Genomic DNA, 54,908 nt, shown 5'->3' on the forward strand with positions numbered 1-54,908 from the left:
TGCATCGCAAGGCGGAGGATCGGCCTCGTACTGGGCGTACTTGGGCGACTCCGACAACGCGGCGAGGTGCCGTGCCAGGCGTCGCAGGCCAGGCGTCGCAGGCCAGGCGGGACTTTGAAGACAGGGCCTAGGAGGTGTCCGGGTGGAACGGGGGCAGGGGGAGGGAGCCGGCAAGCGGAAGACCCCGACCGTGGGGGGTGGGTCGGGGCCTTCAATGTGCTCCGGGGGCTCAGCCATGTGGGGGGTGAACCTGGCGTCTGGTTCCTGGTGGCGTCCCGGCAGAAGTGCGTCTGCCCGGCTCTCACGGATGTACTCCTGCCAATCCGAAAACATCCCGCAGGGTCGCGAGGATTCGCCCATCTCATCTCACGTGGGGCCATGTCGGCTCACGTCGTAGCACGTCGGATGGGTTGCGGCCGGGCGGGGACGAGTGTTCAGACTCGGGGGAAGCGGGACTGGAGATCCCAGATCATCGGGTTGTCCATGAGGCCCTCGTGCATGTCCCCGAGATCGGCCAGCAGGTCGTGCAGGAAGTCTCGCGACTCGCGGCGCAGCAGCCGGTGGCCGAAGGTGAGCGGGGCCTCGTCGGCCGGCATCCAGTCGGCGGTCACGTCCACCCAGCCGAAGCGCCGCTCGAAGAGCATGCGGTCCGTCGACTCGGTGAAGTCCAGCTCGGCGTACTGCCTGTTGGCCGACCGGTTGCCGCGCGGGTCGCGGTCGACCTGCTCCACGATGTCGCACAGCGCCCAGGCGAAGTCCAGCACCGGCACCCATCCCCAGCCTGTGGACACCTCGCGGTCGGCCTTGGTGTCGGCGAGGTACACGTCGCCGCAGAACAGATCGTGCCGCAGGGCCCGGACGTCGGCGAGGCGGTAGTCGGTCTGCGGCGGATCGGGGAAGCGACGGGAGAGGGAATAGCCGATGTCAAGCACGCGCCTGATGGTGTCACGGCGCCGCGCGGACGAGTTTCCGCCCGCCGGGGAGTGGGCCGGGCGCGGCCTACGATCACCGCGTGCACCAGCACCGGAACCCGTACCAGAGCCCGCCCCGTAGCACGGCGGCATCCCTCACCACCGCCCTCCTGATCCTGGTCCTCGGCGCTCTGGGTGGCCTCGGCGGCCTCGCGGGCTGCGCCGACCAGGACCGGCCGGGGCCTGCCCGGGGCGCTCCCGGCACCCCGGGCGCCGCCGGCGCCGGTGACCCGTACTTCCCGCGCCTCGGCAACGGCGGCTACGACGTCACGCACTACGGCCTGACTCTCGACTACGACCCCGCCGTCGGCCGCCTCGACGCCACCGCCGCGATCACCGCCCGCGCCACGCACCCGCTCAGCGCGTTCAACCTCGACCTCGCCGGTCTGACCGTCGGCCGGGTCACCGTCGACGGCGCGCGGGCCGGTGTACGGCGCGCCGATACGGAGCTGACGGTGCGCCCGCGCGCGGACATCGGGCGCGGGGCCACCTTCCGTACGGTCGTCCGCTACTCCGGCGTCCCGAGGGCCCTGACCGACGCCGACAGGACGAGGGAGGGCTGGCTCAGGGCGGGAAAGCGGTCCGTCGCGCTGGGCCAGCCGAGGGGTTCGATGGCCTGGTTCCCCGGCAACCACCATCCCAGCGACAAGGCGGCGTACGACATCCGGATCACCGTCCCGAAGGGGCAACAGGCCATCTCCAACGGTGAGTTGACGAGCGAGCGGACGGCCGGCGGCCGTACCGCCTTCAGCTGGCACTGCGCCGAACCGATGGCCAGCTATCTCGCGACGGTCGCTGTCGGCCCGTACCGGACCAAGACCTCTCAGGACGCCACGGACGCCACGGACGCCACGGACCCCAGGGACTCCGCGAGCCCCACACACCCCACCAGCCCCACACGTTCCACGGGTTCCACGCGCTCCATCCCCGTCCACACCGCCGTCGATCCGACCGTGGCCGCCGGCAGCGCCGGGCTGCTCGCGCGGATCCCCGCGATCATGAAGTGGGGCGAGCAGACCTTCGGCCCGTATCCGTTCTCCTCCACCGGTGTGATCATCGGGCGGCCCGGCGACGCGGACTACAACCTGGAGACCCAGAACAGGCCCTTCCTGCCCGGTCCCAGCGGCATCGGGATTCTCGTCCATGAGCTGGCCCACCAGTGGTTCGGCAACTCCGTCACCCCCAAGTCCTGGCGGGACATATGGCTCAGCGAGGGCTTCGCCGAGTACGCGGAGTGGCTCTGGGCCGAGTCCGAGGACGGAGTCCCGGCATCGCGCGCCTTCGACCGGGCGTACGCGGACGACGAGAACTGGGCCTTTCCGCCGGCCGAACCGCCCACCGCCGCCGACATCTCCGCGCGGCCGGTGTACGGGCGCGGCGCCATGGTGCTCCATCAGCTCCGACTGGCGGTCGGCGACGAGGAGTTCTTCGCGCTCGTACGCGGCTGGACACGGGCGCACCGGCACGGCAACGCGTCCACGGCCGACTTCACCACCTTCGCGCAGCGGCGGACGGACCGCGATCTGACGGCGCTCTGGGCGGCTTGGCTGTACGGCTCCGAGAAGCCGCCGCCGGACGAGTAGAAGCCGCATCAGGGCCCCGGGACACGCCAAAGGCCCCCGGCCGGCAGCCGGAGGCCCCTCGCACTCGCTCGGTCAGTGACCCGGAGAGTCAGTGACTCAGAGGTTGACGCCGAAGTCCGTGGCGATGCCCACGAGGCCCGAGGCGTAACCCTGGCCGACCGCGCGGAACTTCCACTCGGCGCCGTTGCGGTACAGCTCGCCGAAGACCATCGCGGTCTCGGTGGCGGCGTCCTCGCTCAGGTCGTAGCGCGCGATCTCGGTGCCACCGGCCTGGTTCACGATGCGGATGTACGCGTTGCGGACCTGGCCGAAGTTCTGGCTGCGGGTCTCGGCGTCGTAGATCGAGACGGGGAAGACGATCTTGTCGACGTCGGCGGGCAGGCCCGCCAGGTTGACGTTGATCGCCTCGTCGTCGCCCGCGCCCTCGCCGGTGCGGTTGTCACCGGTGTGGACGATGGTCTGGTCCGGCGTCGACTTGTTGTTGAAGAAGATGAAGTGGCTGTCGGAGACAACCTTTCCACCCGCGTTGACCGCGATCGCCGAGGCGTCGAGGTCGAAGTCCGTGCCGGTGGTGGAGCGGACGTCCCAGCCGAGGCCGACCGTGACAGCTGTCAGGCCCGGCGCCTCCTTGGTGAGCGAGACGTTGCCGCCCTTGGACAGGCTTACAGCCATGGGGATGGTCCCTTTCGTTGCTACGACTCTGTGCGGGCTTCTATCGGCTTCCGAAGCTACCGTCACCCGGCATAACGCAGAGAGAGGACCCAGAGGTTCCTTAACGCCTTTGATTTGTCTGTGCGGACACGGGACGATGAACACATGTCCGGGTCCCCGCACGTCATCCGCGGCTCCGTCTCCCTTCCGGAGGCCGAGCTCATGTGGCGTTTCTCGCGCTCGTCGGGACCTGGCGGGCAGCACGTCAACACCAGCGACTCGCAGGTGGAGCTCCGCTTCGACCTCGGTAGGACGGAGGCGCTGCCCGAGGTGTGGAAGGAGCGGGCGCTGGAGCGGCTCGGGAGCCGGCTGGTGGGCGGTGTCGTGACCGTACGGTCGTCCGAACACCGTTCGCAGTGGCGCAACCGCGAGACGGCCCTGGTCCGGATGGCCTCGCTCCTCGCCGAGGCGACGGCTCCGCCGCCGCGGCCGCGCCGGGCCACGAAGATCCCGCGGGGCATCAACGAGCGCAGGCTGCGCCAGAAGAAGCAGCGCGCGGAGACCAAGCGCGGGCGCAACGGCCGGGACTGGTCGTAGTCCGACACGGCGACGCCGACCCCGCGCCGCCGACGCAACGCTGACAGCTCGGCTCAGCTCCAGCCCCTCAGCCCTGCGCCAACTGCCGGTACTTCCCCCGGAAGTACGCCAGCGGCCCCACGTCCCCCGATCCCCCCGGCACGGCCGCCGTCAGCACCCGCCCCACGACCAGCGTGTGGTCGCCGGTCACGATCCGCTGCTCCGTACGGCACTCCAGCACCGTCAGCGCGCCGTCGATCAGCGGAGCCCCGCTCACCTCGCCGCGCCGGTACGACATGTCCTCGAAGAGCAGCCGGTCGCTGATCCGGCCCTTCATGGAGAAGCGCCCGGCGATCTGCACCTGGTTCTCGGAGAGCATCGACGCCGCCCACATCGGCTGCTCGTCCAGCAGGTCGTCCATCCGGGATCCGGTGCGCAGGCTCACCACCACCAGAGGTGGGTCCAGGGACACCGACATGAAGGAGGTGGCCGTCATCCCCGCGTCCGCGCCCTTCGGGCCGTCGTCCGGGTCGTACGCGGTGACCAGCACCACCCCGGCGGCCAGCCGGGAGAGCGCGGCACGGAACTCGTCGTTACTCACTCCCTCAGGATGGGGGACGGCCTCGGATGGGACGGCCTCGGTCTGCGGGGCGGTTGTCTTCTGCAGCACGGCGTCCACGCTAGCTCCGGCGGCGGCGGGCCCGCATCGGGCCACAGGACCAGCCGAGACCTAGGTCCCGCACGGTCCAGGGGCCTCGCGGCGCCCCGTGCGCCGTAGTGTGCGCTGGTAGTGCGCCCCGTCACGCGCCCCCTGCCGTACGACTCCGACCTCGATATTTGCGTTCATGAAAGCTCTGGAGCGCTCCCACGCCCCCACCCAACCCTCTTTCCTCTCATGTGACTTGGCTCACAGGGCCCAGGAATTGTTGACCCTGTGTACCGAGTGCACAGCTCGCTGTGATTCAGTGGCCGGGATACCGCATCAAGCGAGCCGATAAGAATTCTGGAGTTGCTGTCGAGGTCTCGGGGAGAGCGAACGATGGAGACCGAGTCGGAGCCGTACGTCCGCCTTGCGACCCTGCGGCAGCTGCATGACGTTGTCGGCGAGCTCAACACCGCGCGCAGCCTGGCCGACACCCTGCAGACAGTTGCCGACGGCATAGTCAAGGGTCTCGGCTACGAGCTGGCCTGCGTCAACCTCGTACAGCCCGACGGCGACCTGGTCGTCGCCGCCTTCTCGGGCAACGCCGCCGCCGAAGCGCTGATCACCGGACGCGTCGGCGCGCGCGCCTCCTGGGAACGCCGGCTCAGCATGGGCGAGACCTGGGGTGAGCTGCGGTACATACCCCACACCGAGGGCTGGATCCTGCTGGAGGACGACGTCCCGCAGTGGTACACCGAGGGACCCGATCCGCGCTTCGAGGACGAGTGGCACCCCCAGGACCGCCTCTACGCGCCCATGTACGCCCCTGGGGGCGGCCGGGAGCTCCTCGGGGTCATATCCGTCGACCGACCGCGCGGCGGGCGCCGTCCGGGCCCCTGGGGGCGTGAGGCGCTCCAGATGTACGCCTCCCAGGCCGCCATTGCGATAAGCAACGCCCGCCTCAGAGCAAACATGCAGCGCGCGCTGGTCCGGCTGGAGCGTGAACAGCAGGCGCTGCGGGCCAGTGAGGAGTCCTTCCGGCAGGCGTTCGAGTACGCGCCCAGCGGGATGGCCATCGCCGAGATGGGCGGGGACCAGCACGGCAGGCTGCTCCGTACGAACGACGCGCTGTGCCGGCTGCTCGGCCGGTCCGCCTCCGCGATCCGCCGCTACGCCTTCTCCGACCTCGTCCACCCCGAGGACATCGGCACGCTGCTGCGCACCTCGGCCGAGGGCGGCCGCGCCGAACTGCGGCTGGCGCGGCGGGACAACACCTATGTGTGGGTGTCGCTGCGCAACTCGGTCGTCGCCGACACCACCGACGGCCCCCGCTTCCTCCTTACCCACGTCGAGGACATCGAGGAACGCAAGCGCAACGAGCTGCAGCTCGCGCACCGCGCCTCGCACGACTCCCTGACCGGCCTGCCCAACAGCGCCGAGCTGCGCGCCCGCCTCAGCGCCCGCCTCTGCGAGCGCCCGGGCGCGATATCGGTGCGGGAGACGGCGGTGCAGGCCGTGGACAAGGCCTTCGGCGGATACGAGGGCGAGTACGGCTCCGGCGTCGGCAACGGCGGCACGGGCAACGGCGGCGACGGCGGCTACGCCGAAGGCGGTTACGGCGGCGTCGTCCCGTACGGCCAGGGGCCCGGCTACAACGGGACCAGCGGCGCCGCGTACGCGCCCGTGCCCAGCTCCCCCGGCTCCGGCTACGGGCCGCCGTACGAGCCCTATGGGCCGTACGAGTCACCCTATGAGCCCTACGAGTCCTACGACGCGTACGGAGACCCCGTCGGCGAGCGCGCCTTCCACGGAGACGGCTTCGACCCGTCCTCCGCCGTCGCGCCCCTCGACCACCACGTGCACACCGTCGCGCCGGGCGCCGACCCCGACGACGGGAGCAAGGGCCTCGCCGTCCTCTTCTGCGATCTCGACGGTTTCAAGTCGATCAATGACCGTTTCGGCCATAACACCGGCGACGCCGTCCTCATCGAAGTCGCCCGTCGGCTCAACACCGGTGTGCGGGACGGCGACACCGTCGCGCGCCTCGGTGGCGACGAATTCGTTGTCCTGGCCGACGGCCTCGGCGCGACGGACGCCGCTGACCTGGCGGTTCGGCTGCGGAACGCGATCATCCCGCCCATCAGGGTGGACGGCAGGGCGGTCCGCGTGGGAGCCAGCTTCGGTATCGGCTGGGCGAGTTGCGGCATGACCGTCGAGGAAGTGCTCAAATCGGCGGACCAGCGGATGTACATCGAGAAGCGTTCGCGGAAAACGGTCCAGCGCCGGGCGGGATAACGTCGACGCTGTGCCGGGGCGCCGGGCCCGCCGTGTCCTATCTCTCTGTACGGCGGTTCACCGATGTCCACCGACGCGCCCCGATGTTCATCGGGGGATGGGGCAACCGCCCACTCCAGTCAAGGCCCGTCCGTATGCTTGCCCAATCGAGGTAGGCTCGGCCGGTCGGCGACGCTGGCGAGATGGTAAGGAGTGACCCAGGGATGACGGCCGGGAACAACGGCGCGAGTACGCCCGAGGACGACGATCCGTTCGGCTATCTGTACGAGGACGGACAGACGGCCGCAAACGGTGCGCAGGCCCGGCGCGGCGGCTACGGCTACCCAGGTCCAGCTTCCCAGCCCGGTGTGCCGAGGACGTCGTACAACCAGGTCAGGACCGTCGGCGAGCGTCAGTACGGCCAGGTCCCGCAGCAACAGCAGCCCTACGGGCAGCAGCCTCAGTACGGAGGCCAGCAGCAGTACGGCCAGCAGGCGCCGCACGGCCAGGCCCCCTACGGTCAGTCCCCCGACGCGCACTACGCGGCCCCCGAGGCCGGCGGTGCCGCCACCCGTACGGTTCCCGCCCAGCGGGGCGGCGGTGGCGGTCGCGGCAACGGCGGCGGACCCAACACGAAGGGCCTGCTGATCGGCGCTGTCGCCGTCGTGGCGGTCGTCGTGATCGGAATCACCGCCGCGCTGCTCACCAACGGCGACGACACCAAGAACGCGGACGGCGGCCCGACGGACGGCCCCACCACGGGCGAGACGGTGGCTCCGAGCGAGGACACCGAGAAGGACCCCGGCGCCGACAAGCCCGTCGAACTCCCGAAGCAGGACGCGGCGACGCTCCAGCTCGGGGCGCCGGCGGTGCTGGCGAAGGACATCAAGGGCGCGAAGGGCGCGGACGGCGCGTACGTGATGTTCAACGGGCCCGGCGGGTCCGCGAGTTGGACGGTCGACCTGCCGGAGGCCGGCGAGTACACGCTGTTCATCACCTACGGCGTACCGGGCAAGGACGCCAAGACGTCGCTCACGATCAACGGCCAGACCCCGCGATCGGTGAACATGGCGAACTTCGCCCAGGCGAAAGAGGGTGACTGGGAGAAGGGCTGGACCACCACCTTCGCCTACGTCAACCTCAGCAAGGGCAGCAATACGCTGAAGCTGTCGTGCGAGACGGGCGACCAGTGCGAGGCCATTCTCGACCAGGTGTCGCTGGAGAAGGGCAAGGCGAAGGGCTGAGGCCCTTCCCCGTCCGTCCTGTTCTCCTTGCCGCCCTCCCCGTGTAACGGGGCGGCTCCCTCAGCCGCTGATCACCTTCAGGAACGCCGCCACCGTCCCGGTCATCGCCTCGCGAGCCGGGACGAGGTATTTCCGGGGGTCGACCGTCTTCGGGTCGGCCGCCAGGTAGGCGCGGGCGGCGCCGGTGAACGCCGTGTTCAGGGCCGTACCGACGTTGATCTTGACCATGCCCGCAGCGACCGCCTGCCGGATCTCCGCGTCGGGGACGCCGGAGGAGCCGTGCAGCACCAGCGGGACCGGGACGGCCCGGCGCAGCGCGCCGATCAGTTCGTGGTCCAGGGCGGCGGTGCGGTCGGTCATCGCGTGTGAGGACCCGACGGCGACGGCCAGCGCGTCGACGCCGGTGTCGCGTACGTACGCGACGGCCTCGGCCGGGTCCGTACGGACGCCGGGGGCGTGGGCGCCGAGGGGCGGTTCGCCGTCCTTGCCGCCGACCTTGCCGAGTTCGGCCTCGATCCAGATGCCGCGCGCGTGGCCCCAGGCGACGGCGTCGGCGGTGGTGGCGACGTTCGCGTCGTAGGCCAGTTTCGACGCGTCGAACATCACCGAGCTGAAGCCCTCACCGTCGGCGGCGCGCAGCAGGTCCGCCGATTCGACGTGGTCGAGGTGGAGCGAGAGCGGGGCGTCGGACGCGCGGGCGACGGCGGCGGTGGCGGCGGCGATGGCCGTGAGCCGGCCGCCGTGGAACTTCACGGCGTTCTCGGAGATCTGGAGGATCGCGGGGCTGCCCGCCCGTTCGGCGCCGGCGGCGATCGCCTCGGCGTGCTCCAGGGTGATGACGTTGAAGGCGGCGATGCCGTGTCCGCCGGCCCTTGCCGCCGAGACGAGTTCACCGGTGGTGACGAGTGGCATGTGACCCCTGTTCCGACTGTTCCGACAGCTTGAAGTGCTTGAAGTGCTTGAGGTGCCTGAAGTGCTTGCCCTGTTCCGACTGCTTCAACTACTGGACTGTTCCGTCACGGCGACCTGCGGCAGCAGCTCCGCGTACGCCTCGTGGTCGAACTCGCCCGCCGCCGGCGCCAGGACCGTCGCCGTGGCCAGCGCGACCGCCCTCGCGAGCCTCTCGGGCCACGGCAGCCGCTCCACGAGCCCCGACAGCAGCCCGGCCACCGCGGAGTCGCCCGCGCCCGTCGGATTGCCCCGTACGGCCTTCGGCGGGGCCGCCCGCCACGACCCGTCCGGGGTCGCGGCGAGCATCCCGGCGGCGCCGAGCGACGCGATCACGGCGCGCCCGCCGCGCCTGCGCGCGTCCCGGGTCGCGCGCAGCGGCTCGCGTGAGCCGGTGAGCTGGGCGAGTTCGTCGGCGTTGGGCTTCACGAGGTCGGGCCGGGCGGCGATGCCCCGGCGCAGCGGTTCGCCGCTGGTGTCGAGCAGGACGGGCAGGCCCGCGGCCCGCGCGAGGCGTACGAGTTCGGCGTACGCGCCCACGTGGATGCCGGGCGGCAGGCTGCCGCACAGCGCCACGGCGTCCGCGCGTGCGACGAGTCCTTCGTAGGAGGCGAGGAACGCGGCCCACTCGGCGGCCGTGACGGTCGGGCCGGGCTCGTTCAGCTGCGTCGTGTCGCCGGTCGCCTCGTCCACGACGGCGATGGTGCGGCGGGTGGTACCGGCGACGGACACGAGCGCGTCGGCCGGCCGCTCGGCGGCGAGCAGCTCGCGCAGCGCGTCCCCGGTCCGCCCGCCGGCGAACCCGGTCACCACGGTCTCGTGCCCGAGCGCGGCCAGCACCCGGGCGACGTTGACGCCCTTGCCCCCGGGCCGCTCGGAGACCTCGGCGACACGGTTGGTGGCGTGCGGGGTCAGGGCGGCGGTGCGGTAGGTGATGTCGAGGGCGGTGTTGAGGGTGACGGTGAGAATCATGCGCCGTGCCGCCTCCCTCGGGGCCGTCCGTCGGCGGGCGGCCCCACGCCGCCCGCTCCGTACCGGCCCTGATCATGCCAAACGGGAAGCGGGCGGCCTAGGCCGTGGCCCCGACCGCCCACCGACCGACCGACCGACGGCAGCCCTGCGGCCACCCCCGGCCGTTCCGCGTCGATCGCGTCAGCGCCCGCCCAACCCGCCGGCCCCTCAGCCCAGTTGGGGCCTGATCACCCATTCGCCCCGGCGCAGGACGCCGGTCACCGCGAAGTCCGAGTCCAGGATCACCAGGTCCGCGTCCTTGCCCGGCTCCAGGGAGCCCACCCGGTCGTACACACCCAGCAGCTTCGCCGGATTCGCGGAGATCGCGCGGACGATGTCGGTCACCGGGAGGCGGTCGATCGTCGCCGCGCGGTGGAAGGCGGTGTCCAGGGTGAGCGTGGAGCCCGCGATCGAGCCGCCCACCGCGAGCCGTGCGACGCCGTCCTTGACCTCGACCTCCAGCGGGCCGAGCTGGTAGACGCCGTCGCCGAAACCGGCCGCGTCCATCGCGTCCGTGATGAAGGCGACCCGGTCCGCGCCCGCGCGGTGGAACGCCAGCTCCAGGGCCGCCGGATGGAGATGTGTGCCGTCGTTGATCAGCTCGACGGTGACCCGCTCGTCCTCCAGCAGCGCGGCGATGGGCCCCGGTGCGCGGTGACCGAGCGGCGGCATCGCGTTGAACAGGTGCGTCGCGACGGTCGCGCCCGCGTCGATGGCCTCGACGGTCTGCTCGTACGTCGCGTCGGTGTGCCCGATCGCGGCGATCACGCCGTGCTCGACCAGCAGCCGTACGGAGTCGATGCCGCCCGCCAGTTCGGTCGCGAGGGTCACCATTCGCGCCGTGCCACGGGCCGCGTCGAGGAGCTTGCGGACCTCCGCCGGGTCCGGGTCGCGCAGCAGCACCTCGCTGTGCGCGCCCTTGCGGCACGGCGAGATGAACGGGCCCTCGAAGTGGATGCCGGCCAGGTCGCCCTGCTCGACCAACTCCGAGAGGAACCCGGCGCGCTGGGCGAGGAAGTCCATCTCGCCGGTGACCGTGGAGGCGACGAGCGTGGTGGTGCCGTGCTCCTGGTGCGTACGGACGCCCTTGAGGACCTCGTCCGCGCTGCCCGAGGTGAAGGACGCGCCGCCGCCGCCGTGGTTGTGCATGTCCACGAAGCCGGGCACCAGCCAGTGGCCGGTCAGGTCGAGAGTCTCGGAGCGGGAGCCGGACTCGGCCGCCTCTCCTCCTACGGAGGCGCCCACGGAGGCGATCCGGCCTGTCTCGACCCTCACCCGGCCGTTCTCCACCACCCCGGTCGGCAGCACCACCCGGGCACCGGTGAGAACCGTACTTTCGGCGTGTGCGGCCATCAGGCGGCTACCTCCGTGGAGAGAAGATCCCAGGCGAGCAGCCCCGCGCCCAGGCATCCGGCGGTGTCCCCGAGGGCCGCCGGGACGATCTCGGGCAGCTTCTGGAACGTGATCCGCTCCTCGACCGCGGCCCTCAGGGGTGTGAACAACGTTTCCCCGGCCTCGGCGAGACCGCCACCGATGATCAGCCTTCGGGGGTCGAGCAGCGTGAGCGCGGTGACGAGCCCCGCGGCGATCGCGTCGACCGCGTCCGCCCAGACCGCCTCGGCCCTCGGGTCGCCCGACGCGACGGCCTTCGCGCAGTCGGCCGCGTCGGCCTCGGGATCGCCGCTCGCCGCCGCCCACGCCCGGGTCACGGCCGCGGCCGACCCGAGCGTCTCCATACAGCCCTGCTGCCCGCAGTTGCACCGGGGGCCGCCGGGCCGGACCACCACATGCCCGATCTCGCCCGCCCAGCCGTGCGCGCCCGCCTCTATGGCGCCGTTGATGCCGATGGCGCCCGCGATGCCGGTGCCCAGCGGTACGAAGAAGAACCGGTCCGAGCCCTTGCCCGCGCCGATCCGCCCCTCGGCGAGCCCGCCGCTGCGTACGTCGTGCCCGAGCGCGACCGGTACGCCGCCCAGCCTGGCGGCCAGCAGCTCCCGCAGCGGTACGTCGTGCCAGCCGAGGTTCGTCGCGTACAGCACGATTCCGCGCTCGGCGTCGATGATGCCCGGTACCGCCACTCCCGCGGCGACCGCGCTCTCGCCGAAGTGCTCGATGCCGTAGGCGCGCAGATCAGCCGCGAAGCCGAGGACGGTCTCGACGATCGCGTCGGGGCCGCGCTCCCTGCCGGTGGCCCGGCGCGCTTCGTACAGCAGCGCGCCGTCCGTCCCGACCAGGGCGGCCTTCATACCGGTGCCGCCCACATCCAGGGCGATGACGTGTCTCACGAGCGCATTCTCGCGCGAAAACCCAAGAAAGGTCTAGTCCACTGTGCGGGATTGTTGCCAGACCATACAAAGCCTTCGTCAAACCTCCGGGTAACAGGAAGTTGCCGAAGCGATACGGGGCTGGTGTAGACCGTCGACAGCGCATGGTGGAAAATCGCAGCTCGTCTACGCAGGACGTCGCGGGGAACCGACGGTTGCCGACCGGGGACCGACTGGGACGGAAAACGCCGTTGAGACGGCCGAGCGAATACAAGGGTGGGAAAAGAGCTGTGCAGCAGCGCTTCCTGGGGCATACCGCGGCGATAGCCGCACTGGGCATGACGATGGCGCTGAGCGGCTGCGGCAGCTCCAGCGGGTCAGGTGACGTCACCCTGAAAGTCGTCGCGGCGGACTACGGCAACAGTGCCGCCAACAGCTCGGAGAAGTACTGGAACAGCCTGGCCAAGGAGTTCGAGTCCAAGAACCCGGGCATCAAGGTCGACGTGGACGTCCGTTCCTGGAAGACCGTCGACGCCGACGTGGCGAAGATGGTCAGGGACGGCAAGGCGCCCGACATCGCGCAGATCGGCGCCTACGCCGACTACGTGAAGAAGGAAGAGCTGTACAGCGCGGACGAGCTGCTCTCCATCCCCACGCAGGCGAACTTCCTCTCCCGCTTCGCCGACGCCGGAAAGGTCGACCAGACCCAGTACGGAATGCCGTTCGTCGCCAGCACGCGGCTGCTGTTCTACAACAAGGGCCTCTTCGCGGCGGCCGGTCTCGACGCGCCGAAGGACTGGGACGACATCAAGTCGGACGCCGAGGCGCTCAAGGAGCAGGACGTACCGACCCCGTTCGCTCTCCCGCTCGGCGCCGAGGAGGCGCAGGCCGAGACGATGATGTGGATGCTCAGCGGTGGCGGCGGCTACACGGACGCGGTCGACGGCTCGTACGCGGTCGACTCGGACACGAACATCCAGACCTTCCAATGGCTCCAGAAGGAGCTGGTCGGCAAGGGCCTCACCGGCCCCGTACCGCCCGGTGAACTGGACCGCGCCGATGCCTTCAAGGCGTTCACGAGCGGCGACGTCGGCATGCTCAACGGGCACCCGACGATGATGCAGGAGGCCGAGAAGGCCGGCATCGAGCTGGGGATGGTGCCGCTGCCCGGCGTCAACGGCAAGTCCAAGGCGACGATGGGTGTCGCCGACTGGATCATGGCCTTCAAGCAGCCCGGCCACCGCGAACAGGCGGGCAGGTTCCTCGACTTCACTTTCGAGGACAAGAACGTCATGGACTTCGTCGGGCAGTACGACCTCCTGCCGGTCACCTACAGCGCCTCCGAGACGATGGTGGCGGACGACGAGCACAAGGAACTGCGCCAGTTCCTGGAGGCGCTGCCGACGGCCGAGCTGTATCCGTTCGGCAAGACGTCGTGGGCGGGTGTCAGCGACGACATCAAGAAGAACATCGGCAAGACGGTGCAGCCCGGCGCGGTGCCGTCGGAGATCCTGGCGAGGATCGGCCGGGACGCGACGACGGCGGAGAACGCCGAGTAGCGTGTCAGTCCTATGACCGCACCCGAAGGCACGTCGCGCGAAGAGCACGAGCAGCGCGCCGAGCACGGTGAGCACGAGGGGCACGGTCCCGCCGGACGGTCGGAACTGACCGAGCGGGACCGTGCCGTCCTCGCCGTGGAACGGCGTTCGTGGCCCGGCCCCGGCGCCAAGGAGCGCGTCATACGGGAGCGGCTGGGCATCTCGCCGACCCGCTACTACCAACTGCTCGGCGCGCTCATCGACGACCCGCTGGCCCTCGCCCACGACCCGGTGACGGTCAACCGCCTGCGCCGGATCAGGGACGCCCGCCGCGCCCGCCGCTGAGCGGGGAGTTCACGCCCCTCGGGGGGCTCACACGGATAGGGTCGGAGCATGGGCAGCCACCCGAACCCCCTGCCGACCCCCGTCACCTCCGCCGGCGCCGACGGCCTGGCCGCGCTACTCGCCCGGCCCGGGAAAGCCGTCGTCGCGCTCGACTTCGACGGCACGCTCGCCGAGATCGTCCCCGACCCCGAACAGGCCCGCGCGCACCCCGGCGCGGTCCCCGCACTCGTCGCCCTCGCCCCGCACGTCGCGTCCGTCGCGGTGATCACCGGCCGCCCGGCGGGTGTCGCGGTGCGGTACGGCGGCTTCGCCGGCGTACCCGGCCTGGAGCACCTCGTGGTGCTGGGCCACTACGGCGCGGAGCGCTGGGACGCGGTCAGCGGCACCGTACGCACCCCGGCCCCGCACCCCGGAGTCGCGGCCGCCCGCGCCGAACTCCCCGGACTCCTCGAACGGTTCGAGGTCTGGCGCGGCACCTGGATCGAGGAGAAGGGCCAGGCGGTCGCCGTCCACACCCGCCGTGCCACGGACCCCCAGGGCGCCTTCGACGCCCTGCGCGCCCCCCTCGCCGACCTGGCGGAGCGCCACGGTCTGATGCTCGAACCGGGCCGCCTCGTCCTGGAGTTGCGCCCGCCGGGCATGGACAAGGGTGTCGCCCTGGAGAGTTACGTCCGCGAGGTCGGCGCCGAGACGGTCGTGTACGGCGGCGACGACCTGGGCGACCTCCCGGCCTTCGCCGCGGTCGACGCCCTGCGCGCGGACGGCCATCCGGGCCTGCTGCTGTGCAGCGGTACGGGAGAGGTCCCCGAACTCGCCGAGAAGGCCGACCTGGTGCTGCCGGGCCCGGCGGCGCTGATCGACTTCCTCGCGTCCGTGGCGGACCGCCTCTGAGGGCCTCCGCCGCCCGGAAACGCGGGCGACACCGGGCGTTCGGCTCCCGCATCATGGTCGTTCGGTGTGAGCGGGGGCGAGGTTCGATGGACGACGACCGGATGGACGAGCGGATACGGGCGACGCTGGTGCTGCTGCACGAGGCGCGGGAGCTGTCGATCGAGGATCCCCGGCGCGAGCGGCTGGAGCGGGCGGCGAGCGGGCTTTTCCGGGACGGGCGGCGCAAGCGCCGGTCCGCCACGCGCGGAGCCCGCGCGGCGGCGGACGCCGAGATCCAGGCCGGCACCGTCATGGGCGCGCCGGACCGGACGATGGACGCGCCCCTGCCGGATGCCCAGGGCGAGCGCGACGTCGGTGAGTTGACCCGCCCCCAGCGCTGCTACGTCTGCAAGGACCACTACCGGCGGATCCACCACTTCTACCACCGCCTCTGCCCCGACTGCGCCCGCGACAACCTCGCCCGGCGCGGCGCCCGCACCGACCTGACCGGGCACCGCGCGCTGCTGACCGGCGGGCGCGTCAAGATCGGGTACCAGCTGGCACTGATGCTGCTGCGCGACGGCGCCGACCTCACGGTGACCACCCGCTTCCCCCAGGACGCGGTACGGCGCTTCGCGGCGGCCCCCGACGCCGCCGACTGGTGGGACCGGCTGCGCGTCGCCGCGCTCGACCTGCGCGACCCCCGGCAGGTGCTCGCCTTCACCGACCATCTGCTGGCCGAGGCACGGCCGTTGGACATCCTGATCAACAACGCGGCCCAGACGCTGCGCCGTTCACCGCGCGCCTACTCCGCCCTGGCCGCCGCCGAGAGCGCACCGCCGCGCGCCGCGCTGCCCGCCGTCTGGACGGCCCCCGGCTTCGCCGTACCCGGCACGGGGAACGCCGAGCTGGCGGCCCGGTCCTGGACCGCCGGACTCGTCCCCCGTACGAAAACCTCGGCCACCGCCGTACTGCCGACCCCGGACGAGGCCGGGCTGCTCACCGAGACCGCCGCCGAGAACTCCTGGACCGCCCAGCTCGGCGACATCGACCCGGCCGAGATGCTGGAGGTCCAACTCGTCAACGCGGTGGCCCCGTTCCTGCTCGCCGACCGGCTGCTGCCGCTGCTCACGGCGTCACCGCACCCACGGCGGTATCTGCTCAACGTGTCAGCCGTGGAAGGGCAGTTCACCGTCCACCGGAAGACGAGCGACCACCCGCACACCAACATGGCCAAGGCCGCCCTCAACATGCTCACCCGCACCAGCGCCGCCGACCTGGCCACGCGGGGCATCCACGCGTGCAGCGTCGACACCGGCTGGGTCACCGACGAGAAACCCCTGCCAGCCAGGGAGCGCCACGCCGCCACCGGCTGGCGCCCGCCGCTGGACATCGTGGACGGCGCCGCCCGCGTCTACCACCCGATCGTGCAGGGCCAGGCGGGCAGCCCGGTCCACGGCGTACTGCTCAAGGACTACCGGCCCGTCGACTGGTAGCCCACGCGTGCCCTCACAACGCGCGCAGCGCGTCCAACTGGTCCAGGAACCACCGCTGCGGCGGCAGCGCCGTCGCGGCGGCGGCCAGGCGTTTCGTGCGAGCCGCCCGGTCGTCGGTGTCCATCGTCAGGGCCTCGTGCAGCGCCGCCGCCGTGGCCGTCACGTCGTACGGGTTCACCACCAGCGCGTCCTCGCCCAGCTCCTCGTACGCGCCCGCCTCGCGCGACAGCACCAGCGCGCAGCCGCTCTCCGAGAGGACCGGGATCTCCTTCGCGACCAGGTTCATGCCGTCGCGGATCGGGTTCACCAGCGCCACGTCCGCGAGGCGGTACGAGGCGAGTGAGCGGGCGAAGTCGTCCTTGACGTGCAGCATCACGGGCGTCCAACCGGGCGTGCCGAACTCGGAGTTGATCTCGTCGGCCACCTCCTGCACCCGCGCCGTGTACGCGCGGTAGACCGCGAGGTCCTGCCGGGACGGGTAGGCGAACGCCACATGCGTGACCCGCTCACGCCACTCCGGCCGGTCGGTCAGCAACTGCCGGTAGGCGAGCATGCCGCGCACGATGTTCTTCGACAGCTCCGTGCGGTCCACCCGCACGATCGCCTTGCGGGGCGCCCCGTCGTGCTCACCGATCTGCTCGCGCAGCTCGGCCAGCCGCTCGTCCACGTCGGGCCGGTTCGCCCGCTCGCGCAGGAAGTCCGCGTCGGCGCCGAGGCCGTGCACGCCGATCCGCGTCTTGCCGGTGCCGCCCAGCAGTTCCGTACAGCAGGCGGTGAAGGCGTCCGCCCAGCGGTGGGTGTGGAACGCGGCGCGGTCGGCGCCGAGGATGCCGCGCAGGAGCTGGCGCCCGATGTCGTCGGGCAGCAGCCGGTAGTAGTCGACCGGGGCCCACGGCGTGTGCCAGAAGAGCCCGATGCGCAGATCGGGCCGCAGGGCCCGGAGCATGCCGGGCACCAGGGCCAGGTGGTAGTCCTGGATCAGTACGGCCGCGCCGTCGCCCGCCTCGTCGGCCAGGGCCTCCGCGAAAGCGCGGTTGTACGTCTCGTACGACGCCCACTGCTCCCGGAACTCCGTGCCGAAGGCCGGCTCCAGCGGGGTCTGGTAGAGCAGATGGTGGACGAACCAGAGCGTGGAGTTCGCGACGCCGTTGTACGCGTCCGCGTAGACCTCCGACGGGATGCCGAGCATCCTGACGCGCTGTCCGCCCGTGTCGGCGGTGTCGAGCCGGCCGTCGGTGCGCCGTACGGCCTCGCGGTCGCCGTCGCCGAGCGCCGCGCACACCCACACGGCGTCGGTGTCGGGTCCGATGGCGGAGAGGCCGGAGACGAGACCGCCGCCGCCGCGCCCGGAGGTCAGCGTGCCGTCCTCGCCGAGCGTGTACGAGACGGGGCCGCGATTGGAAGCGACAAGAACCTGGGCGGCGTGCTCGGAGACCATGTGCCGAAACCTAGCCCGTCGCGGAAACGCTCAAACGTACGGTTCCGGTCGGCGTGGATCAGCCACGCCCCCGGCCACGGGCCGCCGCCAGCGCCACCACCCCGGCGCCGACGAGGGCGAGGGCCATGCCGCCCAGCAGCCAGAGCTGTTCCGTGGTCAGGGTCACCGTGTTCATCACCATGCCAGGCAATATAGGCAAATCATACGAATAGACCGGTGGTGCCACGCGGCTCCTGGGCCGGTCGTGTCCTCGATCGCCGGAAGATCGCCGGCAGATCAACCGGCCCGGCCCGCTGAATCCGTACCGGGGCGCCCCTCAAGCCGCCCGCCGCATCCCTCACGCCACCCGGCGCACCCCTCAAGCCGCCCGGCGCGCCGCGTACTCCCTGATCTCCCGCATCGGCGGCCGCTCCTCCGTGTCCACCGCGTGCGTACGCGGCTCGAAGCCCCCCTCGCCCCGCTCGAACTGCGTCAGCGCCGGCCGCACCAGATGCCCCCGCGACAGCCGCAGCTGCGCCGTCCGGTAGATCGCCGCCGCCATCCGCCCCAGCGCCTGGCTGTCCTGGTGGCGGTGTCTGCGCACCCCGACGTCGACCTGGCCCAGCGCGTCCAGCCCCACCGTGTGCAGCGCGTCCACCAGCAGGCCCAGCTCCACCCCGTACCCCACGGGGAACGGCAGCCGCTCCAGCAGTGAGCGCCGTACCGCGTACTCGCCGCCCAGCGGCTGCACGAACCCCGCCAGCAGCGGCCAGTGCAGATTCAGCAGCGGACGCGCCACCAGTTCGGTCACCCGGCCGCCCTGCCCCGGATCGTCGCCGAGCGGGCGGTCGTACATCGCCTTCACGAACCGCACGTCCGGCTCGGTGAGCAGCGGCCCCACGACCCCCGACACGAAATCCGCCGAGAAGTCCTTCAGATCCGCGTCCACGAAACAGACGATGTCGCCGCTCGTCACCAGCAGCGAGCGCCACAGCACCTCGCCCTTGCCCGGCACCGCCGGCAGCCTCGGCAGGATGTCGTCCCGGTGCACCACCCGCGCCCCGGCGGCCGCCGCGACCTCCCCCGTGCGGTCGGTCGAGCCCGAGTCGATCACCACCAGCTCGTCGACGAGCGGCGCCGGGCCCGCCATCAGTTCACGGCGGATCACGGAGACGATCCGGCCGACCGTGGTCTCCTCGTTCAGGGCCGGGAGCACCACGCTGACCTGCGCACCCTGCTTGGCGGCGACCAGCCGGTCGACCGGCCGGTCCGCCGCCGACCAGGACCGCCGGGCCAGCCAGCGCTCCACCTCTTGCAGCACGTGATCTCCATCTCGCGGATCGGACGAAGGGCTCAACCGTCCAGGGGTTCGGTTACAGTCTTGAACAACGCGGATGACCGTCGCATGTCGGGGGTCGTCACGCTGACAATCGAATACCGCTCATCCAGAGGGGCAGAGGGAACGGCCCGTTGAAGCCCCGGCAACCCTCCCGCCGACCGCGAGGTCATGGTGGGGAAGGTGCCAATTCCGTCTTGCGGCGAGATGCGTCGCGAGGAAGATGAGGAAAGGGCCTCGCCTTCATGGCTGTGCAGACTGTTCACGAATCCGACAACATCGCCGCCTCCGGCACCACTGACGCCCCCGTGGATCTCGGACCCGCCGCCGCCCTCTCGTGCCGCGAATGCGGGGAACGCTTCGAACTCGGCCCGATCTTCGCCTGTCAGAGCTGTTTCGGCCCGCTCGAAGTGGCCTACGACCTGCCGACCGACGGCCCCGACGAGCTGAAGAAGCGCATCGCCGCCGGACCCGACAACATCTGGCGTTACGCCCCGCTGCTGCCCGTCCCCGCCGACGTGGCGTCGAAGCCGAACATCAACCCCGGCTTCACCAAGCTCGTCAGGGCCGACAACCTCGCCCGTGAGCTGGGCGTCACCGGCGGCCTGTACGTGAAGGACGACTCCGGCAACCCGACGCACTCCTTCAAGGACCGCGTCGTCGCCATCGCCGTCGAGGCGGCCCGTGCCTTCGGCTTCACCACGCTCTCCTGCTCCTCCACCGGCAACCTCGCGGGCGCCGTCGGCGCCGCCGCGGCGCGCGCCGGCTTCCGCTCCTGCGTCTTCATCCCGCACGACCTGGAGCAGGGCAAGGTCGTCATGGCCGCGATCTACGGCGGCGAACTCGTCGGTATCGAGGGCAACTACGACGACGTCAACCGCTTCTGCTCCGAGCTGATCGGCGACCCGCTGGGCGAGGGCTGGGGCTTCGTCAACGTCAACCTCCGCCCGTACTACGGGGAGGGCTCCAAGACCCTCGCGTACGAGATCTGCGAGCAGCTCGGCTGGGAGCTGCCCGACCAGCTCGTCATCCCGGTCGCGTCCGGCTCGCAGCTGACGAAGATCGACAAGGGGCTCAAGGAGCTGATCGCGCTCGGCCTGGTCGAGGACAAGCCGTACAAGATCTTCGGCGCGCAGGCCGAGGGCTGTTCGCCGGTGTCGGTCGCCTTCAAGGCCGGCCACGACGTCGTACGGCCGCAGAAGCCGGACACGATCGCCAAGTCGCTGGCGATCGGCAACCCGGCCGACGGCCCGTACGTCCTGGACATCGCCCGCCGCACGGGCGGCGCCGTGGAGGACGTGAACGACGAGCAGATCGTGGACGCGATCAAGCTGCTCGCCCGGACCGAGGGGATCTTCGCCGAGACGGCGGGCGGGGTGACCGTGGGCGTGACGCGCAAGCTCATCGAGGCGGGTCTGCTCGACCCGGCGCTCACGACGGTCGTGCTGAACACCGGTGACGGGCTCAAGACGCTGGACGCGGTGGCCGCGACGTCGCAGGCGACCGCGACGATTCCGCCGAGCCTCGACGCGTTCCGTGACGCGGGCCTGGCGCGTTGAGCCTCTCACCAACCCGCTACTTCTCGGAAGGCAGAAACCGATGAGCGTGAACGTCCGCATCCCCACCATCCTCCGTACGTACACCGGTGGGAAGGCCGAGGTTCCGGCCGAGGGCGCGACCCTCTCCCAGGTCATCGAGTCCCTGGAGACGAACCACCCGGGCATCGCCGCCCGCGTCCTGGACGACCAGGGCAAGCTCCGGCGCTTCGTCAACGTGTACGTGAACGACGACGACGTCCGCTTCGAGCAGGGCCTGGAGACGGCCACTCCGGACGGCGCCGGCATCTCGATCATCCCGGCGGTCGCCGGCGGCTGAACAGCACGCACGGTGAACGGTGTTGCCCCCTCCGCAAGAGAAGCGGAGGGGGCAATTCCATGAGGTTGAACGCGGTACAGTTGGGGTAGCCCCGCCGCCGATCTTGCCGCGACTGTGCCCCGCGCATATGAGTTCGCGACAAGATGCGGTCGAAGTGTGGACGCTGTTTGCGCGGTTCCTTGCGCTTTGCCCGGCCCGACTTGCCCTGGTAGCCCGGCAATTCACCTCTTTGCGTGTTCCGCCATGCCCAGAATTCTCGTCCGATTGACCTGTTGCAGAGGGCAGTTGGGCAGATACATTCAGCCGCGGTCGACGCGTTCCGGCGCGAAGTGCGGTCCCGCGCAGGGGCCAGTAATAGGGGAGTTAGGCATGGCTCAGGGCACCGTCAAGTGGTTCAACGCGGAGAAGGGCTACGGCTTCATCGCGGTCGACGGTGGTGCGGATGTTTTCGTCCACTACAGCGCGATCCAGATGGACGGCTACCGCACCCTTGAAGAAGGTCAGCGAGTTGAGTTCGAGATCTCGCAGGGCCAGAAGGGTCCGCAGGCGGACATGGTCAAGCTCGCCGTCTGATTCCGGCGCGATCGGCCAACGACGCACTCACGCATGAGGGGCCCGTATCCCGGCAAGGGGTACGGGCCCCTCACGCGTGCGCGTGCGGCTGTGGGACGTACGCGCGCGGCTGTGGGAGGGGTCGTGGTCACTCGGGAGTCGCTTGCACTCTCGGGGGTCGAGTGCTAATCATTGGCGTTAGCACTCTGCTAGTGAGAGTGACAACTTATGGACCGGGTCAGCGAGGCCCGGGAGCCTGTGGGGCAAGGAACCGCAAGGCTCTCAGGCCGTCCGTCGCGGGCGCCGACACGGTCCGGAGAATCCACCCCCTGTCCGGGAGGACCACTTCACATGGCCAAGATCATCGCGTTCGACGAGGAGGCACGGCGCGGTCTCGAGCGCGGGATGAACCAGCTCGCCGACGCCGTCAAGGTCACCCTTGGCCCCAAGGGCCGAAACGTCGTCCTCGAGAAGAAGTGGGGCGCCCCCACGATCACCAACGATGGTGTTTCCATCGCCAAGGAGATCGAGCTCGAGGACCCGTACGAGAAGATCGGCGCCGAGCTGGTCAAGGAAGTCGCCAAGAAGACGGACGACGTCGCCGGTGACGGTACGACCACCGCGACCGTCCTGGCCCAGGCCCTGGTCCGCGAGGGCCTGCGCAACGTGGCCGCCGGCGCCAACCCGATGGCCCTCAAGCGCGGTATCGAGAAGGCCATCGAGGCCGTCTCCGGTGCCCTCCTTGAGCAGGCCAAGGACGTGGAGACCAAGGAGCAGATCGCTTCGACGGCCTCCATCTCCGCCGCCGACACCCAGATCGGCGAGCTCATCGCCGAGGCGATGGACAAGGTCGGCAAGGAAGGCGTCATCACCGTCGAGGAGTCGCAGACCTTCGGGCTCGAGCTTGAGCTCACCGAGGGCATGCGCTTCGACAAGGGCTACATCTCGGCGTACTTCGCCACCGACATGGAGCGTATGGAGGCGTCGCTCGACGACCCGTACATCCTGATCGTCAACTCCAAGATCGGCAGCGTCAAGGACGTTCTGCCGCTCCTGGAGAAGGTCATCCAGTCGGGCAAGCCGCTGCTGATCATCGCCGAGGACGTCGAGGGCGAGGCGCTCTCCACCCTCGTCGTCAACAAGATCAAGGGCACCTTCAAGTCCGTCGCCGTCAAGGCCCCGGGCTTCGGTGACCGCCGCAAGGCGATGCTGAACGACATCGCCATCCTCACGGGCGGCACGGTCATCTCCGAGGAGGTCGGCCTCAAGCTGGAGAACGCCGGTCTCGACCTGCTGGGCCGTGCCCGCAAGGTCGTCATCACCAAGGACGAGACCACCATCGTCGACGGTGCCGGTGACAGCGAGCAGGTCGCCGGTCGCGTGAGCCAGATCCGCGCCGAGATCGAGAACTCGGACTCGGACTACGACCGCGAGAAGCTCCAGGAGCGCCTCGCGAAGCTGGCCGGCGGCGTGGCCGTCATCAAGGCCGGCGCCGCGACCGAGGTCGAGCTCAAGGAGCGCAAGCACCGCATCGAGGACGCGGTGCGCAACGCCAAGGCCGCCGTCGAGGAGGGCATCGTCGCCGGTGGTGGCGTGGCTCTGCTCCAGGCCGGTTCGGTGTTCGAGAAGCTTGAGCTCGAAGGCGACGAGGCGACGGGTGCGAACATCGTCAAGCTCGCGCTGGAGGCTCCGCTCAAGCAGATCGCCGTCAACGGTGGTCTCGAGGGTGGCGTCATCGTCGAGAAGGTCCGCAACCTGCCGATCGGTCACGGCCTCAACGCCGCGACCGGCGAGTACGTGGACATGATCGCCGAGGGCATCATCGACCCCGCGAAGGTCACGCGTTCCGCGCTGCAGAACGCGGCGTCCATCGCGGCGCTGTTCCTCACCACCGAGGCCGTCATCGCCGACAAGCCGGAGAAGGCCGGCGCCGGCGGCGCGCCGGGCGGCATGCCGGGCGGTGACATGGACTTCTGATCCTGAGGGATCGGCGGTTCATGGCGTAGCTCGCAGTTGCGCACATGTACGAACCGAGGGCGGCACTCCCGAGAGGGGGTGCCGCCCTCGGGGCGTTCGGGGCGGTCGCGCCGGGTTACGGCAGCACCGGGCTGAGGACGGAGATCGCACCGAGCAGGGTGAAGCCCCCGGCGAGGAGGACCATCAGGAGCACGCGGGGGACCTCCAGGAGCAGTGGGGTCACCGACGCCTTGCGCTCCGGGTTCCTCGGGTCGTAGGCGACTTCGATGGTGTTGGCGTGGAGGCCGCTGCGGTACTCGTGCGCGTTGCCCTCGGCATCCGTGAACGCGTACACCGACTTCTTGCCCGCGCTGCCGACGTCGACCGCCTGGACGATCACCCCGCGTCGGCGCAGCACCGCCTTGACGTACAGATGGCGGACGGTCACGACAGTGGTGGCGAGACCCAGCCCCAGTGGCAGCAGGCCGACGACCGCGCTGAAGATCGCCCAGGGGGTGTGGACGACGGCGATGTACCCGAGGTACACGAGGTAGACCACGACGGCCAACGTGAACAGGGCGAGGGTGCGGCGGCCGGAGAACAGCTGGGGCGTGGCGGCCAGGGGCTCCGTCCGCACAAGGGCACTGCCGCGCTCGTCGGGAGTGGGCGGCAGCGCGGCGCCGACGGCCGTGACGAAAGCGGTGGCGGCCGTCGCGTTGTTGGCCGCGATCGTGTGCACGGCGCTGTCGGCGAGCGTGATCTCGACCGTGCGGGAACGGCCCTCCGCCGCGCGTACGGACCGGATGACCCTCAGCGGGATCGTGGCACGTTCCCCGGCGCGCTCGATGACGACGGTGTCGCCGTGGAAGGTGGCGGTCACACCACGGCTGCGGAGGGTCTGCGGAGAAGGCATGCAACTCAGGACCCCCGACGGGGGTGGAGGGTTGTACGGTTCTACGGCCTTACGGGCCGGTACGGTGCGATCGGGCGGGAGTCCGACGAGACCGCCACGTACGCCAGGCCGTCGTACTCCTCCGACAGCCGGACCGGGGTGACGTCGCGGCGGTAGAACCAGCGGGGCACCAGCGCGCCGAACGACCGCGTCGTGTGCGGGGCGTCGGCCCACTCCCGTACCGGCCGGGGCGCGTCGTCCGCTCCGGCGGGGCGCAGGTCGAGCAGGTGGTCCGCCGGGGTGGCGGTGGCGAGTTGGGCCTCGACCGTGGTGGGGGCGGGGGCGCCGATGGGGTTGCCCTCGGCGATACGGCCCGTCAGGCCGCCGACGCCGCTCCAGGGGCCCGGCCAGATGCGGTGGGCGCGGAAGGAGCCCTCGCCGAAGAGGAGACCGAGGGCGTAGTACGCGTCCCCGTACCGCTCGCGCAGGTGTCGGCCGAGAGGCGAGGTCGTGGAGTCGGCCGTACGGCCCTTCGCGATATGGCTGTTGTGGCCCCAGAGCACCACCTTGGCCGCCGGGTCGGCGTCCAGGATCTCCTCGACCGCCTGCGCCATGTACCGGTCGCGCGCCGCGGAGACCGTCCGCTCCGGGTCCGGGTGCTGTCCGCTGCGCGTCACCAGATCGGCGGCCCGGACCAGGATCCGGGCGTGCCGCACCGCGACGGCCCCGGCCGGGGTGTCGGGCTCGTCGTAGCCGCGTACGAACTCCAGCAACTTCTCCGCCTCGTGCATCAACCCCTGCTTGGGGTCCGGGCGCGATCCCGGATACGCGTGGGCGAGGATGCCGAGCGTGGAGTGCAGAGCGGGCAGCCGGTCCGGCGCCACGCTGGTGAGGAACGCTTCGAGCACCGCCAGCGAATCCCCGGAGCGCTGCGCGTCGATACCGGCGAAACGGACCTGCTCGTCCGCCGGGCGCCCGTCGTTGTACGCGCGCATCCACTCGATCATGTCCAGGACCTCTTCGGTGCGCCAGGTCCAGAACCCCAGCCCGGTCAGCACCTGCGCGGGGTCGCCGACACCGCCCCGTACGTACGCGTCGACGGCCGGACCGGCGGACGCGCTCGCCTCCATGGCCAGCGTCGTGAAGCCCAGCTCGGTCACCAGGTACTCCAGCAGCCGGTGCTTGAGCTGGAAGAACTCACGCGTGCCGTGGGTGGACTCGCCGAGCCCCACGATCCGTACGCCGTCGAGGACTTCCTTGAGCGGCTGTAGGTCGACGGTGGGCGCGCCGGCGGTCAGGCCGCCGCTCAGGGGTACGGCGTGCTGGGACAGCCACGCTGTCACCTCGCCCGACTCGTCCGTCCCGCCCGGCTCGCCCGACTCACCGGACCTGGTCTCCCGATCATTCGCTGGCATGCCGCCGAGGCTACAGCCGGGCGGGTGCCGTATCCGCACCGGGAACTCGGTGGCGGGTGCGGCGCGTTACGTGCGCATAGCGCACCGGAGTTGTCCCTGTCCCCAGGCACCCCCGAAGCCCCGGAGGCTCGACGCCATGTCTGTGACACCCCCCGACTCTTCCCGCCCCTTCAGTCCCTCCCGCCGTGCCGTGCTCGGCGGCGCCGTGGCCGCCACGTTCGCGCTCGGCGCCGGTACGGCCACGGCCACGGCGAACACCCGCCCCGGCCGTCCCGCCCGCCCCTCCTGGCCCACCGACTTCCCGCTGCCCAACGGCTTCCGCCCCGAGGGCATCGCCATCGGCAGCGGCCCGTACGCCTACATGGGCTCCCTCGCGGACGGTTCGATCCGCCGCGCCGACCTGCGCACCGGCGAGGGCCGGACGGTCCTGGAGGGCGCGACCGGCGGGGCCACCACCGGTCTGAAGCTCGACCGCGACGGGCTGCTGTACATCTCGGGCGGCGTGAGCGGTTCCATCCGGGTGCTCGACACCCGTACGAACCGGCTCACCGCCACGTATCAGCCGACGACGGCCGGCTTCGTCAACGACGTGATCCTGTACGGCGACCGGGCCTGGTTCACCAACTCGAACGCCCCCGTCCTCTACACCGTCCCGCGCGGCGGCAGGCGGCGCGGGAAGAAGGAGGACCTGCGGAGTGTCCCGCTCGGCGGCGAGTGGGAGCAGGCGCCCACCGGCATCAGCGCCAACGGCATCGAGACGACCCCCGACGGCCGCGCGCTGATCGTCGTCAACAGCCCGATCGGCAAGCTGTTCCGCGTGGACCCGAAGACCGGGCACGCCACGGTCATCACCCTCAAGGGCGCGGAGAACGTCATCAACGGCGACGGGCTGCTGCGCGTCGGCAGCACGCTGTACGTGGTGCAGAACCGCCTCAACCTCATCACCGTGTTCGACCTCGACGCGCGCGCCACCACCGCGACGCTGCGGCGCTCCATCACCGACCCGCGCTTCGACGTACCCACGACGGCGGCGCGCCTCGGCAACCGCCTGTACCTGGTCAACGCCCGCTTCACGACGACCCCGACGCCGGAGACGACGTACGACGCGGTGGCCGTACCGCTGCGTTGAGCGAGCACGCCGCACCACGGCGCACCGGGCTCCACCACGAGCCCGGCGCGCCTGGTGCGTCTGACGCGCCCGGTGTGTCTCGGCGGGGCCACGCCCGGTCTCGCCGCTCCCCACCCCCCCCGGGTCGCCACGTCAGCGGCTGAACTCGCCCAGCAGGCCCGTGTACTTCTTCGGTGGCGGCGCCGCGTACTCGCCCCGCTTGCTCGTCCGCAGCCCCAGCGACACCAGCGACTCGACCAGCTTCACCGCCGCGCCGACGCCGTCGACCACCTGGGCGCCGGTCCGGCGGGCGAGTGTCGGGGCGAGGGGGGCCATGCCCGCGCAGCCGAGTACGACGACGTCGCACCCGTCCTCGTTCACGGCCGCCGTGCACGCCTCGGTCACGGTCCGCACCGTGGCCGGGCCGGGGTCGTCCAGGTCGAGTACGGGGATGTCGCAGGCGTGCACGCCGCGGCAGGCGTCGGCGAAGCCGTAGCGGCGCGCCAGGTCCCAGGTGCGTCCGGTCGTCCGGGGCAGTGTGGTGACGACGCTGAAGCTCCGGCCGAGCAGCACCGCCGTGTGCATCGCCGCCTCGGCGATCCCGATCACCGGGCCGGTCGCCAGCTCGCGCGCGGCGTCGAGCCCCGGGTCGCCGAAGCAGGCGATGACATACCCCTCTTCCGCCGCCGCCTCGCCCGCCGCGATCTCCGCGAGCAGACCGGGGACGGCCAGCGCCTCGTCGTAATGGCTCTCGATGGACTCCGGCCCCATGGCCGGGTTGACGGCGGTGATGACGGTCGAGGGGGCGGCGGCCTCACGCGCGCAGCGGCCGGTGGACTCCGTCATGCCTGAGCTGGTGTTGGGGTTGATCACGCGGATACGGGTACGGGTACGGGCGCGGGTCATCGTTCGACCACGATCTGCGGGGACCGCCTCTCCAGCGCGACGAACGCCAGGAAGCCGAGGCCGCAGCCGATGAACCAGCTGTAGTCCGAGATCTCGGTCAGGTCCATGGTGGTGAGTTCGAGGTCGAGCAGCATCTTCGGCAGGAGGACGGACGCGACCGCCGGTATCCCGCTGAGGGCCGTGGCCCAGACGGCGTTGGGGTTGTAGCCCTTACGGAACCAGTAGCGGCCGGTCGGCGACCGGGTGAACAGGTCGTCCACGACGACGTGCTGACGGCTGATCACGTAGTAGCCGGCGATCAGGATGCCGAACAGCGGGCCGATGAGCGCGCCGAGCAGCCCGAGGGTGTAGTGGATGGCCTCGGGGTCGCTGTACCAGTTCCACGGCGTGAGCAGCACGGACCCGACCGCCGCGATCATGCCGCCGGCCCGCCAACTGATCTTCTGCGGGCTGACGTTGGAGAAGTCGAAGGCCGGGGAGATGAAGTTGGCGACGATGTTGATGCCGATCGTCGCGATGACGAACGTCAGTCCGCCGAGGAGGATCGCGAACGCCGTGTCGATGCGCTCCACGGTGTGGATCGGGTCGGTGATCAGCTCACCGAAGACGGGGACGGTGGCCGAGGCGGTGACCACGGTCAGGAGGGAGAAGAAGAGGAAGTTGACCGGCAGACCGAAGAAGTTGCCCTTCTTGACGGCGTCGAACGACTTCCCGTAGCGGGCGAAGTCCCCGAAGTTGAGCATCGGGCCGGAGAAGTACGAGACGACGAGCGCGATCGCGCTGAGCATCACCGGGATCGAGGCGCCGAAGCCCAGGCTCTCGCCCTCGGAGAGGTTGAAGCTGATGTTCGACCAGCCGGCCTTGCTGACCAGATAGACCGCCAGCACGATCATGACGACGTAGACGGCCGGTCCCGCCCAGTCGATGAAGCGGCGGATGGACTCCATGCCGCGCCAGAAGACGGCGGCCTGGGCGACCCAGAGGATCGCGTAACAGATGTAGCCGAGCGGGGAGAGCCCCAGGAAGGTCGAGTCGTTGAGCGAGGCCGAACTCGGCCAGAACTTGAGGAAGATGATGAGCAGCGACTGCGAGGCGAGGTAGGTCTGCACGCCGTACCAGGCGATGGCGATGAGCCCGCGGATGATGGCCGGGATGTTGGCACCGGCGACGCCGAAGACGGCGCGGTTGATCACGGGGTACGGCACGCCGGTGACCTGGCTGGGCTTCGCGACGAGGTTGCAGAAGACGTTCACGATGAGGATGCCGACGATCAGCGCGAACAGCACCTGCCAGCTGGCCAGCCCGAGCGCGAAGAGGCTGCCGGCGGTGACGTATCCGCCGATGCTGTGCACGTCGGACATCCAGAACGCCAGGATGTTGTACGAGTTCCAGGACTGCTTCTTGACGGGGGCGAGGTCGTCGTTGGTGAGGCTGGGATCGTAGTGGGGGTAGGGGTGGGGTTGGGGTTGGGGTTCGCCGGGGGGAGTGGGTGGTGCGACGTTCGGCGCTGCGGTGTTCTCGGCCATGAATGCCTCCGGGAGCGCTGTAAAGTCATTCCTTAACAGGGTGCGTCAAGCTAGCACTTGACACCTGTCGTTGTTTTTCGGCCGTGTAAAGGATGTGTCGCAATTGGTGGGCAAGGACTCGGGGCCGGGATCGCGGCCGGGGCCGGGGCCGGGCACGTCGGTGGACGCGATCAGCTCCGAGCGCCTGGGGCTTCGGCTCCGCGAACTCCGGCTCCGCTCGGGGAAGTCGCTGCGCGCGCTGGCGCGTGAACTCGGCATCTCCGCGAGCGCGGTGTCGCAGATCGAGCTGGGGGCGATGCGCCCGTCGGTGAGCCGGCTGATCGCGTACGTCTCGGCGCTCGACGTACCGCTGGCGGCGGTCTTCGACACGGACGAACCGGAAGCCCCCGCCGAGGAGCGGGGTTTCGCGATCCGCCGGTCGTGGGAGGTCGACCCGATCCTGCTCGACGGCGGCGTCACCTTCCGCAGGCTGTCGCCCGCGCCGACGTCGGACGTCGAGTTCTTCGAGTCGGTCTATCCACCGGGCGCGATCTCGAACGCGCACGGTCAGTTCCTGAAGCACGACGGCTACGAGGTGGGCACGGTCACGCAGGGCGAACTCACCATCGAGTTCGGGGCGGACACGGACGCGGAAACGGTGACGCTCGCGGCGGGTGACTCGATCACGTACCCCTGCCGTCGGCCGCACATCATCGGCAACCGGTCGCAGAGCGTGACGGCGGTCGCGACATGGCTGATCATCCACCGCTGAGGCGATGTCAGTGGGCGTCGCTAGAGTCCTGACACATGGAAGCGACCTTCGCGGATTTCTCGATATCCCCGCCGCTGTGCGGCAACACCGAAGTACGTACCGAGGGTGGCGGGTTCGCGGGTGACCATGTCCACCTCGGCGCCGGCGGGAGCGCCACGGTGGACTTCGGGGTGGAGGCGGGCGAGACGTTCGTCGAGGCGACACTGAAGGTGACGGCGCTGGTGTCCAAGCTCGGCGGCGCGCCCGGCTTCGCGCCGATGGACATCGAGGTCAACGGCCATGCGCTGGTGGACTCCCTGCCGCTCCCCGGCGGCGGTGACCTGCCCCAGACGATGGTGTTCGCGGTGCCCGGCGAGCTGCTGCGGGAGGGGACGAACACCGTGACGGTGCGCAGCTCCGCCAAGGCCGCCACCATGCTCTGGCTCTACCGGATCACTCTGGACTCGGTGTACGAACGGGACCGCTCCGAGCGGGCGATGGGCGCGAAGGCGGCGGAGCGGGCGGTGTTCGCCTTCCGCACGGAGCGCCGCGCGGTCGGCGCGGCGGACTGGACGGACGCCGGCCTGCTGCGCCTCTACGTCGAGCGCGGCGAGGACTCGCTGCCCGCGCAGGTCTCCTGGCGGAGCGTCGACGGCGCGGAGGGCGCGGCGAGTTTCCAGTCCGCCATGACCGACTTCCTCGGCCACCACCGGGGCGCGGACGGCACGACGGCCGAGTTCCGCGGCCGCCTGGACGGCCGCTGGACCTTCCCCGACGGCACGGTGGACGCGCCTGTGCACCACTTCCGTACGGAGGAGAGCTGGGGCGGCGACTGGCACACCTCGGGTGACCTGCGCATCCTGGTGGCCCACGGCGGGACCGCGATGGAACGCGTCACGTGGCGCGACCAGCGCACGAACGGCGGCTCGATCTGCCTCACCGCGGATGGGTCCGGCTTTGTGGGCTTCTACCAGCGGGTCAACGAGGGGCCGATCGGCTATCGGGGCACGGCTGAACGGGTGGGGGCGGAAGGCCCGGCGGGGCAGAGCGAGTTGCAGGACGAGTTGGAACGGGCGGCCCGCCAGCTCAAAGTCGTCGCCGACGTGGCGGTCGACAAGCTGACGGACTGGCTCCGCACGCGCTGATCCGGCCGCTCCAGTTCCTTCTGCCGCTTCAGCGCTTGACGCGGTTGCGTACGGCGAGGACGGCGAGGCCCAGGAGTACGGGCTCGGTCACGCGGGACGCCATTTCGATGTAGCTGCCGGTGGTGGTCAGGTCCTGTCCGCTGGAGCGGAACACGACTGAGTTGAGGGTGACGTTCAGGGCCTTCTCGAAGCGCTTGGTGGTGAATCTGTCGCCGGTGGGGTTCTGGGGGTCCGCCTTGTCGATCTCGAAGGTGACCCTGCCGCCGCCGGGCGGCACGGTACCGGCGGCTTGCTGTTTCGGGGAGTCCTGGGGAAGCCCGGTGCCCATCAACAACAGGACGGTGACGATCATGGCGGCGGCGAGCCAGGCGAGGGCACGGGAGGCGCGCAGTCCGTAGCCGGACAACAGCCAGTAGCCGTGCAGCAGTCCACGCTCGGCACGGCTGGAGCCACTGCGGTCGTGGCGGCGCATCTCCATCTCGCCGTAGTAGAAGTCGGCGGCGCCCGGCTCGTTCTTGCCGTCTTCGAAGGCTTTGCGCAAGGCGCGGTAGACGGGGGCGAGTTGGGCGGGCCCGACGTTGGCCGAACCGGACTCGGTGGCGTTCCAGCCGTGCGCCGCTCGCGGCCGGCGGGCACGCCATTGGTGCTCCTCGGCGAGGGTGCGGCGCCGGCTTCTCCGGGGTGGGACGCCGCTGAAGGAGCAGTTTCCCTCCAGCCGTAGCTGATCGAGGTGGACGGTCCCGGTGAACAGGCACTGGGACAGGTCGACGTCGGAGAGGACCAGGTGGGCGGCGTCCACGCCGCGCAGCGAGGCCAGGCGCACGGCGGGGTCGGGTGTGCGAAAGAGCGGGCGGTCTTCCACGCGCCGGCCGTCGGGGAGAACGAACGGGTCGGCCTCCGCGGCGATCGTGAGGGGATACTCGAAGACGGCGTGGGCGAAGTCCACTGTGGTGTAGCGCAGTCGTAACTCGGCGGTCGACGACCAGCGGGTGCGTCGGCACTTCAGGCGGCGGGCGGCAAACCACAGGGTCGCCGGGCCGCTGAACACGGCCTCGGACAACTGCACTCGCCCGACGCACACGAACGGTCCAAGAAGGACCGTTCCCTCGAAGGCCGCCCTGACGAACACGGCGTCACGTTCGAAGGTCGCCGCCCCGAACCTGACGGCGTCCTTGAACGTGGCCGCCCGGAACACGGCGTCGCGCTTGAAGACGCCCGCCCCGAACATGGCGTCCCGCTCGAAGGTGACCGCCCCGAACAGCGCGGGGGCTCCGAAGCTGACCGCCCCGAACATGGCGTCTCCCTTGAAGGTCGCCCCTTGGAACCAGGCGGTGTCCTCGAAGGCCGCAGCCCGGAACGTGGCGGTGTCCTCGAAGGTCGCCGCCCCGAACAGGGCTCTGCTTTGGAAGGTGGTTGCCTCGAACCCGACACCGTCCTTGAAGGTGGCCGCATGGAATGTGGCGGTCTCCTTGAACGTGGCCGACTCGAACCCGGTGTCGCCCTCGAAAGTCGTCGCTTCGAAGAAGGCGGTGCTCTCGAAGGTGGCGTACTCGAACCCGGCGTCACCTTCGAAGGAGGCCGCCACGAACCACGCGTAGCTTCGGAAGGTGGCCCTTCCGAAGAAGGCTGTTCCCTCGAAGGTCGCCGACGCGAACCAGGCGTTGCCCTCGAAGACGGCAGCCTCGAACCGAGCGGTGCCGAGCCGCGCGTGACCGGTGGCAGAGTCGCGCAAGGCGTCGAGCAACCGACCCAGAAGGTCTCGGGTGAAGGGGGTTCCGCTGTGGTCGACGTCTGCGCCAGGATTCAGACCGACCAGATAGGCGTCCCGGTCGACGTCGGCCACGTGAGCGAGGCACAAGGTGCGGCCGGGGATGCGCCTGCCACGGCAGCCCACCGGTTCCTCGGTGGTCGTGCCGTGGCCGCAGTGCGGCCACCGGGGCGGGTCGGGGCTCGGGGACGTCATACTCGGAGGACGACCGGCCCGGCCGGATAGTTGCCCACCTCGGACACACCCGGATTGCTATGTTCCAGCACCATGGCGGATCACTGGGTCAAGCTCGAACTCGACATACGCACCTTCGACGCGGCGCGCTTCGCGAAGTACGTGGCGCGTTGCCGAGGTGCCGGCATTCGGCTGACCACGCTGGCCGAGTTGGGGGACACCCCGCCCCATCGGCGTGAGCTGTACGCGCTCAACAAGGAGTGCGCCGCCGACATCCCCGACCGCGGTGAGTTCTACACCTTCGACGAGTACATCGAACGCCGGGTCGACGTCCCCTCCTTCGACCCGCGCGGGGTCGTCGTCGCACTCGACGGCGACACCTGGTGCGGGCTCGCCGCGACATCGGACCGGCGGTCCGGCGGCTTTGTCTTCAACGAGATGACCGGGGTCAGGGGCGGCTACCGCGGTCGCGGCGTATCCATCGCGATGAAGACGTTCGGGATCGGCTTCGCCCATCTCTGTGGCGTGGACAAGATCCGGACAATCCACCACCCTGCGAACACGGCCGCCATCGAGATGAACCGGCGGCTCGGCTATGTGGACGCCCAGTGGGACCAGTGGGACTGACAGAAGGAACCGGACGGTATGGAAGACGCACGGCAGCTGGTCAGCTCCGGATCCCCCTTGGAGCCGGAGATCGGGTTCTCGCGGGCGGTGCGGGTCGGGGCGTACGTCGTCGTCGCCGGTACGGCTCCGATCGGGGACGACGGGGTCACCGTCGGGCCCGGTGACGTCTACGCGCAGACCGTGCGGTGTCTCGACATCGCCGAACGCGCGCTGGAGGAGGCGGGGGCCGGGCTGGGGGACGTCGTACGGACGCGCCTCATGCTGACCGACGTCACCCGGTGGAAGGACGCCGCCCGCGCCCACGGCGAGCGCTTCGCCGGCATCCGGCCCGCGTGCACCGTCGTGGAGGTGTCCCGTTTCATCGACCCCGAGTGGCTCGTCGAGGTCGAGATCGACGCGATCAACTGACCGGAACAGCACCCCGCGCCAGGTCAGCGGTGGAAGGTCGTGGTCGCCTCCAGGGCGGCCCGCTCCGTCATGACCCGGTTCACCGGTGCGGCGTCGTCGGCGTGGCCGAAGGAGATGCCCATGAGCAACTTCCCCCCGGTGAGGCCGAGTTCGGCGCGTACGGTGTCGGCGTAGAAGCTCAGCAGTCCCTGCGGGCAACTGTCCACGCCGTACGCGGTCATCGCCAGGAGCAGCGTCTGCATGTAGGCGCCGACGTCCGCGGCCAGACGTGCACCACCGTCACCCGTGACGAACAGGAACGCGGCGTGTGGCGCACCGTAGAAACGCAGGCTCTCGGCGTCGTAGGCCGCACGCGCCGCGTGGTCGTCGGGCGTGATGCCCAGTGCGCCGTACAGCTCGGCACCGAACGCGGCCCGGCGCGTGTGGTGCACCTCCGAGTACATGCCCTCGGAGTACGGGAAGTCCGTCGTGGTGCGTTTCGTGGCGTGGGCCGCCCGCAGTGAGTCCGCCAGGCGTTCGCGTACGGCGCCGCTCACCACCTCCACCTGCCACGGCTGCGCGTTGGAGTTCGACGGTGCGGTGCCGGCCAGCGAGAAGATCGCGCGCATGGTGTCCTCCGGCACCGGATCGGGACGGAACGCGCGTGTCGCGTGACGGCCGCGTATCAGCTTCTCCGCGCGGCCACTCAGCTCGGTCGGGGCCGACCCGCTCATGGAACTCTCCTCGATGAGACTCAAGTAAACGGAATCGTTTACTTAGGAGGGGACTCTAGCGACCCGGCCTGCCAAAGTAAACGCGGACGTATACTTCCTCCATGAGTACGGCGGCTACGGCACCTCAACGGCGGGGACGCGGCGGGCGGGAGCGCATCCTGCTCGCCGCCGCCCAGTTGTTCGCGACCCAGGGGATCAACACGACCGGCATGGAGCAGGTCGCCGAGAAGGCACCGGTGTCCAAGCGCACCCTCTACGCGCACTTCCGGACCAAGAACGATCTGGTGCTCGCCCACCTTCAGGACCTCGTGTCCTCGGGGGCCACGCTGGAAAGCGTGCTGACCCGCGAGGACATCCCCCCGCGCGAACGGATCCTCGGGTTGTTCGACCTGGAGTCGTCGGACCACCCCCCGGCGGACGCGAGCCCGGTGCGGGGGTGCCCGTTCATCGACGCCGCGGCGGAGTTTCCCGATCCACGGAGCGCGGTCCACTCCTACGCCCGCGAACAGAAACTGCGGATGGTGCGACTGGTCACCGCGCTGGTGACAGAGCTGGGCTGCCGCGAGCCCACCGAACTCGCCGAACAACTGGTCACCCTCGCGGACGGCGCGGCCGGCCGCGCGATGGTGCTGGACGAAGCGGACTACGGCCGGCACGCGCGGGCGGCGGCGGAGATCCTCCTGGAACATGCTCTGACGACGACGCGGGAGCGATGAGCGGACGAACGCGCCGGGTGGTCTGCGACACCTCCCGCCCGCCCGCCCGCACGGCGTCGCCGTCGTCAGTTCTGTTCCCGCTCCACCGGGAGCCACAGCTCCGCGTCGCCTTCGGCGCGGCCCGGGGTCAGGCGGGTGCGCAGGATCTCCGGGCCGGGGCGGCTGCGGTACGGGTTGGAGGGGAACCACTCCGTGAAGACGTCCCTCCACAGCTCCTGGATCGCCTGCGGCGCCGGCCCGGACGTGGTGAAGACCGCCCATGTGCCCGCCGGGACGGGGAGAACCGTGGTGCCTTCCGGGGGCGCCACCGAGGTGATCACCCCGTGGTAGTAGTCGAGTTCGGTGCCTTCGGCGCGGCCCGGGTCCAGGTCGTCGCAGACCGCGACGATGCCCCGCGGCTCCTGGTCCGACAGTGCCTCCAGGCGCTCCACGAGCTGCCGATCGGCCCCGCGGACGAAGTCGACGATCGCCTGGTTCGGCCCCGCGTGCACCAACGGCACCCGGGCCTTCAGGCCGACGACGCTGAAGTCCGGCCTGTCCACGACGCGGTATCGCATGCTGCTGTTCCCTTCGACGGTGAGGCGGAAGGACAGCCGGGGCTGGGACACGAGCGCGGCCCCGGTGCGCCGGGCCTCGCCCGGCCCGACGCCGTGCATGGCACGGAACGCCCGGGCGAACGCCTCGCCGGAGCCGTAGCCGTAACGCACCGCGGTCTCCAGCAGAGACCCACGCCCCGCCAGCACCTCGGCACCCGCGACGGTGAGCCGACGGCGCCGGATGTACTCCGACAGCGGCATGCCCGCGAGCGCGGAGAACATCCGGCGCAGGTGGTACTCCGAGGTGACCGCGGTACGTGCCAGCTCGGCCACGTCGATGTGCTGGTCGAGACGGCCCTCGATGTACTCCAGGGTCCGGTTGAGCCGCTCCAGCATTCCCCCGGTGTCCTTCCTCTTTCGTGAACACCACGCTAGGGAGCGGGCACCCCGCCTGACCCGACATCCTGTGCCCGATCAGGTCGGGTGGGCGCGCCGGCCCGTCAGGCTCCTACGACGTGGAGCCGGGCTCCTTCGACGCCTGGAGCGCCGCCCGCAGATGCCCGTGCGAATCCGCCAGCAGGCCGGCCGCCGTGGGGCCGTCCACCGCGCCGAGGATGGTGAGGATCGCGTTCTTCACCTCGCCGTCCGTCGCCGCCAGCGCCGACTCGATCTCCTCGTCCGGCGCGCCCGTCGCGAGCGCGACGATACGGCGGGAGCGGGCCCGCAGCTTCTCGTTGGACGCGCGGACGTCGACCATCAGGTTTCCGTACGTCTTGCCGAGCCGGATCATCGTGATCGTCGAGATCATGTTGAGGACCAGCTTCTGCGCCGTACCGGCCTTCAACCGGGTTGATCCCGTGAGCAGTTCGGGACCCACGACGATCTCCAGGCCGTGCTCGGCGGCGGCCGCGAGCGCGCTGTCCGCGTTGCAGGACAGGCCGATGGTGAGCGCGCCGAGAGCGCGCGCGTGCTCGACCGCGCCGACCGCGTACGGGGTGCGGCCGGACGCCGAGATGCCGACGACCGTGTCGTTCACGTCGACCTTCAGCTCGTCCAGGTCCGAGGCCGCCAGCTCCTTGGAGTCCTCGGCACCCTCGACGGACTTGATCATCGCGCCGGGGCCGCCCGCGATCAGACCGACGACCTCCGACGGATCGGTGTTGAAGGTGGGCGGGCACTCGCTGGCGTCCAGGACGCCGAGCCGGCCGGCCGTGCCCGCGCCCGCGTAGATCAGCCTGCCGCCACGGGCCATCCGCTCGGCGGTGGCGTCGATGGCGGCGGCGATCCGGGGGAGATGCGCGGCGACGGCGGCCGGGACGGTCTGGTCCTCGCCGTTCATGAGACGGGCGATGTCCTCGGTGGGGCGGCGGTCGATCTCGGCGAGTTCGGGGCGGAACGCCTCGGTGGTGAGGGTCGCGAGTTCGGCGCGGAGTTCGCCGTACGAGGTGGGGGATGTTCCGGCGCCGGACGTCGAGGAGGCGTCGGTGGGCATGGAGGTCATGGAGAAGCGGCTCTTTCTGGCGAGCTGGCAGAAACCTGAGGAAGCCCCGTTGTCGGTGGTGCGGTCGAGCGGGTGCGCGCGTGGATCAGCGGGCGCGCGGCGTGTGGCGGTGCGCCAGTGCCTCGTAGGACGCGGCGAGCGCGGGTGCGGCCGTCTCGTACGTCCGCTGCGCGACACCGACGAACAGGCAGTCCACGACGAGGAGTTGACTCGTACGGCTGGACATCGCCGCAGGCCGCAGCTCGCTCTCGCGGGCCGTGGACGTGGTGAGGACATGGTCCGCGTACTGCGACACCGCCCCGTCCGGGCGGCCCGTGATCGCGACCGTCGTCGCGCCCCGGTCGAAGGCGACACGCAGTGGCTCGATGACGTCCCCGGTGGAGCCGGAGTGCGTGATCGCTATGGCCACGTCGCCCGGGCGGAGCTGGACGGCGTTGGTGACGGCGAGGTGCGGATCGCTGTGCGCGTGGGCTATCAGGCCGATGCGCAGGAGCTTCTGCGCGAGGTCCATGCCGACGAGACCGCTCGCGCCGACGCCGTAGATGTCGATACGGCGCGCGGCGGCGGACGCTGTGACGACGGCGCCGAGTTGGACGGTGTCGAGCCCGGCCGCCGTGTCGGCGAGGGTCTGCTGCTCGTCGTACGCGAGCTTGGCGACGACGTCGGCGATCGGGTCGTCGACCGCGATGTCGGCGGTGACCGCCGGAGCCGCGCCGGACTCCTGGTGGGCGGCGAGGCCGGCGAGGGCGAGGCGCAGATCGCGGTAGCCGGGGTAGCCCAGGAGGCGGGCGGTCCTGACGACGGTGGCCTCACTCGTACCGGTGAGTTCGGCGAGACCGGTGACGGTGAGGGCGGCCGTGCCCGCCGGGTCGGCGGCCACGGCCTCGGCGACGCGCTGCATGGAGCGCGTCATGGAGGGTGCGAGCGTGCGCACCTTGGCCGCGAGGGCGGCGGGGGCCGGAGGGGCGCCGCCGCTGTAAATTTCCTTCACGTCACTGGTCACGAGTGAAAGATAATTTCAGGCGCTGGTGGCGTCAAGGGCGACGGGGGCATCGAGAGTGTCGAGGGTGGCGAGGCTGCCGGGGGCGTCGAGGGTGCCGGTGGTGCCCGGGGCCTGGGCGGTGGGCGCCGCCGTTTCGCGGACCGCCGCCAGATAGTCCGCCACCGCGTCCCGATTGCGCGTGAGGCAGTCGATCCGGCGCGTCATCCGGTCGCGTTCCACTTCGAGCGTCGCCAGCATCTCCGGGGTCGCGTCCGGGAAATGGATGACCCGTGGCTTGTCGAGGCACGGCAGGATCTGCTTGATGATCCGTGTCGGCAGACCGGCGTCCAGCAGCCCGCGGACCTGGAGGACCCGGTCGACGGTCGGCTCGTCGTAGGCGCGGTAACCGTTCGCGCAGCGGGTCGCGACGATCAGGCCCTGCTCCTCGTAGTAGCGCAGGAGGCGGCGCGAGGTGCTGGTGCGGTCCGACAGCTCACCGATACGCATGAGGGTCTCCATCCTTTACCTGGGTGCGTATGACAATGGGTGCATGGAAGACATGAAACCGCTGGAACAGGCGCTGCACACCGCACGCGCCCTGGTCCTCGCCGATCTCGCGGCGGGTGACGTCGCACGCGCCGAGGTCGTCTCACTGGTGGAGGACGCCGTCGTGCACCGGCGGTGGTGGGTGGAGCAGTGGCCGGAGGGGGTCGAGTACGTCGCCGGACTGATCGCCCAGGACGTACAGGACGCACTCCTGGAGACGCACGGGCGGTGGCCGCTCTGCCCGGTCTGCGGCAAGTCCCGCACGGAACTGGCTGCGGAGGGCGGGCCGCACGCGCTTGAGGTGGAGCCGGAGCTGGGGGCGGATCCGCACTGGGTGTGCGGGAAGGCGGCGGTGGTGGTGGCGCCGGTGGGGTCGCTGGGCGCGGTTCTGGGGGCCGGGTGACGTGGCCGTATACATCGATCCGCCGACGTGGCCGGGGCACGGTCGGCTGTGGTCGCACCTGGTGAGTGATGTGTCGTACGAGGAACTGCACGCGTTCGCGGCGGGGATCGGCTGCCCGGCGCGGGCGTTCGAGCGGGACCACTACGACGTACCGGCCCACCGTTACGGGGACGCGGTGCGGGCCGGCGCGGTGGAGATCGGGTCGCGGGAACTGGTGCGGAAGCTCACGGGGGCGGGGCTGCGGCGGCGGAAGCGGTGGGGCGGGTAGCCACTGGTGGTGGCCTACCGGCCGGGTGTCCTCGATCGCCGGACGGGCCGAGGAGGGGCCGAGGACGCGCCCTCACTCGCGGGTCGGGCCGGTGGGGGCCGGGGGTGACTTGACGAGGCTGGGCGTAGTCGCGCCAGCCGGGCCGGTAGCGCCGCCCGTACCGGCCGCTCCGGTCGCACCCGTCGCGATCACTCGTGTGGCGCTCGGGCGCTGATGGCGCATCGCGAGGGCCACCAGGCCCACCGCCACCACCGTCATCGCCGCCCCCGCCCAGGCCGTCGACGCGAAGCCCAGCCCCGCGTCGATCACCGTGCCGCCCAGCCACGGACCCCCGGTGTTGCCCAGGTTGAACGCCGACGTCGCCGTCGCGCCCGCCAGGATCGGGGCGGCCGCCGCCACGTTGAACAACCGGGCGTTCAGCGCCGGCGCCGTGAAGAACGCCGAGAAGCCCAGCAGCAGCGACAGCACCACCACCGCCACCGCGCTCGACGCGAGAAGCGCCAGCGCCGACAGGAACACCGTCGACGCCACCACCCCGCTCAGCAGCACCCCGAAGAGGTGCGCGTCCGCGACCCGGCCGCCGATCACCGTGCCGATCAGCGCGCCGACGCCGAACAGCGCCAGCACCGTCGGGACCCAGCCCTCGTCGAGCCCGGCCACGTCCGTGAGCAGCGGAGCCAGATAGGAGAACGCGCAGAAGACCCCGCCCGCCGCCAGCGCCGTGATCGCGATCGCGAGCCAGACCTGGCGGTCGCGGTAGATCAGCAACTCGCGCCGCAGCTCCGGCTTCCGCTCCGGCAGCGGGATACGCGGGATGAGCGTCGCCACACCGACCAGCGCGATCGCCGACGCGGCGCCGACCGCCCAGAACGCGGAACGCCAGCCCAGATGCGTACCGAGGAACGCCCCCGCCGGCACACCGAGCACATTCGCGATCGACAGTCCGCCGATCATCACGGCCATCGCGCGGGCGCGCGACGTCTTCGGCACCATCGCGATGGCGACCGCCGCGCCGACCGCCCAGAAGCCCGCGCACGCGAACGCGCTGACGACGCGCGAGACGAACAGGACCTCGTAGGTGGGCGCGAGCGCGCCCGCGATCTGGCCGAGGCCGAAGACCGAGATCAGCGCGATGAGCGTCGTACGGCGCGGCAGCCGCAGCGTCGCCACGGCGAGCAGCGGGGCGCCGACGACCATGCCGATCGCGAACGCGGATATCAGCAGACCGGCCTGCGGGATGGTGACATCCATGTCGTCGGCGATCGGAGGCAGCAGCCCGGACAGCATGAACTCGCTGGTCCCGAGGGCGAAGACGGACAGCCCGAGTATGTACACGGCAAGGGGCATGCGGGCGTGACTGGGCGCGACGCGAGCGGAATCAGGCATGACACCTACAACAGCGGGGTCCCGCCCGGTCATTCCTGCCATCACCGGTGGGCCGGGGGCACCGCCGGTCAGTGGCTGAGAGTCGCCAGCTCGGCGGTGAGATTCGCACGGGCCCGCTCCTCCCAGGCCGCCGCACCGTGCGGCGTACGGAACAGCCTTTCCAGGTCCAGGAGTTGGCGCAGGACGGCCGCGCGGCCCGCCCGGAAGGCGTCGTCCGGGACGAAGCCGTACTCCTCCCGTACGGCGCGGGTGTACGCCTCGTACGCCTCCGGCTCGCCCGCCAGGATGGCGAGATCCGCGTCACACAGCACCTCGCCGTTGGTGTCGCCGGGCGCCGGGTCGTGGGTGACGGTGAGCCGGACGAGACGGGCGACCTCCTCCGTACGGCCGGCCGGCACGCCCGCCTCGGTGAGCGCGCGCAGCGCGAGCACGGCGCTGCGCTCCTCGTTCTCCGAGCGGTCGGGGCGGTAGACGGCGTCGTGGAACCAGGCGGCCAGGCGCACGGCCTCGGGGTCGTCCGCGTGCGCGGCGAGCGTGTCGATGTGCTCCAGGACGGCGAGGAGGTGATCGGCGGTGTGATACCGGCGCTGGGGCTCGGCCCACCGGGTCAGGAGTTCGTCGGCGTAGGGGAGGGCGTCGGGGGTGTCCTCACTCCGTACGGCGGCGAGGGTGCGCAGCCAGCGGCCACGCAGGGTGTTGTCTTCGGGGGTTTCGGGGGTGCCGTGAGCTGTTGCCGTAGCTGCCATGGACGAAGAGCCTAGACGCCGGTGCGCGGCCTCCAACTCCGCGTTGAACTGGGCGCCCGCCACCAGCGACAGGTTCGACAGCCACAGCCAGACGAGAAAGACGACGCTGCCGGCGAGTGAGCCGTAGAGGCGGCTGTACGTCCCCGAGTGGGCCGCGTACAGCGCGAATCCCGCCGACACCAGCAGCCACAGCAGCACCGCGAGCACTCCGCCGGGCAGCGCGCGCCTCAGATGGCGGGTGCCGGGCGGGCCCGTACGGAAGACGATGAGGACCAGAACCGCCGCGAGCGTCAGCAGCAGCGGCCACTTCAGCCCGGTCCACACCACGCTCGCCGTGCTCCCGATGCCCAGCACCGGACCGATCCGGCGGACCGCGTCGCCCGTCAGCACCAGCGTGAACGCGCTCGTGACGAGGAGCGTGAGCAGCGCGCACGCCGTGGCCACGATGCGCGGCGCCGTCCGCCACGGCGGGCGGTGGTCCACGGCGCCGTTCATACGGTGCAGCGCCCGGCGGAAGACGCCGAGATAGCTGGAGGAGGACCAGAGCGCGCCGACCGCGCCGAAGATCGTCAGCAGCCAGGCCGCGGTGCGCTGGTGCGTCATCTGGGCCAGCGCCTCATGGATCAACTGCCGGGACTGGGCGGGGACGAGCGCGGTGATCTGCGAGGCCAGCTCGCTGGACGCGTCGGAGCCCGCGAGACCGATGGCGGCCACGGTCACCAGGAGGGCCGGGATGATCGCCAGGACCGTGTAGTAGGTGAGGGCGGCGGCCGAGTCGGTGGCGTCGTCCCGCCACAGGGCGATCGGGGTGCGACGCAGCGCCTGGGCGTAATGGCGGGGCTCGCGCGGGGGATGCTTGGCGCGTGGGCGGTGCGGGTGCGGGTGCCACCACGCGTGTGCCGGGGTGCGTGCCGGGGCGCGTGCCGGGCGGGACTTGGGCACTCTCGTCTCCCCGTCGGGTGGGTGGCGGTCGAGCTGTACGGCCGTCCTGTCGTACTGCCTGCCCTTCAGGGTGCCCTGCGGGGGGCCTTCGATGCTGTTCACAGCAGTGGCGCACGTGTGGTGTCGCGAGTGGTGCGGGTCCTGCCGAGGCCCGGGCGGGATCGGCCCGGGGTCCCGGCCGGGGCGCGGAGCCGTACGACCGCGTCGATACGTCGTGCGCCCTCGCTGCTCGTCCGGGCGTCGGTGACCGGGCCCGCGACGATGCGCCGTACGACATCGGCCGGGACGGCGTCCGCCTCCAGCCGTACGGAGAACGTCGCGCGCAGGCGGTGCGGCCGGCCCGACAGGGTCACCCGGGCCCGGTCCACACCGGGGATCCGCTCCGTCCGCTCCTCCATGGCCGCCGTCAGCGCTCCGGTACGGAGCCCGAGCCCCGGGCGGGGGAGGGGGAGCGTGCGGGGCTGCCCGGTCCGGAACTGCGCCAGCAGCCACCACACGAGCAGCAGGAACACGACGGCGAGGGCAGCGATGACGGCCGGGGTCCACCAGGCGTCGTCGCGCAGCCGGGACAGCAGGGCGCGGTCCGTCAGGGCGCCGTCGGTCCGGGCGGTGGCCGAGGCGGGCCACCAGCCGGGGAGGTGCGCCCGTACGGTCTGGTGACCGGTCAGGACCCACACGCCCGCCCCGGCCAGAACGGCACCGAGCACGGCCAGCAGGGTGCGGTCGACGGCGCTACGGAGCCGGGGCCGGTGTCTTGGCTGAGGTCGGGGCCGGGATGTGGGCATCGGGGGCTACCTCCTTCTGTTCGCGGTCCTGCTCTCGGTCCTGCTCGTGGTCCTGTTCGCGGGGCGGCTGCCAGTACTGGTCGCGGCGGACACGGACCCGCACCCGTGGCGGCTTCGCCAGGCCGAGACCGGTCACGACGTCCTGCGTGACGCGCCTGAGGACATCGCGCGCCTGGTCCGGATCACCGAAGCTGAGCCGGGCGCGTATGACGATCCGGCGGCGCCCGGCCGTGACCCGTACGCGCGAGACGCCGGGCACGTCGGCCGCGCGATGGCGAACGAGAGCGGCCACGGCCGGTCTGTCGATGCCGGCGCGCGTACCGGACATCGCCAGGCGCCCGCGCAGTCCGGGTGTGAGCGCCACGAACACCAACCACAGGCCGGCCACCGTCGCCGCGGCGGCCCCGACGGCCACCACCGTGTCGGCGGGACCGTGGCTCGTCAGCCAGTCCAGCGTGCGCACCCGCGCGTCGGCCGGCGCGCGGCCGACCGCGACCGCGACGACATCGGCGAGCAGCGCCCCGCTCACGACCGCACCGATCAGTGCGAACACGGCTGCCGGGAAACGGCGTTCGGACCAGGGGCGCCAGCCGGCACGGGGTGCGGTGGACTCCGCCGACTCGGTTGATCCGGCCGTCCCTGTCGACTCGACCGCCGGTGTCGGCGACTGCGCGAGACGGGTGATCCGGACCGCCGTACGGCTGACCGTCAGACCCGTGAGCTGCGCGGTGCGTTCCGTCACTCGCCGCTGCAAGTCCGCCCCGCACGTTTCGAGATGCGCGGGGTAGGCCAGACCGACGTCGAGCTGGATGCGGTCGACCCGGCTGCCGTGTACGTCGGCCGACGCACGCACCACCTCACCCCCGGCCGGCCGCAGCGTCTCCTCCGCGACCCGGCCCGCCACCCGCCGCACCACGCGGTCCGCGATCCGTGTCGCGCCACGGTCGGCGGGCGGAGGCAGGGGCGGGAGGGCGAGCAGAGGTACGAGAGGGGACACGGGCATGGCGGCGGCCGACCGATCTCCCGTGCCCGCGCTCACCGGCGTTTCCGTTCGTCCGGGTCCAGGAACTCACGCAGGCTCATGCCCTGGTCGGCCAGCCGCCCCACCACGAAGCCCACCGCCCCCAACGCGGCCACCAGCAGGAACGCCCCGAATCCGCCGAACCAGCCCGCGAAACCCAACGCCATGCCGACGACCAGCCCCACAAGGGACGCGTTCATCGGATTCTCCGGTTTCATCGGGCCGGTCACTCGACGCGGGTGTCGGTGCCGCTGTTCGACTCGTCCTCGTCGTCGGGCAGATGCACGTCGTTGACCGTGACGTTCACCTCGACGACCTCAAGTCCGGTAATTCGCTCGACGGCCGCGATGACGTTCTCCCTCACGTCACGGGCGACATCGGTGATCGGCACGCCGTACTCCACCACCAGGTCCAGATCGATAGCGGTCTGGCGCTCGCCGACCTCGACCTTCACTCCCCGGCCCACGTTGGGACGGCCGCCCGGAACGCGGTCGCGCACCGCGCCGAGCGTGCGGGACAGACCGCCGCCCATGTCGTACACACCCGGGATCTCGCGCGCCGCCATCCCGGAGATCTTCACGACGACGACATCCGCGATGGAGGTCCGGCCCCGGGTGGCGGCGGGCTCGGAGGCTCCGGTGGCTCCGCTGCCGAGGGTGGTGGAGCCGGCCGCGCCGGGGCTCGTCGTGCCGATGCCCTGGCCGCTCGTCGCCTTGGGGGAGACGGGGGACACTTCCTGGGTCTGGGTCGCTGCCATGGGACAGCCTCCTCGTTTGTCGTATGTCTTATGGCGTGGGTCTTTTGCTGTTGGTCTTTGCTGTTGGTCTTTTGCTGTTCGTCGTGCGGGAGTTCGCCGGTTCTCCCGGACTCTCAACTCGTTGGACACCGGTGCCCGGCATTCGTCACGCGGAAATTTCCACGAGTTCTCGCGTGACGTTCCGCTGTGGCCCGTGTCCAAGGAATGTGTCCGCACGAGATGCATGGAATGGATACGACGAGGCGGCGAGAGGAGTCGGTGAGTGCCCGGCGACAACCTGCTGGCGGTACGCGCGGGCGAGGGTGACGAGGAAGCGTTCGAGCTGCTCGTACGCACCCACGGACCGGTCATGCTGCAACTGGCCACCCGGCTCCTCGGCAGCCGGACCGAGGCCGAGGACGCCGTGCAGGACGCGTTCGTGAGTGCCTGGCGAAAGCTGCCGGAATTCCGGGGCGACGCGGAGTTCAAGACCTGGATATACCGGATTGTCACCAACCGGTGCCTCAACCACCTGCGCGCCCGGCGCCCGGCGACGGACCTCGACTCCGTACCGGAACCGGCCGCGCCCGAGCACGAGTCCTCACCGGCACGTGCCGCCGAGTCGCACGCCGCCGTGCGCGCACTGGCGGTGGCCATGGCCGGCCTCTCGCCCGAGCAGCGGGCCTGCTGGGTGCTGCGGGAGTTGCACGGGATGAGTTACGAGAACATCGCGGAGACGGTCGGGATCAGCCTGGTGGCGGTCCGGGGCAGGGTCTTCCGCGCACGCCGCTACCTGACGGAGGCGATGAGCGCATGGCGCTGAACGCGCATCCCGACCGCCCCGGCCTCGGAAACGGGGTGGCCGCCGAGGGGGAATTCGACGAGACCGACACCGAGACCGGCGCGGGTACTGACACCGGTACTGACACCGGCACCGAGGCTGACGCCGAGACCGGCGCCGAACTGCTTCCGTGCGGGCGGGAGTTGAGCGTCGTCTGGGAAGCCTGGGACGCGGTCGATGGCTCGCCCGGCGCCGTCGGCCCGCGGGTCGTCGCCCCGGATATCGCCGGCTGGCATGTCAGCGACCCACATCTGGTGGAGTGCCCCTACTGCTCCGCCGCGCTGGCCGACCTCGCCGCCCTCGGCGAGGCCGTGGACCGGACGAGGGAGGCCGTGCCGCCCGGCCCGGCCGAGGTCTCCGATCTCACGACCCGAGTCATGGACATCGTGCGACTGGAGCTGCGGCCCGGCCGCTCCCTGCCGCTCGGTGAGCCCGACGAGGACCTGTGGATCGTGGAAGCGGCGGCGGCACGCGCCTTCCGGGCCGCCGCCGAGTCCCTGCCGGGGGTACGGGCGGGGAGCTGCCGCATCAGCCCGCGCGAGCGTGGGCCCGTGAACGTACGGCTCGAAGTGGCGGCCGCGCTCCACCTCAATCTGCCGGAGCTGGCCGAGGAGATCCGGGCGCGGGTCGCGGACTCGGCGCGGGACGCCATCGGTATCGAGGTGGAGAGCATCGACGTGCTCGTGATCGACCTCTTCGACGATGACGATGACGATGGCGAAGAGGAAGGCGAAGAGGACGATGCCGATGTCGACGATGACGACGACGAAGAAGAGGGAGGAGACGGCCGATGACACCCAACGGGACCGCCGGCACGACCGGTGCGATGAAGGACGCTCTGGCGCTGGCCGCCGTCGACGCCGTGGAGCGGGTGCCCGGGGTGGCCTTCCTGCGGCCCGGACTCGCCGACCTGGTCCGGGCGTCGTACGCGTCGCGCGACCGGCGGAAGTCCGGCGTACGGGTGCGGCCGGGCACGGCTCCTGGCGCCTGGCAGGTCGAGGTCCAGTTCGTCGCCCGGCGGACGCACCGCACGCTGGATGTGACGCGCGCGGTGCGGGACGCGGTACTGGGGGTGACGGAGGCCGGTGACTCCCGGCGTATCACGGTGACGGTGACTGTCACCGGCCTCATCTGACCGGACTGGTCCCACCCAACTGATTCAACCGGGCGGGTTCAACCGAACCCGGCTCAACCGAACGGGTTGAACCGACCCGGCTCAACCGACCCCGGCCCATCCGACCCGATTCAGCGGGTCACTGCGCCAGCCACTTCAGGCCGTTGATCAGGAAGCGGTTCTGCGTGGCGCTGTCGAACGTGGACGACAGGCCGGTGTTGGTGTTGTAGTCCATGGCGTTGTGGCCGAAGTTCGCGTACAGCATCTTGTAGTTGCTGTTGGTCCACAGGATCGGGTAATCCCCGCTGTACCAGGACTGGTTGGGGTCCGTACCGAGCGGGAAGCTCGACTTGTCGACCGAGGCCAGGACCTTGATGTTGGGGTTCGACCGGAGATTGTTCGACCAGCTGTACCACTCGCTGACCGACGAGGTGAAGGTCGCCGGAACGCCCGCGAGCGACGGGTGCGAGGTGTTCTCGGTCTTCAGCTTGGCGGTGGTCGGGCCCCAGGTATTGGACTTGAAGTTGCCGCTGCCCAGGAACTCGTTGTGGTACCAGGGCCACTGCTGGGCGCCCGTCGTGAAGGCCGCGACATGGAAGCCCATCCAGCCGCCACCGTTGCGCATGTACTGCTCGAAGCCCGACCGCTGGGCGGCGCTCTGCGGCAGGTCGTCGAGGAACAGGACCACGTCCACGCCCTGGAGGCCGGTGCCGGTCAGCCGGTTCCAGTTGTTGGTCGACTCGAACGTGAAGTTGTTCGCCGCGGCGGTCTGCGGGAACCACTTCCTCGCCTCCGCCACGAAGTTGATGTGCGCGGCGTCCCAGGTGCCGCTGTAGAAGCCGAGGACCTTGAAGTCCGCGGCCTGCCGGTCGGCCGTCTGCTCGGCGGCCGGCGTCGCCGACGCCGTGCGACCGGTGGTGGGTACGGCGGCCAGGCCGAGGAGGACGGCGAGCAGGAGGAGCAGACGGAGTGGGCGTTGCGTGAAACGTGTCCTGGTGAGCACGTGACGATCCCTTCCTGAGTGGGGGTTGTCATGCATATGACAGACAGGTGGATCGAGAAACGGACGTTCGGGAAGCGACAGAAAGCGCTTCACCTCTTCGATCTAAGAAGTGAAGCGCCACCCTGTCAAGGCTTTGGTCTGGACCAGTATTCGGCCGCTCGAACAGCTCAGCCGGATGCCTTGAAGCCGCGGAGCCGCAGGGAGTTGCCGACGACGAAGACGGACGAGAAGGCCATGGCGGCGCCGGCGATCATGGGGTTGAGGAGTCCGGCGGCGGCGAGGGGGAGCGCGGCGACGTTGTAGCCGAAGGCCCAGAAGAGATTGCCCTTGATGGTGCCGAGGGTGCGGCGGGAGAGGCGGATGGCGTCGGCGGCGGCGCGCAGGTCACCGGTGACGAGGGTGAGGTCGCCCGCTTCGATGGCGGCGTCGGTGCCGGTGCCCATGGCCAGGCCGAGGTCGGCCTGGGCGAGCGCGGCGGCGTCGTTGACACCGTCGCCGACCATGGCGACCGACTTGCCCTGTGCCTGGAGGCGTTTGACGACATCGACCTTGTCCTCGGGCATGACTTCCGCGATGACGTCGGTGATGCCGACCTCCCTGGCCACCGCCTCGGCGACGGTCTTGTTGTCGCCGGTGAGCAGGACGGGGGTGAGCCCGAGGCCGCGCAGCCGGCGGATCGCCTCGGCGCTGGTGTCCTTGACGGCGTCGGCCACTTCCAGGACGCCGCGCGCCTCACCGTCCCAGGCGACCGCGATGGCCGTACGACCCGCGGCCTCCGCCTGCGACTTGGCGCGCTCCAGCTCCTCCGGAAGCCGGATCTCCCACTCCGCCAGAAGCCGCTCGCGTCCGACGAGGACGGCGTGGCCTTCGACGATTCCCTGGACTCCGAGGCCCGCGACGTTCGTGAAGTCCTCGGGGGCGGGGAGGGTGCCGACCTGGTCGACGGCTCCGGTGGCGACGGCGCGGGCGATGGGGTGCTCGGAGGCGTGCTCCAACGCGCCGGCCAGCCGGAGGAGTTCCGCCCTGTCCGTGTTGGGCGCGGTGTGGACGTCGAGGAGGGTCATCCTGCCGGTGGTGACGGTGCCGGTCTTGTCGAGGACGATCGTGTCGACCTTGCGGGTCGATTCCAGGACCTCGGGGCCCTTGATGAGGATGCCGAGCTGTGCGCCGCGCCCCGTGCCGACCATCAGGGCGGTGGGCGTGGCCAGGCCGAGCGCGCAGGGGCAGGCGATGATCAGTACGGCGACGGCGGCCGTGAACGCGGCCGTCAGGCCCGATCCGTTGCCCAGCCAGAAGCCGAGTGTGCCGAGCGCGAGGGCGATGACGACGGGGACGAAGACGGCGGAGATCTTGTCGGCGAGGCGCTGGGCGGCGGCCTTGCCGTTCTGCGCGTCCTCGACCATGCGCGCCATGCGGGCGAGTTGGGTGTCGGAGCCGATACGGGTGGCGGCCACGACCAGCCGACCTCCCGCGTTGAGGGTCGCCCCGGTCACGGCGTCGCCCGGCCCGACCTCCACCGGCACCGACTCACCGGTCAGCATGGACGCGTCGACGGCGGAGGTGCCCTCGACCACGGTGCCGTCGGTGGCGATCTTCTCCCCCGGACGTACGACGAACCGGTCCCCGACCGCCAACTCGCCCGTCGGGACGGTCACTTCCGCGCCGTCGCGCAGGACGGTGACCTCCTTCGCGCCCAGTTCCATCAGCGCCTTCAGCGCGGCCCCGGCCTTGCGCTTGGAGCGGGCCTCGAAATACCGGCCCGCCAGGATGAACGCGGTGACACCCGCCGCCGCCTCCAGGTAGATGTTCCCCGCACCGTCGCTCCGCGCGATCGTCAGCTCGAAGGGGTGCGTCATGCCCGGAGTGCCCGCCGTACCGAAGAACAGCGCCCACAGCGACCACAGGAACGCCGCCGACGTGCCCACCGAGATCAGCGTGTCCATCGTCGCCGCGCCGTGCTTGGCGTTCGTCCACGCCGCGCGGTGGAACGGCCACGCGGCATAGGTGACGACAGGCGCGGCGAGGGTCAGGGACAGCCACTGCCAGTACTCGATCTGCAGCGCCGGGATCATCGCCATCGCGATGACGGGGACGGAGAGGACGACGGCGGTGATCAACCGCTCGCGCAGGGGCCGCAGTTCGTCGTTCTCACGGTCACGGTCACGGTCACGGTCGCTGCCGGCGCCGTCGCTGTCGGCGCGGTCGTCCCGGCCCGTACCGGGGGAGCCGCCCGCCGGTCGGGGCGGGGGTGGTTCGGCGGCGGTGTAGCCGGTCGCCTCGACGGTGGCGATCAGGTCGCGTACGGAGAGATCGCCCTGCGCGTAGCTGACCTTGGCCTTCTCCGTCGCGTAGTTGACGGTCGCCTCGACGCCGTCCATGCGGTTGAGCTTCTTCTCGATACGAGCGGCGCAAGAGGCGCAGGTCATGCCACCGATGGCGAGTTCGACGTCGACCGTGGCGGCCGGGGCCGCGGCCGGGTCCGTCGCGTTGGCCGGGGCGTTGGCCGGGGCGGCGGAGGCGACGGCGGGTGTGTCGGTTGCCGGTGTGGTGCTCATGACTGGCCTTCTCCTCTGAGTCCTCTGAGTCCCGGTGTGCTCTGTCGCGATACCGGGTCCTATACCCCTAGGGGGTATCTAGCTCCTGATTCATGTATACCCCTCGCCCCTATCTCAGGCAAGGGTAGTTCCTCGCTTGACTTTATACCCCCCAGGGGTATATTCGAATCATGAACATCACCATGAACACCGGGGTCAGGATCGCCGCGTACGCCGCCGCGCTCGCCGTGACATTCGGGGTCGCGTACGGGGTGGGGACGGCTACGGATCCGGTCGTCGCCGAGAAGCCGCCGCCCGCGCAGCACGAGAAGGAGCACGGGGCGGGCGGGGAGTCGGGTGGGGAGTCGGGCGCCGAGGAGGCGGACAAGGGTGAGGCGGGCAGGAGCGCTGACGCCGCGACGGCGAAGCTGCCCGCCGGCGGACTCCAGATCTCCGACGGCGGCTACAGCCTCGCCCTCGAAAAGACCGCGATCGAGGCCGGGGCCCGTACGGAACTGAAGTTCTCGATCAAGGACGAGCACGACCGCAACCTCACCTCGTACGAGCGCGAGCACGAGAAGGAGCTGCACTTCATCGTCGCCTCGCGCGATCTGACGGTCTTCCGGCATCTGCACCCGGAGCGCGCGGCCGACGGCGTGTGGTCCATCCCCGTCGAACTGCCCAAGGCGGGCGACTACCGGGTCTTCGCCGACTTCACGCCGGGCGGGGCGGCGGAGGGGAGCGCCGCCGAAGAGGGTGACGCCCACGGGGAGGGCGGCCACGGGGAAGGCGGCCACGCCGCTGCCGCGACGAACCTCACACTCGGCGCGGACCTCGCCGTCTCGGGGCCGTACAAGCCCTCCGCCCTCCCGCCCGTCCGCGCCACCGCCGAGGTCGACGGCTACCGGGTCGCACTCGACGGCGCGCTGACCCCCGGCAAGGCGAGCGACGTGAAGCTGACGGTCAGCAAGGACGGCAAGCCCGTCGCCAACCTTCAGCCCTACCTCGGGGCTTACGGCCATCTCGTCGCCCTCCGCGCCGGCGACCTCGCCTATCTGCACGTCCACCCGGACGGCCGGTCGGGCGCGACGGTGTCCTTCGGGGCGACGGCGCCCAGCGACGGGGCGTACCGGCTGTTCTTCGACTTCCGGCACGAGGGGAAGGTCCGGACCGCGTCCTTCACCGTCCGGGCCGGCGGTCACTGATGTGGTGTGGTGGAGGTTGGTGATGCGGACGCGGCGTGCGGCGTCGTAGGCTGGCTATTGGACTAGACCTATAGCGGGGCGACTGGCGAACGATCGTCCCGTTCGTCCCGAGTTCTGCCCGGCTTCGCGGTCTCACGACCAGCTTCAGACCAGCTTCCCGACCAGCCTCCCGAACGGAATGGGTTCCCATGAGCAAGCGTGCAGTCCTGGAGGTGATCGCCCTCGACGCCGAGGACGCTGTCGCGGCCCAGGCCGGCGGGGCGGACCGGCTTGAGCTGGTCACCGACATGGCGGCGGACGGCCTCACCCCCGCGGTCGAGACCTTCGCCAAGATCCGTGCCTCCGTCGACATCTCGCTGCGCGTGATGCTGAGACTCCAGGACGGCTTCTCGGCGGGCTCACCGGAAGACGTGGACGCGCTGGTGGAATCCGTGGGCGCGATGCGGATCGAGGGCGCCGACGAGTTCGTACTCGGCTTTCTCGACATCGCCGGCAACCCGGACCTCGTCACGGTCGAACGGCTCGTCGCGGAGCTGGACCCCTGCCGCTGGACCTTCCACCGGGCGATCGACCGCGCGGCCGACCGCGACGCGCTGCGCAAGCAGCTCGCGGACCTGCCCGGTCTGGACACGTATCTCACGGCCGGTTCGGCGAGCGGGGTCGACGAGGGCATCCCGGTCCTGCTGGCGGAGGCGGCGTCCGGGGCGCGCGGCGAACCGGGTTACGGTCCCGAACTCCTCGTCGGCGGCGGGCTGCGGCTCGACCACCTCCCGCGGCTCCGGGCGGGCGGCCTGAACGCGTTCCACATCGGCGGCGCGGCCCGGCCGAACGGCTGGGCCGCGCCGGTGGACGAGGCGACGGTACGGGAGTGGCGCGAGGCGATCGACAGGCCCTGAGCTTCCGTTCCTCGACCCGTTCCTCGACCCGTTCCTCGACCCGTTCCTCGACCCGTTCCTCGACCCGTTCCTCGGTTACGTGGGTTACGTGGATTACGCGCGTTCCAGCAGCATCGCCATGCCCTGACCGCCCGCGGCGACGACGGACACCAGGGCCGTCGACAGGTCGTCGTGCCGCAGCGTGGTGAGGGCCGTGGTGGTGAGGCGCGCGCCGGCGGCGCCGAAGGGTTCGCCCAGGGCGATGGAGCCCCCGTGCGTGTTCACGCGGTCGGGGTCGAGGCCGAGGGCGGCGCAGTAGGCGAGCACTTGGGCGGCGAAGGGTTCGTTGCCGGCGACGGTGCCCACGTCCGAGAGCGACATCCCCGCCCGGCCGAGCACGGTACGCGTCGCGGCGACGGGCGCGGGGCCTTCCGTCTCCGGGCTGGAGGCGGACAGCGCGGTGGCGAGAACGCGGGCGAGCGGGGTGTGGCCGTGCTCGCGCGCGTACGACTCCGACATCACGACGACCGCCGCGGCGCCGTCGGACAGCGGGGAACTGTTGCCCGCGGTGACCCTGCCGCCCGGTCGGAACCGGGGCGGCAGCGCGGCCAGGCTCTGCGGAGTCACCCCGGTGCGGGGGCAGTCGTCGGTGCCGGCTGTCGTACCGTCGGGGGCTTTGACCGGCGTGATGTCACCGAAGTGGAAGCCCTCGGCGACGGCGAGTTCGGTGAGGCGGTGCGAGCGGGCCGCGTAGGTGTCCATGGACTCGCGGGAGATGCCGAACGCGTCGGCGGCGTTCTCGGCGGCGAGGCCGACGGGGATGTACGGGTCGGGCAGCAGGTGCTCTTCGCGGGGGTCGGTCCAGGGCGACGGCGGGCTTCCGGGCAGGCTGTCGAGCGGGGTCCCGGGCAGGGCGCGGCGGGCGGAGCGTTCGCGGGCCGCGGCGAAGGCGGGGTTCTCGGTGTCCGGCCAGGTGTCGCTGCTGCCGTTCAGGCTGAGGCGCGAATGCGACTCCACGCCCGCGGCGACGACGACGTCCGCGTCGCCGCACCGCACCGCTTGGGCGGCCATGCGGATGGCCTGGAGGGAGGACGTACACAGGCGGTTCACCGTCACTCCCGGCACATGGTCCCAGCCGAGCAGGACGGCGGCGATCCTGGCGATGTTGAAACCCTGCTCGCCGCCGGGCAGCGCGCAGCCCACGACGAGGTCGTCGATGTCCGCCGGCGCCGTGCCCGGTACGCGGGCCACGGCTTCGGCGACGGTGTGGGCGAGCAGGTTGTCGGGCCGGACGGCGGCGAGCGCGCCGGTGCGGGTGCGCCCGATGGGCGTACGGACGGCGGAGACGATCACGGGGTGCCGCATGAGGTGGTCCAGGTCGGTCGAAGGGGCTGGTGGGGATGGGGTGTTACAGCTTCGGGGAGGCCGGTGGGGGCGTTACCGCCTCAGGGCCGGGCGGTGGGGCGGGGCGGCGCTGCAGCAGCAGGGCGGGCCGGTGGGTGCGCGGCCAGTGGTCCGGGCTCAGGACGAACTCCAGCCCCTCGCGCGGGAACCGGTCCTCGCCGCCGGCCTCCGGCAGCAGTCGGCGTACGGCCCGCCGGTCGAGCAGATCCACGGCGGTGCCGACGGCCGGGATGGGCGAGGACGGCTTCTGGGCTTGGGTGAACCTGCCCTTCAGCGGGGGCGGGGCACTTTCGCCTCAGCTCGCGAACGGCGAGGGGCAGGGCCTCGCCGTCGCTCCGGGTGGGGAAGTGGCAGCCGAGGGCGGGGAGTTCACGCCGTAACCCGGTGTGGGGGCAGACCTCA

At 71.0% G+C, this 54,908-nt stretch carries 54 protein-coding genes, 2 pseudogenes and 1 riboswitch; of the genes and pseudogenes, 25 read left to right on the forward strand and 31 right to left on the reverse strand.

Annotated elements, in window-relative coordinates; translation table 11 throughout:
- Positions 1-434: 434 nt before the first annotated feature.
- Positions 435-932 (reverse strand): hypothetical protein, encoded by a 498-nt coding sequence (locus tag ACFUN8_RS07860; RefSeq protein WP_383633118.1) that lies wholly within the window; start codon positions 930-932, stop codon positions 435-437.
- Positions 933-1,012: 80 nt separating this feature from the next.
- Between ACFUN8_RS07860 and ACFUN8_RS07865 the strand changes: the two genes are divergently transcribed.
- Positions 1,013-2,554, forward strand: a complete 1,542-nt coding sequence (locus tag ACFUN8_RS07865) for a M1 family metallopeptidase (RefSeq protein WP_383633121.1) — start codon at positions 1,013-1,015, stop codon at positions 2,552-2,554.
- Between the two features lie 96 nt (positions 2,555-2,650).
- On the opposite strand, the gene ACFUN8_RS07870 is transcribed toward ACFUN8_RS07865, so the two are convergent.
- Complete coding sequence (locus ACFUN8_RS07870) at positions 2,651-3,226, reverse strand: TerD family protein (protein ID WP_354606872.1); 576 nt, start codon at positions 3,224-3,226, stop codon at positions 2,651-2,653.
- A gap of 144 nt (positions 3,227-3,370) precedes the next feature.
- Between ACFUN8_RS07870 and arfB the strand changes: the two genes are divergently transcribed.
- The gene (arfB, locus tag ACFUN8_RS07875; RefSeq protein ID WP_383633124.1) at positions 3,371-3,802 is read left to right on the forward strand and encodes an alternative ribosome rescue aminoacyl-tRNA hydrolase ArfB; all 432 of its coding nucleotides are present in this window, start codon (positions 3,371-3,373) and stop codon (positions 3,800-3,802) included.
- Positions 3,803-3,869: 67 nt separating this feature from the next.
- Here arfB and ACFUN8_RS07880 read toward each other — a convergent pair whose 3' ends face one another.
- A complete protein-coding gene (locus ACFUN8_RS07880) occupies positions 3,870-4,451 on the reverse strand; it encodes a flavin reductase family protein (RefSeq protein WP_383633127.1) in 582 nt (193 codons plus the stop codon).
- A 369-nt stretch (positions 4,452-4,820) separates the two neighbouring features.
- On the opposite strand from ACFUN8_RS07880, the gene cdgB reads away from it, so the two are divergent.
- Both cdgB and ACFUN8_RS07890 read left to right on the forward strand, forming a co-directional pair.
- Positions 4,821-6,719, forward strand: a complete 1,899-nt coding sequence (cdgB, locus tag ACFUN8_RS07885; RefSeq protein WP_383633131.1) for a diguanylate cyclase CdgB — start codon at positions 4,821-4,823, stop codon at positions 6,717-6,719.
- Between the two features lie 203 nt (positions 6,720-6,922).
- A complete protein-coding gene (locus ACFUN8_RS07890; protein WP_383633134.1) occupies positions 6,923-7,942 on the forward strand; it encodes a carbohydrate-binding protein in 1,020 nt (339 codons plus the stop codon).
- Positions 7,943-8,002: 60 nt separating this feature from the next.
- Here the strand turns inward: ACFUN8_RS07890 and ACFUN8_RS07895 are convergent, their stop codons facing one another.
- The 4 genes from ACFUN8_RS07895 to ACFUN8_RS07910 form a co-directional block, all read right to left on the reverse strand.
- Positions 8,003-8,854, reverse strand: coding sequence for a ketose-bisphosphate aldolase (locus tag ACFUN8_RS07895; protein ID WP_383633137.1), 852 nt, complete (start codon positions 8,852-8,854; stop codon positions 8,003-8,005).
- 84 nt (positions 8,855-8,938) lie between these two features.
- Positions 8,939-9,862: a 1-phosphofructokinase family hexose kinase gene (locus ACFUN8_RS07900; RefSeq protein WP_382561284.1), complete on the reverse strand. Its 924-nt coding sequence runs from the start codon at positions 9,860-9,862 to the stop codon at positions 8,939-8,941.
- A 207-nt stretch (positions 9,863-10,069) separates the two neighbouring features.
- Positions 10,070-11,254, reverse strand: a complete 1,185-nt coding sequence (gene nagA, locus ACFUN8_RS07905; protein ID WP_383633140.1) for an N-acetylglucosamine-6-phosphate deacetylase — start codon at positions 11,252-11,254, stop codon at positions 10,070-10,072.
- Positions 11,254-12,186, reverse strand: coding sequence for an ROK family protein (locus tag ACFUN8_RS07910; protein WP_383633143.1), 933 nt, complete (start codon positions 12,184-12,186; stop codon positions 11,254-11,256). Before ACFUN8_RS07910 ends, nagA begins: the two co-directional genes overlap by 1 nt.
- Before the next feature lie 317 nt (positions 12,187-12,503).
- On the opposite strand from ACFUN8_RS07910, the gene ACFUN8_RS07915 reads away from it, so the two are divergent.
- The 4 genes from ACFUN8_RS07915 to ACFUN8_RS07930 all read left to right on the forward strand — a co-directional run bounded on the left by ACFUN8_RS07915 (position 12,504) and on the right by ACFUN8_RS07930 (position 16,414).
- Positions 12,504-13,724, forward strand: coding sequence for an extracellular solute-binding protein (locus ACFUN8_RS07915; protein ID WP_383633378.1), 1,221 nt, complete (start codon positions 12,504-12,506; stop codon positions 13,722-13,724).
- A gap of 12 nt (positions 13,725-13,736) precedes the next feature.
- On the forward strand, positions 13,737-14,048 hold the full coding sequence (locus ACFUN8_RS07920; protein WP_383633146.1) for a DUF3263 domain-containing protein: 312 nt from the start codon (positions 13,737-13,739) through the stop codon (positions 14,046-14,048).
- Positions 14,049-14,096: 48 nt separating this feature from the next.
- Positions 14,097-14,939, forward strand: a complete 843-nt coding sequence (gene otsB, locus ACFUN8_RS07925; RefSeq protein ID WP_383633149.1) for a trehalose-phosphatase — start codon at positions 14,097-14,099, stop codon at positions 14,937-14,939.
- A gap of 86 nt (positions 14,940-15,025) precedes the next feature.
- Positions 15,026-16,414, forward strand: a complete 1,389-nt coding sequence (locus tag ACFUN8_RS07930; protein ID WP_383633152.1) for an SDR family NAD(P)-dependent oxidoreductase — start codon at positions 15,026-15,028, stop codon at positions 16,412-16,414.
- Between the two features lie 13 nt (positions 16,415-16,427).
- Here the strand turns inward: ACFUN8_RS07930 and ACFUN8_RS07935 are convergent, their stop codons facing one another.
- The 3 genes from ACFUN8_RS07935 to ACFUN8_RS07945 all read right to left on the reverse strand — a co-directional run bounded on the left by ACFUN8_RS07935 (position 16,428) and on the right by ACFUN8_RS07945 (position 19,152).
- The gene (locus ACFUN8_RS07935; protein WP_383633154.1) at positions 16,428-17,852 is read right to left on the reverse strand and encodes a trehalose-6-phosphate synthase; all 1,425 of its coding nucleotides are present in this window, start codon (positions 17,850-17,852) and stop codon (positions 16,428-16,430) included.
- Positions 17,853-17,910: 58 nt separating this feature from the next.
- Positions 17,911-18,033, reverse strand: coding sequence for a hypothetical protein (locus ACFUN8_RS07940; protein ID WP_383633157.1), 123 nt, complete (start codon positions 18,031-18,033; stop codon positions 17,911-17,913).
- A gap of 177 nt (positions 18,034-18,210) precedes the next feature.
- Positions 18,211-19,152: a glucosyl-3-phosphoglycerate synthase gene (locus tag ACFUN8_RS07945; protein ID WP_383633160.1), complete on the reverse strand. Its 942-nt coding sequence runs from the start codon at positions 19,150-19,152 to the stop codon at positions 18,211-18,213.
- Positions 19,153-19,269: 117 nt separating this feature from the next.
- Positions 19,270-19,397, forward strand: a riboswitch (SAM riboswitch).
- Positions 19,398-19,412: 15 nt separating this feature from the next.
- On the opposite strand from ACFUN8_RS07945, the gene thrC reads away from it, so the two are divergent.
- The 4 genes from thrC to groL all read left to right on the forward strand — a co-directional run bounded on the left by thrC (position 19,413) and on the right by groL (position 23,571).
- Entirely contained in the window at positions 19,413-20,726 is a 1,314-nt protein-coding gene (gene thrC, locus ACFUN8_RS07950; protein ID WP_383633163.1) for a threonine synthase, read from the forward strand.
- Positions 20,727-20,766: 40 nt separating this feature from the next.
- The gene (locus ACFUN8_RS07955) at positions 20,767-21,042 is read left to right on the forward strand and encodes a ubiquitin-like small modifier protein 1 (protein WP_383633166.1); all 276 of its coding nucleotides are present in this window, start codon (positions 20,767-20,769) and stop codon (positions 21,040-21,042) included.
- Between the two features lie 369 nt (positions 21,043-21,411).
- The gene (locus tag ACFUN8_RS07960) at positions 21,412-21,615 is read left to right on the forward strand and encodes a cold-shock protein (RefSeq protein WP_005315736.1); all 204 of its coding nucleotides are present in this window, start codon (positions 21,412-21,414) and stop codon (positions 21,613-21,615) included.
- Positions 21,616-21,945: 330 nt separating this feature from the next.
- Positions 21,946-23,571 carry a chaperonin GroEL gene (gene groL / locus ACFUN8_RS07965; RefSeq protein WP_354606887.1) on the forward strand — a complete coding sequence of 542 codons (1,626 nt, stop codon included), beginning with the start codon at positions 21,946-21,948 and terminating at the stop codon, positions 23,569-23,571.
- 115 nt (positions 23,572-23,686) lie between these two features.
- Here the strand turns inward: groL and ACFUN8_RS07970 are convergent, their stop codons facing one another.
- Both ACFUN8_RS07970 and ACFUN8_RS07975 read right to left on the reverse strand, forming a co-directional pair.
- Positions 23,687-24,463 carry a hypothetical protein gene (locus ACFUN8_RS07970; RefSeq protein ID WP_383633169.1) on the reverse strand — a complete coding sequence of 259 codons (777 nt, stop codon included), beginning with the start codon at positions 24,461-24,463 and terminating at the stop codon, positions 23,687-23,689.
- A 41-nt stretch (positions 24,464-24,504) separates the two neighbouring features.
- The gene (locus tag ACFUN8_RS07975; protein ID WP_383633172.1) at positions 24,505-25,857 is read right to left on the reverse strand and encodes an erythromycin esterase family protein; all 1,353 of its coding nucleotides are present in this window, start codon (positions 25,855-25,857) and stop codon (positions 24,505-24,507) included.
- 136 nt (positions 25,858-25,993) lie between these two features.
- Between ACFUN8_RS07975 and ACFUN8_RS07980 the strand changes: the two genes are divergently transcribed.
- A complete protein-coding gene (locus ACFUN8_RS07980) occupies positions 25,994-26,986 on the forward strand; it encodes a superoxide dismutase (protein ID WP_383633175.1) in 993 nt (330 codons plus the stop codon).
- A 132-nt stretch (positions 26,987-27,118) separates the two neighbouring features.
- Here the strand turns inward: ACFUN8_RS07980 and ACFUN8_RS07985 are convergent, their stop codons facing one another.
- Positions 27,119-27,871 (reverse strand): aspartate/glutamate racemase family protein, encoded by a 753-nt coding sequence (locus tag ACFUN8_RS07985; protein WP_383633178.1) that lies wholly within the window; start codon positions 27,869-27,871, stop codon positions 27,119-27,121.
- Complete coding sequence (locus tag ACFUN8_RS07990; RefSeq protein WP_383633181.1) at positions 27,868-29,397, reverse strand: NCS1 family nucleobase:cation symporter-1; 1,530 nt, start codon at positions 29,395-29,397, stop codon at positions 27,868-27,870. The genes ACFUN8_RS07985 and ACFUN8_RS07990 overlap by 4 nt, the downstream gene beginning before the upstream one ends.
- 106 nt (positions 29,398-29,503) lie before the next feature.
- On the opposite strand from ACFUN8_RS07990, the gene ACFUN8_RS07995 reads away from it, so the two are divergent.
- Positions 29,504-30,148 carry a helix-turn-helix domain-containing protein gene (locus ACFUN8_RS07995; protein WP_383633184.1) on the forward strand — a complete coding sequence of 215 codons (645 nt, stop codon included), beginning with the start codon at positions 29,504-29,506 and terminating at the stop codon, positions 30,146-30,148.
- 35 nt (positions 30,149-30,183) lie between these two features.
- Positions 30,184-31,272 carry a hypothetical protein gene (locus ACFUN8_RS08000; RefSeq protein ID WP_383633187.1) on the forward strand — a complete coding sequence of 363 codons (1,089 nt, stop codon included), beginning with the start codon at positions 30,184-30,186 and terminating at the stop codon, positions 31,270-31,272.
- Between the two features lie 28 nt (positions 31,273-31,300).
- On the opposite strand, the gene ACFUN8_RS08005 is transcribed toward ACFUN8_RS08000, so the two are convergent.
- Complete coding sequence (locus ACFUN8_RS08005; protein ID WP_383633190.1) at positions 31,301-33,235, reverse strand: pentapeptide repeat-containing protein; 1,935 nt, start codon at positions 33,233-33,235, stop codon at positions 31,301-31,303.
- A 72-nt stretch (positions 33,236-33,307) separates the two neighbouring features.
- Here ACFUN8_RS08005 and ACFUN8_RS08010 point away from each other — a divergent pair, with 72 nt between their 5' ends.
- Positions 33,308-33,841: a GNAT family N-acetyltransferase gene (locus ACFUN8_RS08010; RefSeq protein WP_383633193.1), complete on the forward strand. Its 534-nt coding sequence runs from the start codon at positions 33,308-33,310 to the stop codon at positions 33,839-33,841.
- A gap of 18 nt (positions 33,842-33,859) precedes the next feature.
- On the forward strand, positions 33,860-34,249 hold the full coding sequence (locus ACFUN8_RS08015; protein WP_383633195.1) for a RidA family protein: 390 nt from the start codon (positions 33,860-33,862) through the stop codon (positions 34,247-34,249).
- A gap of 23 nt (positions 34,250-34,272) precedes the next feature.
- Here the strand turns inward: ACFUN8_RS08015 and ACFUN8_RS08020 are convergent, their stop codons facing one another.
- Complete coding sequence (locus ACFUN8_RS08020) at positions 34,273-34,962, reverse strand: nitroreductase family protein (RefSeq protein WP_383633198.1); 690 nt, start codon at positions 34,960-34,962, stop codon at positions 34,273-34,275.
- Between the two features lie 101 nt (positions 34,963-35,063).
- On the opposite strand from ACFUN8_RS08020, the gene ACFUN8_RS08025 reads away from it, so the two are divergent.
- Positions 35,064-35,678, forward strand: a complete 615-nt coding sequence (locus ACFUN8_RS08025; protein ID WP_383633201.1) for a TetR/AcrR family transcriptional regulator — start codon at positions 35,064-35,066, stop codon at positions 35,676-35,678.
- Positions 35,679-35,743: 65 nt separating this feature from the next.
- On the opposite strand, the gene ACFUN8_RS08030 is transcribed toward ACFUN8_RS08025, so the two are convergent.
- The 4 genes from ACFUN8_RS08030 to ACFUN8_RS08045 all read right to left on the reverse strand — a co-directional run bounded on the left by ACFUN8_RS08030 (position 35,744) and on the right by ACFUN8_RS08045 (position 39,204).
- Positions 35,744-36,610 carry a GyrI-like domain-containing protein gene (locus ACFUN8_RS08030; RefSeq protein WP_383633204.1) on the reverse strand — a complete coding sequence of 289 codons (867 nt, stop codon included), beginning with the start codon at positions 36,608-36,610 and terminating at the stop codon, positions 35,744-35,746.
- A 112-nt stretch (positions 36,611-36,722) separates the two neighbouring features.
- A complete protein-coding gene (gene murQ / locus ACFUN8_RS08035; protein WP_383633207.1) occupies positions 36,723-37,715 on the reverse strand; it encodes an N-acetylmuramic acid 6-phosphate etherase in 993 nt (330 codons plus the stop codon).
- A gap of 85 nt (positions 37,716-37,800) precedes the next feature.
- Complete coding sequence (locus tag ACFUN8_RS08040; protein WP_383633210.1) at positions 37,801-38,718, reverse strand: MurR/RpiR family transcriptional regulator; 918 nt, start codon at positions 38,716-38,718, stop codon at positions 37,801-37,803.
- A gap of 15 nt (positions 38,719-38,733) precedes the next feature.
- On the reverse strand, positions 38,734-39,204 hold the full coding sequence (locus ACFUN8_RS08045) for a MerR family transcriptional regulator (RefSeq protein ID WP_383633213.1): 471 nt from the start codon (positions 39,202-39,204) through the stop codon (positions 38,734-38,736).
- A gap of 43 nt (positions 39,205-39,247) precedes the next feature.
- Here ACFUN8_RS08045 and ACFUN8_RS08050 point away from each other — a divergent pair, with 43 nt between their 5' ends.
- Together ACFUN8_RS08050 and ACFUN8_RS08055 are read left to right on the forward strand one after the other, a co-directional pair.
- Positions 39,248-39,646 carry a hypothetical protein gene (locus ACFUN8_RS08050; protein ID WP_382562329.1) on the forward strand — a complete coding sequence of 133 codons (399 nt, stop codon included), beginning with the start codon at positions 39,248-39,250 and terminating at the stop codon, positions 39,644-39,646.
- Between the two features lies 1 nt (position 39,647).
- Complete coding sequence (locus tag ACFUN8_RS08055; RefSeq protein WP_383633218.1) at positions 39,648-39,914, forward strand: DUF4031 domain-containing protein; 267 nt, start codon at positions 39,648-39,650, stop codon at positions 39,912-39,914.
- A 72-nt stretch (positions 39,915-39,986) separates the two neighbouring features.
- Here ACFUN8_RS08055 and ACFUN8_RS08060 read toward each other — a convergent pair whose 3' ends face one another.
- The 7 genes and pseudogenes from ACFUN8_RS08060 to ACFUN8_RS08090 form a co-directional block, all read right to left on the reverse strand.
- Positions 39,987-41,261, reverse strand: coding sequence for a Cmx/CmrA family chloramphenicol efflux MFS transporter (locus ACFUN8_RS08060; protein WP_383633221.1), 1,275 nt, complete (start codon positions 41,259-41,261; stop codon positions 39,987-39,989).
- Positions 41,262-41,368: 107 nt separating this feature from the next.
- Positions 41,369-42,046: an HD domain-containing protein gene (locus tag ACFUN8_RS08065; RefSeq protein WP_383633381.1), complete on the reverse strand. Its 678-nt coding sequence runs from the start codon at positions 42,044-42,046 to the stop codon at positions 41,369-41,371.
- Positions 42,047-42,133: 87 nt separating this feature from the next.
- Positions 42,134-43,090: pseudogene (locus tag ACFUN8_RS08070) on the reverse strand (YihY/virulence factor BrkB family protein); the annotation flags it as partial.
- A complete protein-coding gene (locus ACFUN8_RS08075; RefSeq protein WP_383633399.1) occupies positions 43,087-43,773 on the reverse strand; it encodes a hypothetical protein in 687 nt (228 codons plus the stop codon). The gene ACFUN8_RS08075 and the pseudogene ACFUN8_RS08070, both read right to left, overlap by 4 nt.
- On the reverse strand, positions 43,721-44,776 hold the full coding sequence (locus ACFUN8_RS08080; RefSeq protein ID WP_383633224.1) for a DUF6286 domain-containing protein: 1,056 nt from the start codon (positions 44,774-44,776) through the stop codon (positions 43,721-43,723). Before ACFUN8_RS08080 ends, ACFUN8_RS08075 begins: the two co-directional genes overlap by 53 nt.
- A gap of 32 nt (positions 44,777-44,808) precedes the next feature.
- Positions 44,809-44,994 (reverse strand): hypothetical protein, encoded by a 186-nt coding sequence (locus tag ACFUN8_RS08085; protein WP_383633227.1) that lies wholly within the window; start codon positions 44,992-44,994, stop codon positions 44,809-44,811.
- Positions 44,995-45,020: 26 nt separating this feature from the next.
- Positions 45,021-45,551, reverse strand: a complete 531-nt coding sequence (locus tag ACFUN8_RS08090) for an Asp23/Gls24 family envelope stress response protein (protein WP_383633230.1) — start codon at positions 45,549-45,551, stop codon at positions 45,021-45,023.
- Between the two features lie 262 nt (positions 45,552-45,813).
- Between ACFUN8_RS08090 and ACFUN8_RS08095 the strand changes: the two genes are divergently transcribed.
- The 3 genes from ACFUN8_RS08095 to ACFUN8_RS08105 are packed head-to-tail and all read left to right on the forward strand — an operon-like array spanning position 45,814 to position 47,506.
- Complete coding sequence (locus tag ACFUN8_RS08095; RefSeq protein ID WP_383633233.1) at positions 45,814-46,353, forward strand: RNA polymerase sigma factor; 540 nt, start codon at positions 45,814-45,816, stop codon at positions 46,351-46,353.
- Positions 46,344-47,165: a hypothetical protein gene (locus tag ACFUN8_RS08100; RefSeq protein WP_383633236.1), complete on the forward strand. Its 822-nt coding sequence runs from the start codon at positions 46,344-46,346 to the stop codon at positions 47,163-47,165. Before ACFUN8_RS08095 ends, ACFUN8_RS08100 begins: the two co-directional genes overlap by 10 nt.
- On the forward strand, positions 47,162-47,506 hold the full coding sequence (locus tag ACFUN8_RS08105; protein ID WP_383633238.1) for an Asp23/Gls24 family envelope stress response protein: 345 nt from the start codon (positions 47,162-47,164) through the stop codon (positions 47,504-47,506). The genes ACFUN8_RS08100 and ACFUN8_RS08105 overlap by 4 nt, the downstream gene beginning before the upstream one ends.
- A 127-nt stretch (positions 47,507-47,633) precedes the next feature.
- Here the strand turns inward: ACFUN8_RS08105 and ACFUN8_RS08110 are convergent.
- A pseudogene (locus ACFUN8_RS08110) lies at positions 47,634-48,524 on the reverse strand (ThuA domain-containing protein); the annotation flags it as partial.
- A 131-nt stretch (positions 48,525-48,655) separates the two neighbouring features.
- Entirely contained in the window at positions 48,656-50,914 is a 2,259-nt protein-coding gene (locus ACFUN8_RS08115; protein ID WP_383633384.1) for a heavy metal translocating P-type ATPase, read from the reverse strand.
- Between the two features lie 311 nt (positions 50,915-51,225).
- On the opposite strand from ACFUN8_RS08115, the gene ACFUN8_RS08120 reads away from it, so the two are divergent.
- Together ACFUN8_RS08120 and ACFUN8_RS08125 are read left to right on the forward strand one after the other, a co-directional pair.
- The gene (locus ACFUN8_RS08120; RefSeq protein ID WP_383633387.1) at positions 51,226-52,227 is read left to right on the forward strand and encodes a hypothetical protein; all 1,002 of its coding nucleotides are present in this window, start codon (positions 51,226-51,228) and stop codon (positions 52,225-52,227) included.
- A gap of 188 nt (positions 52,228-52,415) precedes the next feature.
- Entirely contained in the window at positions 52,416-53,123 is a 708-nt protein-coding gene (locus tag ACFUN8_RS08125) for a copper homeostasis protein CutC (protein WP_383633241.1), read from the forward strand.
- Between the two features lie 93 nt (positions 53,124-53,216).
- On the opposite strand, the gene ACFUN8_RS08130 is transcribed toward ACFUN8_RS08125, so the two are convergent.
- A complete protein-coding gene (locus tag ACFUN8_RS08130) occupies positions 53,217-54,467 on the reverse strand; it encodes an acetyl-CoA C-acyltransferase (RefSeq protein WP_383633244.1) in 1,251 nt (416 codons plus the stop codon).
- A gap of 43 nt (positions 54,468-54,510) precedes the next feature.
- The gene (locus ACFUN8_RS08135; protein ID WP_383633247.1) at positions 54,511-54,717 is read right to left on the reverse strand and encodes a hypothetical protein; all 207 of its coding nucleotides are present in this window, start codon (positions 54,715-54,717) and stop codon (positions 54,511-54,513) included.
- Between the last annotated feature and the right edge of the window lie 191 nt (positions 54,718-54,908).

It is taken from the genome of Streptomyces sp. NPDC057307 (assembly GCF_042667665.1).
Taxonomy (GTDB): Bacteria; Actinomycetota; Actinomycetes; order Streptomycetales; family Streptomycetaceae; genus Streptomyces.

Coding starts and splice junctions, on each gene's coding strand:
- ACFUN8_RS08000 (WP_383633187.1), top strand. CDS start 30,184: ATGGAAGCGACCTTCGCGGATTTCTCGATATCCCCGCCGCTGTGCGGC.
- ACFUN8_RS08090 (WP_383633230.1), bottom strand. CDS start 45,551: ATGGCAGCGACCCAGACCCAGGAAGTGTCCCCCGTCTCCCCCAAGGCG.
- ACFUN8_RS08085 (WP_383633227.1), bottom strand. CDS start 44,994: ATGAACGCGTCCCTTGTGGGGCTGGTCGTCGGCATGGCGTTGGGTTTC.
- ACFUN8_RS08080 (WP_383633224.1), bottom strand. CDS start 44,776: ATGCCCGTGTCCCCTCTCGTACCTCTGCTCGCCCTCCCGCCCCTGCCT.
- ACFUN8_RS07895 (WP_383633137.1), bottom strand. CDS start 8,854: ATGCCACTCGTCACCACCGGTGAACTCGTCTCGGCGGCAAGGGCCGGC.
- murQ (WP_383633207.1), bottom strand. CDS start 37,715: ATGACCTCCATGCCCACCGACGCCTCCTCGACGTCCGGCGCCGGAACA.
- ACFUN8_RS08010 (WP_383633193.1), top strand. CDS start 33,308: ATGGCGGATCACTGGGTCAAGCTCGAACTCGACATACGCACCTTCGAC.
- ACFUN8_RS07930 (WP_383633152.1), top strand. CDS start 15,026: ATGGACGACGACCGGATGGACGAGCGGATACGGGCGACGCTGGTGCTG.
- ACFUN8_RS07935 (WP_383633154.1), bottom strand. CDS start 17,852: ATGGTCTCCGAGCACGCCGCCCAGGTTCTTGTCGCTTCCAATCGCGGC.
- ACFUN8_RS07920 (WP_383633146.1), top strand. CDS start 13,737: ATGACCGCACCCGAAGGCACGTCGCGCGAAGAGCACGAGCAGCGCGCC.
- groL (WP_354606887.1), top strand. CDS start 21,946: ATGGCCAAGATCATCGCGTTCGACGAGGAGGCACGGCGCGGTCTCGAG.
- ACFUN8_RS07915 (WP_383633378.1), top strand. CDS start 12,504: ATGACGATGGCGCTGAGCGGCTGCGGCAGCTCCAGCGGGTCAGGTGAC.
- ACFUN8_RS07940 (WP_383633157.1), bottom strand. CDS start 18,033: ATGGTGATGAACACGGTGACCCTGACCACGGAACAGCTCTGGCTGCTG.
- ACFUN8_RS08025 (WP_383633201.1), top strand. CDS start 35,064: ATGAGTACGGCGGCTACGGCACCTCAACGGCGGGGACGCGGCGGGCGG.
- ACFUN8_RS08015 (WP_383633195.1), top strand. CDS start 33,860: ATGGAAGACGCACGGCAGCTGGTCAGCTCCGGATCCCCCTTGGAGCCG.
- ACFUN8_RS07985 (WP_383633178.1), bottom strand. CDS start 27,871: ATGACCCGCGCCCGTACCCGTACCCGTATCCGCGTGATCAACCCCAAC.
- ACFUN8_RS08075 (WP_383633399.1), bottom strand. CDS start 43,773: ATGCCCACATCCCGGCCCCGACCTCAGCCAAGACACCGGCCCCGGCTC.
- thrC (WP_383633163.1), top strand. CDS start 19,413: ATGGCTGTGCAGACTGTTCACGAATCCGACAACATCGCCGCCTCCGGC.
- ACFUN8_RS08100 (WP_383633236.1), top strand. CDS start 46,344: ATGGCGCTGAACGCGCATCCCGACCGCCCCGGCCTCGGAAACGGGGTG.
- ACFUN8_RS07990 (WP_383633181.1), bottom strand. CDS start 29,397: ATGGCCGAGAACACCGCAGCGCCGAACGTCGCACCACCCACTCCCCCC.
- ACFUN8_RS08105 (WP_383633238.1), top strand. CDS start 47,162: ATGACACCCAACGGGACCGCCGGCACGACCGGTGCGATGAAGGACGCT.
- cdgB (WP_383633131.1), top strand. CDS start 4,821: ATGGAGACCGAGTCGGAGCCGTACGTCCGCCTTGCGACCCTGCGGCAG.
- ACFUN8_RS08065 (WP_383633381.1), bottom strand. CDS start 42,046: ATGGCAGCTACGGCAACAGCTCACGGCACCCCCGAAACCCCCGAAGAC.
- ACFUN8_RS08020 (WP_383633198.1), bottom strand. CDS start 34,962: ATGAGCGGGTCGGCCCCGACCGAGCTGAGTGGCCGCGCGGAGAAGCTG.
- ACFUN8_RS08120 (WP_383633387.1), top strand. CDS start 51,226: ATGAACACCGGGGTCAGGATCGCCGCGTACGCCGCCGCGCTCGCCGTG.
- ACFUN8_RS07970 (WP_383633169.1), bottom strand. CDS start 24,463: ATGCCTTCTCCGCAGACCCTCCGCAGCCGTGGTGTGACCGCCACCTTC.
- ACFUN8_RS08125 (WP_383633241.1), top strand. CDS start 52,416: ATGAGCAAGCGTGCAGTCCTGGAGGTGATCGCCCTCGACGCCGAGGAC.
- ACFUN8_RS08050 (WP_382562329.1), top strand. CDS start 39,248: ATGGAAGACATGAAACCGCTGGAACAGGCGCTGCACACCGCACGCGCC.
- ACFUN8_RS07890 (WP_383633134.1), top strand. CDS start 6,923: ATGACGGCCGGGAACAACGGCGCGAGTACGCCCGAGGACGACGATCCG.
- ACFUN8_RS08130 (WP_383633244.1), bottom strand. CDS start 54,467: ATGCGGCACCCCGTGATCGTCTCCGCCGTCCGTACGCCCATCGGGCGC.
- arfB (WP_383633124.1), top strand. CDS start 3,371: ATGTCCGGGTCCCCGCACGTCATCCGCGGCTCCGTCTCCCTTCCGGAG.
- ACFUN8_RS07960 (WP_005315736.1), top strand. CDS start 21,412: ATGGCTCAGGGCACCGTCAAGTGGTTCAACGCGGAGAAGGGCTACGGC.
- ACFUN8_RS07975 (WP_383633172.1), bottom strand. CDS start 25,857: ATGCCAGCGAATGATCGGGAGACCAGGTCCGGTGAGTCGGGCGAGCCG.
- ACFUN8_RS08030 (WP_383633204.1), bottom strand. CDS start 36,610: ATGCTGGAGCGGCTCAACCGGACCCTGGAGTACATCGAGGGCCGTCTC.
- ACFUN8_RS07955 (WP_383633166.1), top strand. CDS start 20,767: ATGAGCGTGAACGTCCGCATCCCCACCATCCTCCGTACGTACACCGGT.
- ACFUN8_RS08005 (WP_383633190.1), bottom strand. CDS start 33,235: ATGACGTCCCCGAGCCCCGACCCGCCCCGGTGGCCGCACTGCGGCCAC.
- nagA (WP_383633140.1), bottom strand. CDS start 11,254: ATGGCCGCACACGCCGAAAGTACGGTTCTCACCGGTGCCCGGGTGGTG.
- ACFUN8_RS08060 (WP_383633221.1), bottom strand. CDS start 41,261: ATGCCCCTTGCCGTGTACATACTCGGGCTGTCCGTCTTCGCCCTCGGG.
- ACFUN8_RS07980 (WP_383633175.1), top strand. CDS start 25,994: ATGTCTGTGACACCCCCCGACTCTTCCCGCCCCTTCAGTCCCTCCCGC.
- ACFUN8_RS08045 (WP_383633213.1), bottom strand. CDS start 39,204: ATGCGTATCGGTGAGCTGTCGGACCGCACCAGCACCTCGCGCCGCCTC.
- ACFUN8_RS07870 (WP_354606872.1), bottom strand. CDS start 3,226: ATGGCTGTAAGCCTGTCCAAGGGCGGCAACGTCTCGCTCACCAAGGAG.
- otsB (WP_383633149.1), top strand. CDS start 14,097: ATGGGCAGCCACCCGAACCCCCTGCCGACCCCCGTCACCTCCGCCGGC.
- ACFUN8_RS07900 (WP_382561284.1), bottom strand. CDS start 9,862: ATGATTCTCACCGTCACCCTCAACACCGCCCTCGACATCACCTACCGC.
- ACFUN8_RS08115 (WP_383633384.1), bottom strand. CDS start 50,914: ATGACCTGCGCCTCTTGCGCCGCTCGTATCGAGAAGAAGCTCAACCGC.